Below are 57,671 nucleotides of genomic sequence, written 5' to 3' on the forward strand. Positions count from 1 at the left end.
GTTCCAAGGGCTGGGCTTGGTGTTGAAGATATCGGTCATCGGTTTGGCGAGCGCGTCGTTGAGGTTCATCGGCGGCAGGCCGAGAACTTCCTCAATGGTGCGGAGGAAATCGAGGGTGTTGTATTGAGTGGAGACGAGGGCGCCCTGCTTCACGTAGGCGCCGGCTACATAGGCGGTGCTGCGGTGGGAGTCAACGTGGTCGCCGCCATCCTGGGCATCGTCCTCGATGATGAAGATGAGCGTGTCATCGGCGTAGATGCTCTTGGAGATCTTCTCAATGAGCATGCCGACCGCGTAGTCGTTATCGGCGACTTGCGTCTCGGGGGTGTTGACTCCCTCGATGGCAGTGTCGTAGTTGCCCGTGTGGTCGTGCATGAAGCGGACCAGACTGAGCGAAGGCAGGCCACCCTTGGCGTAAGCTGAGTCGAAATCGCGCTCCCACTCCTTGAAGCGGTAGTAGTCGGGGAACGCGTTATCGAAGCCTCGGAAGAAGAGATCCGTATAGGGGGCGAGGGACACGCTGGAGGGGTAAGCCACGCGGGTACCGGCCCAGTAAGGATCCGTCAGCAACGGGATGGAGTAGTTCTGCGTGTTGTAGCGGACGGTGTCTATGAAGAAGCCGTAGTTGCGCACGGTGAGATTGGCGCGAAAGGCGGAATCCCACAGATAGCCGGTATTCACTTCGTTGTCCGGTCCATCCGGCGCGGCGGTATTGGTCTGGCCCGGCAGGATGTCGGGATCGTTGGGGGTGAAGGGATTGGCCGCCTTGCGATCGGCGAGGGAGGGGATTGATACGTTCACGCTGCGGTTGGTGCCCTCGGAGTCGAGACTGAGGCCGCGGTAGGCGTAGGCGATGGGGTATTGGCGCTGCACGACATCGGGGGCCTGGCCCGAGGTGGTCCAGAGCCAGCCGTCGTAGCTGACCTCGGCGGTGTCGAGGAAGTTGTCGAGGGTGACGAATTTGCGGGCCAGATTGTGCTGGTTTGGTGTGACCTGCTCGCCAAACTCCGTCAGGTCCGGATCTCCGTTGCCGATCTCAAGATCGCCCAGGATCTGGTCGTAGGTGCGGTTCTCCTTGATGATGAAAATGACGTGCCTGGTGCCTTTGCGCACGGCCTCCATGATGGCGGCATCTTCGGGGCTGCTGACGGCGGAGAAGCGGTTGTTTTCGGCTACCTGTTTGGTGAGGGTATCGAGGGCGCCCTGAGCGGGCAGCGGGAAGCTCTGGAAACCCGCCTTGGTCAGTTGCGGGTTGTACTCGTTCGTATCCAGGCAGGTGGGCCAGCCGGGAGGCCCATAGCCGCCGTAGCACCAGGCCGGATTGGGCCCAGTGGGCGACTTGCCGTTCACCGAGTAGACAGTCTGGCCGTCGCCGCTGAGGCTGACCGAGTTGGGATACCAGCCCGTGGGGATGAGGCCGATGACTTTGTCGCCGCTATTGTTGCCGCTCAGGGCGATGACGGCGATGCAGTTGAGATTGCCGTTGGTGACGTAGAGCCGAGTCTCGTCAGGCGAGAGGGTCACACTGTTGGGGTTTGCTCCCTTGTACTGAGCGAGCGCGGCTGGGACGTTGGAGGCGATGACGGGGATGGACTCGACGACGGTGTTAGCGGCCGTGTCGATGACGTCGACGATATCGGCCTGGTCTTCAGCCACATAGAGGAAAGTCTGGGCGGCATTCAACGTCATCTTGTTCGGCTGACCCTTGACCGGGATGCGGGTGATGATGGTGGGCCGGCCGGCGGGGTTGAAGAGTTCCGGGGCGCCAGCCAGTTTGACGACAACGATCTCACGATCGCGAATGCTGGAGACGTAGGCGATGGCGTCGGCGCCACTGCCCTTGATGGAGACCCAGAAGGGGTATTCGCCGCCGGGTACGCCGGCTTTTGAGGGGTCAGTCTTGCCGGGGCGCAGATCGAGTTCACGATAGAGGACCCATTTGCCCAGGCCGCCGGTGAAGACACTGATGGAGTCGTTGTAGTAGTTGGCCACGACGAGGGTCTGGCCATCCTTTGAAATGGCGACGCCAGAGGCGCAGGGGACCACCGACACGCGCTCATTGATGGCCGCGGGCGGCGCGCCGGGCGGTACGGCCAGGCCATTGCCGACACCTTTGTGGCCGAGCGGCAGAGGAGTGAACTTGTTCGACCAGGTTCCGTCGCTGTTGCGGTTCGCAATGAAGACGTAGTCGCTGGGTCCGCCGGAGATGTAGAAGGCATTGCCGGAGGGGTCGAAGACGAGCCCGTTGTAGGTGTAGGGAACGAGCAGCACCTGCTTCTTGAAGGGCTTCGGCGTGGAGATGTCGTAGACGAAGATGTACTCCATCGAGTAGTTGGCCATCCACGTCGGAGTAGGCGGCGTGGGTGGCGTGGTTACCGGAGGGGGTTCGGGCAAATTGTGCGTATTGGAGACGCGGTTGTAGCCGCTGGTCATGATGAGCAGAGTCTTGTGGTCCGGACTGACCGCAGTGGTGACCGCGTGGCTGACCAGCCAGGCCTGTCCGGGCGGGAAGGCGGGGTCGTAGGGAAAGTCTGCATTCAGGGGTTCGAAGCGCGCTCCCTGGGGCGCCAGCGGCGTGATCTGCTGTCCCATGTTGGGTACGGCCTGAGTTCTGGGCTGCGCGGCGCTGGGCGCGGTGGAGAGAAGCGAGACGAGGGTGAGGCCAACGGCGGGGATCGAAAAGGCCGTGCGAACTGCTCTGATCATAGATAACGGGTCCTTTAAAGCAGGAGGGGCTCGGGCCGGTAGTACTGCCTGTACCGTGTATCGGACAAACAGATCGTTTTCTATACAGTTAATAACGATTCATTAATATCAGGGTATCTTGACTAGAATCAATAGTTTGCACGTTCGAGAGGGTAGAGCCGGCAGGGCCGGTGAATTTCAGCAGTTGGAGGGTCGAGTGATGAAGGCGTGCAGGGCACTAAGATGATTCCATGAGCGCTGATTTTCTGGATGAGTGCCTGGCGGTTTTGTCGCGGACTCCGAAGACGCTGGATGCGCTGCTGCGTGGTTTGCCAGTGGCTTGGACGGAGGCGACAGAGGGTGCGGGCACGTGGAGTCCGTACATTGTCATGGGTCACCTGATTCATTGCGAAAAGACGGACTGGATGCCCCGGGCGATGATGATCCTCGAGCATGGTCCGGCGCGGCCGTTTGAGCCTCTCGACCGCGAGGCCCAGTTGAAGGCACCGCAGGGCCGTCCATTGGATGACTTGCTGGATGAGTTCGGCGAGCTGCGGCTCGGGAATGTGGACCGGCTGCGGGCACTGGCCCTGCAACCGGCGCAACTGGCCCTGGTGGGTACGCATCCGGCGTTCGGGCCCGTGACGCTGCGGCAGTTGCTGGCGACCTGGACCGCTCACGATATGGCGCATCTGCTGCAGGTGAGCAGGGTGATGGCGCGGCGGCTCAAGTCGGATGTCGGGCCGTGGGCGGAGTATCTCTCGGTGATGAAGTAACGGGCGGACGAATGGCCGAACAGGTTGCGAAGGGTTTGTTTTGTCTTGACCCGGGCGGCTGTAGCGCGTACTATTCCGCGATGACCCTAAAAAGTGCCGCGGTCTTTGCGTTGATCGGAATGGCCCTGGCCAGCTTTCTGGCGGCGGCCGTGTTTCTCCGCGACCTCTCCGGGATGATTGGAGGAGCTGTGGCGGAAGTGGAATTTGTGAAGTCGAGCATCCTGCTGCTGGCGGCTTTGAGTTTGACGGTTTTCTTTTTTGTGTTTCACCGGGCGCAGAGGTGAGCGACCGCTTTTGGCGTGAGGGGCAGGCTATGATTGGAGTAGTTGTGACGGGCTTGTGGTGTCCGGTAGGAGACTCAATATGCCTTGCCTTCTGCTCATCGTCGTCCTTGCGTTTCCGCGGATCACTCTCGCGTTGATGTTCTTCTTCTCGACCTACCTGGAACGCCCGTTCCACGGGGGCGTGCTGCTGCCGATTCTCGGCTTCTTTTTCCTGCCGCTGACCACGATCGTCTATGCCTGGGAGGTCAACAGTAAAATGCCGACCGAAGGCATCAACCTGCTTTGGCTGCTGCTGGCAGTGATTATCGATCTGGGCGGACTGGGCGGTGGAGCGCGACGGCGTTCGAAGAATTAGTCCTGGCGGAGTGCGGCGGGCCGGACGCTAAGAGGCCGCGTGCGCCCACACCCATCACAATAGAGTCACCGCAAGGAAGTCCTTGGGGGTATTCGCCGAAGCGGATGCGTGCCCCTGCGGCGGCCATCCAGACCTCGGCCGCGACGCCCGCCTTCCGTCGCGAAAAATGACACTCGATTCGCTCCAAACACTCAGCAGGAAGAGCCCAAGGCGTTGCGCTTCGAGAGCGAGGCTGAGGCCGATCCGGTTGGCCCGGTCGGCGGCCAGGCCGCGCAGCTTTCAACCTGAGTGAATTCGATGTGTCATCTCCTTAAAGTTCTCGACACTACACCCCGATAAATGAATGAGCGGGTGTATGTCTGCAGGAGTAGTTGGTCAAGATCGTGATGGGAGCGGGGCTGCAAGAGAAGCGGCATCCACCTTGCGGCTAACGCGGCACGGGCAGACGGTGGTTTGTCCAGGGATGGAGCCATGACTTCCGCCGCTTCGAAGTACCTGATGACGGCAGGGCTGCTGATGTGCGCCGGGCTGTCGGCCCAACCGGCGGGACAGGAAGCAGGAACCGCGCCTCCCAGGCGTGCGGAGGCGGAGCCGCCGGAGTCGGTGCTGTTTGAGAAGATGCCGGTCGTGGAGGCCGCGTCGCTGCATGCGCAGACCCTGCAGCAGGCTCCCGGCAATGTAAGCATCATTACACGCGAGGACATTCACCGGTATGGATACCGGACGCTGGGCGAGGCGATCTCCAGCGCGACGGGATTCTATGTGAGCTACGACCGGGTTTACCGGTATGTGGGCGTACGCGGATTCTCGCTGCCAGGCGACTACAACACGCGTTTCCTGGTGATGCTCAACGGTCACTACATGACCGAGAACATCTACGGGTCGAACGGATTCTTTGGACAGGACTTCAGCCTGGACCTGGACCTGGTGGAGCGGATTGAGATTATCCGTGGCCCGTCGTCAGTCCTGTATGGCAGCAACGGGATGTTCGCGACGATCAATGTGGTGACACGTGCCGCGAACGACTCAGAACCCAGGGTGAGCGTGGAGGTGGGCAGCTTCGGGGAGAAGAAAGTCATTGTCTCCACTTCGACCGAGCTTGGCCACGGGGCGAAGGCGCTGATCTCAGGCTCCGTGTTCAACAATTCGGGGCAGGATCTGTACTTCCCGGCTTCTGACAGGCCCGAAAGCAACCACGGACGCGGTGTGTCGACAGATGGAGAGAGGGGCTACCACCTGTTTGCGAATGTCACGTGGGGCGACTGGACGTTTACGGGGCTGGCCGCGTCGAGGGAGAAACTGGTTCCCACGGGCTGGTATGGCACGTTGTTCAACGACAGGGGGAACAAGGTCGCCGACTCGCGGGGGTTCGCGGAGGCGGCCTATGTGCATGATGTCGGTTCGAACGGCAGTGTCCGGTGGCGGGTGTACTACGACCGGTATGGGTTCGATGGCCGCTACGACAATGCTGACGGATCAGCGATCGTGGACAGCCGGGATGTGGCGCGGGGCGACTGGATGGGCTCGCGGCTTTCTTACCGTTTCAACGAATCGAGCACGAGTGCGCTCACGGTAGGGGGGGAGGTGCAGTGGGACCTTCGTTCGCTGCAGGAGAACTTCGACATCCTGCCGGCGCCGTGGCTGCGTCTGCGCGCGAACGTGCTGGACCGGTCGTATGGAGTCTTCGTCCAGCAGGAATGGAGCATTACCAGCCGGCTGCAGGCAAATATCGGATTGCGGGGTGATGACGCCAGATCGACGAGCGGCTTCCTCTCACCGCGCGTGGCCTTTACGTTCCAGCAATCGGCCCTGACTACGTTCAAGTTCCTGTATGGCAGGGCATTCCGGAGTCCGAGTACATACGAGCGGGACTACGCCGATGGTGTTTTCAACCTGGGCAATGCGAGGCTTTCGCCCGAGAATATCAACACGTGGGAAGTGGGGGCTGAACATCGATTCGGCAGCAGGCTGAGCCTGGCTGCGAGCGGATACTACAGCCGGGTGGCGGATCTGATCACAGCCGTGAATGTTGAGACGGACGTGCAGCAGTTTCGGAATGTCGCCAGGAATCGATCCACAGGGGTGGATATTGACCTGAAGGCGCATACGTACGCGGATACGGAGATTTCGGCAGGCGTGTCCTTCCAACAAGTCAGGAACAGTGCCCTGCCCTATCAGGTGAACTCACCGGCCGCGATTGCGAAGATGAGGTTCTACGCGCCGGTGGCGCGGCACCGAGCGGGCGTGGCTGCCGGGTTGAGCTATCTCAGTCCGCGCAAGACGATTCTCGGCGACACGGTGCGCCAGGTGCTGCTGGCCGACCTGACGGTGAGTTCGAGCCGGACTTATCACGGCGTGGAGTTTTCCGGCGGTATCCGGAATTTATTCAACCAGAAGTACCCGGATCCGGTTGGATTGGAGCATGGAACCGACCGGCTGGCACAGAATGGCATCTCGTTCTTCCTCAAGTTGACCTGGCAGGGAGCGGAACTGGGGGCCGCCGGGGTCTCTTCCGGGAGAAGCAAACCGGGGACCGGAGGCGCCGCGGGGCGATGACGACGCCATGCCAACTGAATCTCGTGCTGTGGTTTGCGGCCGTAGCCGCAACCTGGCATTCCGCTCCACCGCCGGTTCCGATCCAGAAGCGAGTGCTGGTACTCACATCGGCGCGAGGGGAGGCCTATGGCGCCGCATTGTCGGGTTTGCGCAGTTCCCTGGCTGGTTACGCGGGAGAAGTCGAGGTGGTTGAACTGACGGAATCGTCAATCGGCACGGGCGTGCAGGACAGAGTTGACCGGGCACATCCGGACGCAGTGATTGCGTTCGGGACGAAGGCCCTGAGTGCAGCGGCGGCACTGCCGCAGCACTTCCCGATTGTGGCGACGATGATGTTCCGATCGGAATCGGCGGCGGATCTTGCTGGGCCGCAAAGCCGCCACGGCCAGCACGCTTCAGTGTCGCTGGACCTGCCACTCACGGACCTGCTGACACACCTGAAGCGGCTGCTGCCCTCGAGAACGAGGGCGGGGATGATTCGAAACCCAAGCCGGCCAGGGCCCGGCACGGCCGCCTTGCGCGCGGAAGCGAAGCACGCGGGGTTCACGCTGGTGATCAGGGACTGCGACAGAACCGACGACCTGTTGCGGACGTTCCTATCGTTCCGGGACGAAGTGGATTTTGTGTGGTGTCCACCGGAGAGCACGCTGTTCAATGGTTCCACCATCAAACCGTTGGTTTTGGCTTCGATCCGGAGCGGTCTACCGATTGTGGGCTTCTCGGAGAACTTCGTGCGCGCGGGCGCGGCGGTGGGCGTATACCCCGACTATGAAGACGTCGGTCGGCAGACCGGAGAGGTTACCCGGCTGCTGCTGGAGCGCAACAACGATCAGGCACTTGCGGTGTCACCGAGGCTGTGGCGTGTGGCCCTGAATGGCCGGGTGGCCCAGATGCTGGGCCTGCACTACGCCGAAAGCAGCGGCCATGATGACAACCGGTTCCAGGTGCTGCGATGAGACTATTCGGAGTTGGGCAGAACGGGCGCAGGAGAAGCCTGCAGTTCGATATCTTCCTCTCGAACTTCTGGCTGGTAGCACTCGCCGTGAGCGGCCTGACGGCCTTTCTGGTCCACACCGGATCAGTGGAGTTGAAAAGCCAATTGGGGCTGCGCGCAGACTCGATTGCGGGGCTCGCCGCGAGCCAGGTGGAATACCCACTTCTGGTGGGCAACACACAGGAACTGCAGCGGGTCGTGCAATCGGTGATTGGGAGCCAGGATGTGCTCTACGCGATTGTGTCCGATCCGAAAGGCGCGCCCCTGGCGAGTGCGTCGGCACGAGGTTTTCTGACAAAAAACATCCCGGAGGACGCGGCTGGGAATCCCAGGACCGGCGCGAGCCAGAGGGAATTGAGCGCAGGGGACAGAGCAGGGATCCTGGAGGTGCGGGCACAGGTGGCCAGCCGGTCGGACATTGGGTTGATGGACTGGACGAGCGCGGACGCCCCGGTGACAGCGCTGGGTTCGATCCGAATCGGATTCTCCACTGAATCGCAGGCGGCCACATCGCGTCGAACCATAGGCGCCGCGCTGATTGCGGCCCTGCTGGCGCAGTTGCTGCTCTATCCCATTCAGTTTGTGCGCTTGAGGAGGGCACTGGCGCCGCTGGGCCAATTGAGGCAGGTGACGCAACTGGTGGCGAAGGGCGACCTCACCAGGAGAGCATCCGTCGCGCGGATGGATGAGGTGGGTGAACTCGCTGCCGCGTTCAACGAGATGGTCGACCAGGTGCGGTCGCGGCAGGAGTTGCAGGAGCTGTTGCACCAGGCACAGGAAGCGAACCGGATGAAGAGCGAATTCCTGGCCAACATGAGCCACGAGATCCGGACTCCGATGAACGGCATCATGGGCATGACAGAACTGGCGCTGACGACAGAGCTGACAGGCGAGCAGCGGGACTACCTTGAGACGGTGTCCCACTCGGCCGATTCGCTGTTGCGAGTGATCAACGACATCCTGGATTTCTCGAAGATTGAGGCGGGCAAGATGGACCTGGATCCGCGGCCCTTCTCCTTGCGTGAGCTGGTGAGCAGTACGTTGCGCGCATTGGCAGTGCGGGCGGAGGAGAAGGGGCTGGAACTCCTCTGCGATTTTCGGGATGACGCGGAAGACAGCCTGATTGGCGACGCGGACCGGTTGCGGCAGGTGATTCTCAACCTGACCGGAAACGCGATCAAATTCACTGAGCGCGGCGAAGTGTTGCTGGAAGCAGACACCGCCCCATCGTACGGCGATAGCGTGGAGGTGCATTTCCGTATCAGGGACACCGGAATCGGTATCCCGAAGGAAAAGCAGGCTTATATCTTCGAATCATTCACGCAGGTGGATGCCTCGACCACGCGCAACTATGGCGGAACCGGACTTGGGCTGGCTATCTCGTCGCGGCTGGCGCGGTTGATGGGCGGCCGGATCTGGTTGGAGAGCGAGCCAGGAAAGGGCAGTACGTTCCACTTTGTGACCCGGTGCACATACGGCCCGCGCAAGGCGGAGGAGAATCCGGCGCAACCGATGCCCCATCTGCATGGAATACGAGTGCTCATCGCGGACGACAATGGGACACAGCTGCGGATTCTCGAGCACATGCTGGCGCGGTGGGGCGCGTGCACGTGTTCGGCGCAGACGGCTGAGCGAGCCCTGGAACTGGCGCGTGCCCAAGCGGGGCGAAAGGAGCCATTCCAATTGCTGCTGGCAGACGGCCGCATGCCTGGTGTTGGCGGGTTTGAACTCGTGAGCCGGGTGAGGAAAGAGACTGGGGAGAGAGTCTCCGCGATCCTGATGATCAGCCCCACCCACTTGGCCGAGGATGTACAACTATGCAGGCGCCTGGGAGAGGCGCAGCACGTGCCCAAGCCGGTTTTCCCGAATTCGCTGCGGACCGCGATCCTGCAGGCCCTCAGCGCGGAGCAGGCGGAGCGTTCCGCGCCGGCAGAGAAACTGCCAGCCAACGCGACGGCGATCAATGGAACCCTGCGGGGCTTGTCGGTGCTTGTGGCGGAGGATAACCGGGTGAATCAGCGGTTGGCCGTCGCCCTACTGGACAAGGCTGGCTGTGAGGTTTCCGTGGCTTCCAATGGGCGCGAAGTTCTGGAGCAGCTGAGCCGGGCCCGATTCGACGTGATCGTGATGGACGTGCAAATGCCCGAGTTGGACGGGTATGGCGCGACGGCGGCCATCCGGAAACTGGAAGAGGGGACAGGCCGGCACATCCCTATTCTGGCGGCGACGGCATTTGCAATGACGTCCGACCAGGCGCGATGTCTGGAGGCGGGGATGGACGGATATGTGGCCAAGCCTTTCCGTCAGGCTTCGTTGTATGACGCGATCGAGCAGGTGCTGAAACACGCTCCTGCCCCACCGCGGCGCGGTTCCGCCGCATTGGTCGTGCCGGGCGACCCGCCGGTTTCGCTGAACGAGGCGGGTCCCGCTCCTAAGACGATTCCATAGGCGCCCGGACGGCCACGACGGCGATCAGACCGGGCCTCGCAACTTCGCAGGGTTGAGCGACGGGCTACGGCAGATTTCCGGTTGTCACTTCCACGGGCACACTAATGGGGCCGTTCGCCGTGGAGTCCGCCGACACAAAAAGAAGCCCACTGCGCTGCAGCGGCGACGTGGCGGCGAGGCGGATACGAACCTCGAACTTGCGCGGGTCTGAGGTGGGCTCGACGGACAACCAATCCCGGTCTTCGCCGCGAACCTGGACGCGGGGCGCGACGGGCGCATCCTCGCTCCAGACAGTGAGGACTTTCTTCGCTTCGAGGGGAACCCCGGCTTTGGAGGAGAAGGCGAGGCGTCCGGGGCCTACAGCGAGGCGCGGTTGCCCGGGTGACTGGGCAAACTCAAAGTCCCGGTCTCCCAAGTGGAGGCCCACCGTGCGAGCAGCGGGTGTACGATTCTGTGCGGCGTGATAGCGCATGACGTAGGGGGCTCCGGTGGTGCCGGGCGGCACGATGGAGACGCTCACCCAGGAAAGAGCGTAGTTTTGATCGAACTTACAGCCTTTGCCATCGGAGACCAGAGGCAGCTCAGTGGTCCCGCCATCGGCGGAGATGTGGAGGCGAGAGTCCGGGGCGGAAACCCGGCAGGGTTCCTGGTTCGCCAGGCACGGCGCCGCCAGCAGCGCGAGGGCAAGGGCGGACGGGGCAAAACAGGACCGCGATATTTCCAGCTGATACTTCATAGATTCGACACTTTACCAGCGCCGCCGACGCGAAAAGATTTGGCGCGTAATTCTCGATTAATTGTATCAAGCGCGGCAATTGAGAGCCGGAAGAGAATCCCCTGCCCATCCAGGACACCGGGCAAGAGGGCAAAGGCGACGGATTTGAAGACAAGGTTGCCGTTGATGGCCCGGGCGCTGCCCTTTGGGGCCTGCACGAAGTACGGCCGGCCCGCGTGGCAAATCGTAGTGAGCGGGCATCATTTCTGCTGCCGGCGGGCGCGCGCTTCCGCGACCATCTGCAAGAAACGGCGGGTCAGTTCCGCGATCCATTGCGCGTTGCGGCACTCGACGGCTTCGCGCGGCATCAGGTTCCCTCCGATGCCGAGGGCGGTGGCTCCGGCGAGGATGTAGTCCCCGGCTGTCTGCTGGTTCACTCCGCCGGAAGCGATGAGTGGAACGAGGGGGAGGGGCGCAGTCAAGGCCCGCAGGTAAGCGGGCCCGCCGGCCAGGGAACAGGGGAAGACCTTGACGAAATCGGCGCCGGCCTTCCAGGCGGAGATGACCTCGGTAGGCGTCAGGGCTCCGGGCATGGCGACGACCTGATTGCGGAGCGCGAATTCGAGCGTATCCAGTTCCAGGCCGGTGCTGGTGAGGAAAGCGGCTCCGGCGTCGAGACATCGACGGGCGAGACCGGCATCGACGACGGTACCGGCTCCGACGACGAGGCCAGGGTTGTCACGGACGATGCGGGTGAGCAGCGGGAGGGCTCCGGGTATCGTCATGGTGAGTTCCACAATGCCGATGCCGGCATGGGAGACGGCCTCGATGGCAAACAGAGCATCGTCTGCTGCCGGCGTGCGAATGGCCGGTATGATGCCCGTCTGTATGATGCGCGCCTTGACTTCCTCTTTATTCATGGCAGTGTTCTCGCTTTCGTCTATGCCTCATTGGGTTCATCGTCGGGTTCGGGCAGGCGATCCGCCGGGCGCGCCCAGAAGACATAGAGGGCCGGCAGAACGAAGATGGCCACCAGCAGATTCGCCACCAGGCCGCCGACGATGACGATGGCGAACGGGCGCTGCGAATCGGACCCGATGGCATGGGAGGTGGCCGCGGGCAGCAGCCCGAGGGTCGCCACCAGCATGGTCATCATGATGGGCCGCAGACGGCGGACGGCGCCCTCCACCGTGGCTTCCACGATGGTCATGCCGCGCGCTCGCAACTGGTTGATGTACTCCACCATGATGACGCCGACCTGCACCGACGCTCCGAAGAGGGCCAGGAAGCCGACTCCGGAGGAGACGCTGAAGTAAGTTCCGGTGAGGAGCAGGGCCAACACACCGCCGGAGGGGGCGATGAGGAGATTCATCAGGATCAGGCTCGCCCATTTGGACGAACTGAAGACGCTGTAGAGGATCATGAAGATGAGGAAGATGGTGAGCGGCACGATGAGCATGAGCCGCGCCTGTGAGCGCTTCTGGCTTTCGTACTCGCCGGCCCACGTGAACTTGTAGCCCGGCGGCAGTTTGACCTGCCGCTCCACCTTGCTCATGGCCTCTTCCACGGTGCTGCCCAGGTCGCGGCCGCGCACGCTGTACTTGACCGCGATATAGCGCTGGAAGCCTTCCCGATAGATCTGGGAAGCTCCGTCCTGCACCTGGATATTGCACAGCTGGGCCAGCGAGACTCGTTCTCCGGACGGGGCCAGCAGCCGGATGTTGGCAATTGCTTCCTGGGTGCGGCGGAAGGGCTCCTGGTAGCGAAGTACCAGATCGAAGCGCTGCTCGCCTTTCAACACCTGACTGACGGCAGTGCCGCCGACCGCGGTCTGGACCGCATCCTGAACGTCAGCGACGTTGAGCTGATAGCGGCCGGCCCGGGCACGGTCGATGGAGATGTTCAGGTTGGGCTGGCCGATGACGCGAAAGACGGCCAGATCGGCCACGCCCTGCACCTCGCGCATGGTGTCGACAACCGCGTTGGCCTTCTCTTCCAGGGTTTTGAGGTCGTCGCCGTAGATCTTCACCGCAAGCTGCCCTTTGACGCCGCTGACGGCCTCCTCCATGTTGTCGGAGATGGGCTGGGAGAAGTTCCAGACGACCCCGGGGATCCTGGAGAGTTCGCGGTTCATGGCCGCGATCAATTGATCCTTGTCCTGGTGGAAGACAGGCCGCCAGCGCTCACGGGGCTTGAGATCGACGAAGTATTCGGTATTGAAGAAGCCGGTTGTGTCGGTGCCGTCATCGGCGCGGCCCACCTGGCTGGTGGCGACGTTGACCTCGGGGAAAGAGGCCAGCAGGATGCGGGCCTGGTTGGCGAGCCGGATGCTTTCATCGGGTCCAGTGCTGGGCGCCAGCGTACCGCGCACCCAGATGGCGCCTTCGTCGAGATGAGGCAGAAACTCCGACCCCACCGCGCCGCTGAGGACGATGGCCATTGTAGCGGCAATGCCCAGCAGCGACGAGCCGATGATCGCCCATACGTGATGCACGGCCCAGTTCACGGCCACACGGTAGTGCCGCAGCAGGAATTCGACAACGGGATTGTGCCATTCGCGGGCCCCGTTGCGAAAGACGAAGCTCGCGACCACCGGCGCGATGAACATGGAAAAGACCAGCGCGCCCAGAAGGGCGAACGAGACCGTCCAGGCCATGGGCCGGAATAGGCGGCCTTCCACGCGCTGCAGGGTGAAGATGGGCAGATACGCGGTGATGATGATGGTGATGGCATAGAAGACGGGCCGCTGCACCTCGTGGACTGCCTGCTTGATCTTCTGCGGCACGGTCAGATAGCGGCCTTCCTCCTCTTTCTGTCCCAAGTGGCGGATGATGTTCTCCACCATCACGACGGCGCCATCCACGACCATGCCGAAGTCCAGAGCGCCCAGCGAGAGCAGGTTGGCGGGGATCTTGCGCAGGTCGAGACAGATGGAGGCAAACATGAGGGAGAACGGGATGCACAGGGCGATGATGATGGCTCCGCGAATGTTGCCCAGGAAGAGGAACAGGATCACGGAGACCAGGAGCATGCCCTCGGTCAGATTGTGTTCCACCGTGTGCGAGGTGAAATGCACCAGGTCGCTGCGGTCGAGGAACGGGACGACTTTCACGCCGGGCGGCAGGATGCGCTGGTTGAGCTCCTTCACTTTCTCGTGGAGCGCACGCAAGGTGGCGTCGCCTTCTGCCCCCTTGCGCAGCAGCACTATGCCTTCGACGACGTCGTTGTTATCCAGGATCCGGCCATCCTCGCGGTGAATGGCTTTGCCGTTGCGGCCGAGTCGGATGCGGGGCCCCTGCTGCACCTGGGCGATGTCTTTCACGCGCAGGGCCGTGCCGTTCCGGGCGGTGATCACTGTCTCCTCGATGTCCTGCACATTGCTGACCAGACCGACGGCGCGCACATTGATCTGCTGCATGCCGGACTGGATGAAGCTGCCGCCGGCGTTGAGGTTGTTGCCGGTGAGCTGCTGTTCCACCTGGGCCAAGGTCAGGCCATAGGCGATGAGCTTGTTGGGATCGACCAGCACCTGGTATTCGCGCGTCATGCCGCCCAGGCTGGACACGTCGACGACGTTGGGCACGGACTTGAACTGCTTAAGAAGGGTCCAGTCCTGCAGGGCCTTCAGCTCCATGACGTCGTACTTCGGATTGGTGCTGATGAGGTGGTAGAAGTAGATCTGCCCGACGGGGCTCCAGTCCGTGCCCATCACCGGCTGCAAGCCCTGGGGCAGGCTGAACTGGGCCAGGCGTTCCAGCACCATCTGGCGATTGGCTTCATTGTCGGATTCATCGTCGAAGATCATCATGACGCTGGAGAGGCCAAACAGGGTGGTGGAACGAAGGTGCTCCAGGTGCGGGATGCCGGCCATGACGGTCTCGACGGGGATGGTGACCTGCTGCTCCACCTCCTCGGCCGCGCGTCCGGGCCACTGGGTGATGACCGAGACATAATTATTGGCCACATCCGGATAGGCCTCGATGGGCAGGGCACGAAAACTGATCACGCCCCACACGATCAACGCCAGGGCGATGGCCAGCGTGAAGACGCGTTTTTGCAGGGCCAGGCCGACGATGCGATGAATCATTGCTGGTCCACCGCGTTCTGCAGCACGAGAGCGCTGGTGATTAACCGGTCACCGGGTGCGAGTCCGGACAGCACCTCCTGCATGCCTCCCTCCAGTGTCTTCCCGCCGACCACAGGGACACGACGGAAGAGACCGCCGGGTTGAGGAACGTAGACCCAGTCGCGGTCGTGCAGATGAAGGATGGCGGTGGCGGGAACCATGGCGCGGGGCTCACCCGCACGCCCGCGGAACGTAGCGGTCACGAACATCCCGACGCGCATCATCCGACCGGGATTGGGGACTTCGACGCGCACCTTGGCGGTGTGGATATTGGGATCGAGCACCGCGCCGATGTTGCTGATGGTGCCCCGGATCAACTTGTCCGGGTAAGCATTCAGCGTGATGTCGGCTGTTTCGCCCAGCCGGATGGAGGACAGGCTGTTCTCGTACACGTCGCACAGGATCCAGACCCGTGACATGTCGGAGATGGTGAATGGATTTGTTCCGGAGAAGGCCTGGACGCCGGCGCCGCCGGTTACCTGCTGGTCTGTGATGATCCCGCTGATGGGCGCCAGGATGTCGACGACACCGGAGGGGTTGCCGGGATCAGCGCCCAGCAGGCGCAAGCGTTCGGTTGCGGTTTCGACATCAACTTTCGCGCTGTTCTCCGCCGATTGAGCGACCTCGATGTCCTTCGCGGCCAGGGCGCCCTTCTCAAAGAGGATGCGCGCGCGTTCGAGCTGAGTGCGAGTGAGCTGTTCGTTTACCGCGGCCTTGCGGTAGTCGCTGAACGCGGAGGCGATGTCGGTGCTGCGGACCTTCAGTAGGAGTTGCCCCTTGGTCACCTCGTCGCCGAGCCGCGCATGAATCTCGATGACGCGTCCCGTGGCGAGGGAGACGGCGGGCACATTGCGGCTGACGTCGGGGGTCACGACACCGGTGACTGCCAGTTCGGGCGTGGAAGTGTAGGGCTGAGCCTGGGTGGTGGCGAACTGCTCGGGGTGGGCCACCTTCACGCTGGAGGAGTCAGGAGCCGGCTCGACGCGAGCGTCCGGCGGAGCCCCCGCGCCAGGATCGGCCTGGACCTTCGTAGTGCAGGCCGCCGTGACGGCGGCGCAGGCGAGTACCAGGAGACAGGAATGAGTGCGGGTCACTGGATCACCTCCTGGCCCACGGCCAGATTCATCTGTGCGGCAGCGGTCAGCCAGGCGCCGACCAGATTCAGGTAGTTGAGTTGAATGGCGCGGTAGTCGCCCTGGGCGCTCAGGAAGTCCAGCAGCGACGCCCCGCCCCGCTGGAAGGCGAATGCGACGGTGTCGCGGACGTGTCCTGCCGCGGAGAGGTAGTTCGTCCGGTAGTCGCGCAGAAGCTTCAGGTTGCTGGCCAGCAACTGGTAGGAAGAATCGACGTCGGCGAAGACCTGGGCCTGCGCGGCTTCCTTCAGCCTGGCGGTGCGCCGGATGTCGATCTCCGTGCGCAGCCGCTCGCCCTGGTTGCGGTCGAAGATGCGGAGCGGGATGTTGACGCTGGCCCCGATGTAGGACGGGACCGGCGGATTGCGGCCGAGGTCGAAAGAGAACGTGGGATCCGTGGAGCTGTTCGCCACGGCCAACTGATGGTCCGTGACGGCCTTGCCGGCGGCCTGCAGCGCGGCGCGCAGGTCGGGCCGCTTCTCCAACGCCAGTTTGTGAAGCTCCTCCAGCGCGATGAGATTCTCGCCGGATTCAAAGAGCCCGGTGACGTCAAACTGTTCCACGGACGTCCGGTCGTTGAGCAACTGCAGCAACTGGATCTTGGCGGTGCGCAGGTTGACCTCGGCGGCCTGCAGATCCGTCTGATACTGCACCCGCTGCAACTGGAGGCGGCCGTAGTCGATCTCGGAGATGTCACCGGCTTTGAGGCGGGTCTGGCTGATCTCCAGGACGTTCTCCCAATTCGCCAGGTTGGTGCGGGCCAGGTCGCGGATCGCTTTGGCCTGCAAGGTCTGGACAAAGGCTACGCGAAGACTGAACAGCAGCACGCGGCGCTGGTCCTCCGTGAGCGATTCAGCGATCTCGGTGGCCGCGATCGCGCTGTCGCGCCGCAACTCCCGTTTGTGCCGGCGCTCGTGCAGGTAGCTCAGCGACAGCACGGGGAGAGTGTTTGACAGAGGCCGGTAGGGCACGCTCGAACCCGGGAAGAGGGCCAGCTGATCGAGCGTTGCGTTAAACGTGGGATTGGGGCGGAGATAGGCGGTAATCTCCTGCGCCCGCGATTCGTCGACGGCGAGCGCACTAGCCTGCAACACGGGGTTGGCGGCCTCAAAGCGCGCCTGCACCTGCTGCCATGTCAGCGGCTGTTGCGCGAGCAGGCAGGCCGGGCCCAGCAGCAAGAGGAGCGGACGGAGGAGGACATATCTGGCTCGTCTGGCGCCGGCAGACCCGGCGGCCACGGCAAGCGCGGCCATTGAGTATCTCGGTAAATTCATCTGATTCTCCCAACACATCAGGCGGCTGGACTCGACACAGACGCGGAGGCGTCTGGCCGGCCAGGGGGAAGGCGCGGAGTATTCCGCCCATTGCTCCGCGGCGCACAGAGACACCGGGCGCGGCTGCGGATTGACGCACTCGACGTCCACGGGCAGCGTGGTTGAGGGGAGGGGGAGACTCAGGGAGCGCGAATACAGCCGACGCAGGCGGTGCCGATATCCGGCAGGGCCGAGTCGCGGACGGGGATGAATCGGCGCGGGCCGAAGGGTGTAAGGGAGGAATCTTCCATCTGCACCGACGAGACCCTCTCGTCGGAGAGGGAGGCAAGCAAACGGAGACCCGGGAGACGGCTGGCTGACCAGGAGTCCTGAGCCACACCGGAGGGGGCGAGGTAGCTCCCGCTCTCATCAAACTGGAAGTGGCCGGAGCCATCGTTCAGGAAGACGCCCACTCTCTGGTTCAGGAACCCGAGCAGGATGACGTCAACGTCGCCGTCGCTGTCGATATCGCGGGTTGCGAGGGCATAGGCCGGGCGCAGCCGCGGCATGGCGTACTCGATGGAAGGCTGCCCCTGGCTCAATTGAACGCGGAAGGTGAGCCGGCCACCCACGCCCGAAAGGTCGGTGGAGATGGCTTCGTCCGTGCGCCGATCGCCGTCGAAATCAGCATTGGCGCACGTGCCGGGCAGATGGGCCAGGCCCGAGTCGGGGCATCCGGCCGGGTCATTGACACCGGAGCCGGAAGCCCAGGAGGGCGCCGACAGGAGCAGGAGGAAGGACAGCAGGCGTGCACACCCGGAGAGACGTTCCCAAAGCCGGCTGGTGCTGGAGTGTGCGCGCTCGATCATCATGCGGACGAGGGGCTAACCCCTCATTCAGTATAGATGCCAACCGAAGAAAGGAGGTTCTGATCGATTGATCTACCGAATCAACGCGATGCGGGCCGCGCTGACGTTGGCTCACGGCAGGAGGAGAAGCCGGTCTACCGGGTAACACCCCCAGTGCCGTTCGTGACAGAATGCGTGCGTACCGGGCCGGCGGAAGAGACTCCAACGGATTGGATGAGATGCCGATGGCGTCGATCGGCCCCCGTCGGGAGAATGCGATGAGACGAACCTACCTGTTGATCCTTTGCCTGACCTTAGGTGCGGGCGGCAGACTGACCGGGCAGCCGGCAACGAGTCAGCCTGGAGCCGGCGCGCCCCCGAGTATCGCCCCCACGCAAGCCGACGTCGCCTATGCTCCGGCTGATCCCGAGACGAGCAAGGGCCATCAGTTGGATCTGTACCTTCCAGCCGGCGCGACGCGGCCGATGCCTGTGGTGATCTGGACGGCGGGTTCGGCCTGGATGGCGGACACGGGCAAGCGGAGCGCGGACGCCGTCGCGGCGCAACTCAACCTGGCTGGGTACGCCGTGGCAGGGGTCTCGATCCGGTCCAGCTCGCAAGTGAAGTTTCCGGGACAACTGCACGATATGAAGGCGGCCGTGCGGTGGTTGCGGGCCAACGCCGCCAAGTACAATTTCGACCCCAATCACATCGGCATCATCGGGGATAGTTCCGGAGGCTGGACCTCGTCGATGACCGCAGTGACCGGGGACGCGCCCGAGATGGAGGGTTCGGTCGGAGTAACCGGCGTTTCGAGCGCCGTGCAGGTAGCGGTGGCGTTCTATCCGCCGACGAACTTCCTGAATATGGACACCTGGGCGTTGCGCAAGTGCAGCGGTCCGCAGTGTCACGATGGCGAGGAGTCACCGGAATCCCGACTGGTCGGGTGTGCCATCCAGACCTGTCCGGAGAAGGTAAAGGCAGCCAGTCCCATGACATACATCACGCCGGCCGATCCGCCGATCCTGATTCTGCACGGCGGTTCGGACCAACTGGTGCCGCACAACCAGGGGGAACAGTTCTACATGGCGTTGAACAAGGCCTGCAAGGAGACCGTGTTCATCAGCCTGCCGAAGGCGGCACACGGGAACTGGAATGGCTTTCTGACGAACGATTCGCTGCGGGAGGGGGCGACGATCCGCTCGACCTCTGGAGCAGACTGCTCAGTGGTCAATCCGATGCTGTATCAGCCAACGTGGAAGACGGTGATCGAGTTCCTGGATAAATACTTGAAGTAGCGGCCAGGCTGCGTCCGCCGGTCATGCGTCCCGTTTTGAGGGCGTAGCGCGGGACTGCAACGCTCCGAGTCTATTCAAACGGGCCTTCCAGCCGGCATTGACGTCACTGTAGGAGAGATGAGTATGCTGCCTGAAACCAGAGGATACCGGCAGAAACTGATCGATGCGTTTCCACCGCTCCCCTTTGAGGGACTCGTCTCGACGCATGACGAATGCGACGACGGGATAAACCTGCGTCGGGAACTCTCAGGTAAGCGGTGGGATGAGCTCTCACCCGAGGTATTGTTCCACGGTTCCATCGGCCTTTCCCTCTTGGAACCGAGTGCCCTGATCGCCTTCCTTCCTGCGTGGCTTCTGCGATCCATAGAGACCAGCGATGTGGACGATCACGTTGTCCTGGAGTTCACGATGTACTTTCTTTGTCCCGGGAGCGAAGACGAAGGGTGGGATGAGAAGAGCATTGGCGAGACGGTTGGTCTCTTCCATTCCAGCCAACGAGCAGCAGTGGCTGACTTTTTGCGGTTCGTGGCGGATTGGACGGAAGGGCAGGACTGGAAGGAGCGTGCCGAGTTTGGCTTGAGTTGGTGGCAGCCAGAGTAGATGGATCCGGTTTGGTTGCGGGGTAGTGCAACAATCCGAACGCACACGTCATTCCGTTTAGGCTTTCTGGCATACCGTCTGAAGTCGGGGTATGGAACTCACAGGTTCGATTGCGCGAGTTGCGGCAGTGCGGTTGTCAAGGAGATGGCACCATCGTCAAGAATTGGATGCACCCGCCGGGCTTAGCCGTCGAGAGCCGATGACTCTGGAGCTCCAGGCGCTGCCACAGCAACCAATGCCCTCGCATCGATCGTAAACCCGGCTGCCTGGAGCCGTGGGCTACAATATACGCCAAGGAAGGCAGGGGATCGAGCTCAATGAGCGCCCGAGCTGAGAGACCGGATCCGGTTGGCGACATAGCGCGTCATGTCGCGCCAGTCACTGCGCTCGATGTAACCGAGGCGCTGGAGCGTGTCCTCGCGGCTCCCCGGTTTCAAAAATCCCCCAGTTTGACAAAGTTCCTTCGATTCGTCGTTAGTGAAGTACTGCGAGAGCGCGCCGACGGCCTGAAGGAGAGCATCCTCGGAGAGGCGGTTTTCGACCGGGGTGAAGCATTCGATCCGAGAATCGATCCGATCGTTCGTGTGCAAGCCGCCAAGCTGCGAACCCGGCTGCAGGAATACTACTCCGAGCAAGGCACAGCCGACCCGGTGGAGATCGAGCTGCCAAAGGGCACTTATGTGCCGATTTTCAGGAAGCGCACAACCGCTGCCCCGGCCCTGCCAGAATCGGGTTTCCCAGTTGCCGGCCCGGTTGTCCAGGCTACGGAAAAGCCAGCGGCCGGCGCCGGTTTCGGCCGGCGCGGCAATCTGCTGGTGGCGGCAATTTCCACGTTGGCCGTGGTGGGCGTGCTCTTCCTTTACAGCCGCACGACCTCAGACAAACAGGCGCCGCTGCGCTTCACCCAGCTCACTTACCATCGCGGCGCGACCTCCTTTCCCGCGCTCTCGCGAGACGGCAAGCTGCTGGTCTACTCGTCGGACCGGGAAAGCACGCACTTCTCCATCTGGGGCCAGCGCGTTGGCGATGGAACTCCGGTGCGCATCACTCATCACGACGCTGACGACCTCACTCCGGATATCTCACCGGATTCCCGTTTGATCGTCTTCCGTTCCCGCCAGGATGGCGGCGGAATCTACCTCATCTCCGTCGACGGCCGGGAGGAGCGGAGAATCGCGGACCACGCGTGGATGCCCCGGTTTTCACCCGACGGTGCGTGGATCAGTTGCCTGGCCGCCCGGCCGGGGACGGACGGAGTCCTGCTGGCCATTCCAGCTGCCGGCGGCCGGCCCTACGAAGTGGCGACCGGCAATGTAGCGCCGGTGGGGTCGCCGGTCTGGTCGGCGGATGGACAGTCGCTGCTGTTCCTGGGCTCAGTCAACAACCCCGGCAGGGGACCGCGATCCTACGACTGGTACCTGGTGCCGCGAATCGGAGGCGAGGCTGTATCAGTGGGATTCCGGCAGGCCCTCACCTCCGCCGGTCTTGGCCCTCCGGAACGGGAATTGGCGCCCGGAGACTGGAATCTCGATACAGTCGTATTCAGCTTCCCACGCGACAGTTCGGCCGGCATTTGGAAGGTGACGCTCAAGCAGGGTTCGCGGACAATCCAGGGACCGGCTCTTCCGATGACTTCCGGTTCGGCCATCGAAGCATGTCCACGGCTCTCAGCCCGCGGCGAACTGCTGTTTCAAAGGGAGGATCTCGAGAGCTGGGTTTTTGCCGTTCCGCTGGATCCCGCGACGGGTCTGCCGGCCGGCGATCCAGCGCGAATTACGGAGGACGCTTTTCCCGCCAGTCACGGATTGTTTCCGGCGCTGTCCTCATCCGGCCAGCAGGTCACCTTTGCGCACTCGAACCTTGGAGAGTACGAACTGGTGACCCGCGATCTGTCAACCGGCCGGGACACCGTGCTGGCCCGGCTGGGCAAGTCACTGGATCGCCCGCTGATATCGAAGGACGGCAAACGCGCCCTGCTTCGCGGAAACCCTCCCAAGCCAGAGACCATCTATGCGGCTTCGGCCGGCAGCGTCCCGGTGCCCCGGGAGTGCAAGACGTGCGGACGCCTGGAGGACTGGTCGGCGGACGGAAGGTGGCTCCTCTACAACAACGCCAGCATGACCAGCCTGATGCTGATGGACTGGAACTCGGGCGCGACCGTCGAGTGGATCCGCTATGCTCCCCAGCGGCTCACGCGGGCGGTGTTTTCCCGCGATGGCCGGCGAGTGGCCGTGGCCATTGACGGCTCTGGCGGATTCCTGATTCCCTTCGATCCGCATCGGGTTCCGAGCCGGAACGAGTGGGTGCAGGCGTCCGACGACGCCGATGCGCAATACCTGGACTGGTCGCCGGACGGCGGCAGCATATACTACTTCTCGCGGCGCGATGGCTACCAGTGCCTGTGGCGACGGGAGGTGAAACCGGAATCGGCGCGTGCCGGCGATGCCCTCGCGATCCTGCACTTCCACCACAACGATCACGCGCCGTGGTCGGGGTGGCTGTCGGTGGCCAACGGCAAAGCGGCGTTTGTCATCACGGAACCCCGCGCCAACGTGTGGATGGCGACGACATCGTCCGGAAAGCCGTTCTGATTCCTTCCCGTTTACGGAAAACCGGCCCAGTAACGGGCCGTTTTACTGCCCAAGCCCTCCAGGTTTGAGTACCTTTGGAGCTCGAGGAGGAAGCTTGGCAACGACAGTTCACCGCTTCTGCGGATTACTTTGCTGGCTGACCGCGGGCGCGCTGTCAGCACAAGGGCCGGCCGCAGGCGACCGCTCATTCTTTCCGCCGAGCATTGTTCCGGGCGCGACCGCCCTGGTCAAATCGATCGGCGATGCGGCCGAGTCCCTCCTCCGCTGGCACACTCCCGCCAATGCCGCCTCCTGGGAACAAAGAAGGCCCAGGGTGGAAAAGGCGCTCCTGACTACCCTGGGGCTTGATCCCCTTCCGGAACGCACTCCCCTGAATCCCCGCCTGCTCGCGCGCACGGACCGCGGCGAATTCTCGGTGGAGACCGTGGTCTTCGAGAGCCGGCCCGCCTTTCCGATAACGGCGAACCTTTATCGGCCGCGCTCCGGCGGCCAGACCCCGCGTCCCGCCGTTTTGGTTCCCATCGGACACTACCTGGAAGAGGGGAAGACGGCCTCCGAGGTGCAGGCGCTGTGCATGGGACTGGCCGGCCAGGGATTTGTGGTGCTGACCTACGACGCAATCGGCCAAGGTGAGCGAATGATCCCCGGCAACGTTCACCACGAGGCCGGATATGCGCTGCTGCCGCTGGGGCAGACGATTGCCGGATGGATGGTATGGGACAGCATGCGGGCCCTGGACTACCTGGAGTCGCTGCCCGATGTGGATTCGTCGCGGATTGGGATTACCGGCAACTCGGGAGGCGGACTCAACTCCTTGCTGACAGCGGCGCTGGACCGACGAGTGCGGACGGCCGCGGTCGCGGGATTCACCCTCGAGTTCAATCACTGGATTAAATATGGAGGCGCCCACTGCGCCTGCACGCACTTGCCGGGGATCTTTCGATCGATGGAGTGGTTCGAGATAGCCTCGCTCATCGCTCCGCGCTCCCTGCTCTTGATGCAGGGCGAGCAGGATGAGATCTTCCCCATCGCCGGTGCGCGGCGCGCGGCGTCGCACACGCGCGCAACCTTTGAACTTCTGGGCGCCGCCGCCAACTTCCGATTCGATGAGATTGCCGGAGAGCCTCACGCGTACTCCCGTCCTTTCCGGGAACGCGCCTACGGATGGCTAGCCGCGCAACTTGTCCGGCGCGGCGACGGTACCGCCATTGAGGAGCCACCGCTGAGACTCTTCCCGGAGCAGCAGCCGCCGCTGCTCTGTGCGTCCGATCCGCGCATCGCGCACCAGCGCGCGGTGGTGGATGTGGCGCGGGAGGCGGCCGCGAAGCGCATCGCCGCCCTGGGGCCGGCGCCTGCGGCAGGAGTGGGCGCCTGGTTACACGGACTGATCGGACCAGGGGGTGACCCTCCAGGCTTTCTCGCGCCGCGCAGCACCAGCGTGTCGCGGGCGGACGGCATGCTGCTGGAAGAAATTGGTTTCCTTAGCGAGGACGGCGAGTATGTGCCTGGCACCTTGCGGAAACCGGACGGCGAACGTGGCCCGCTGCCGGTGGTGATCGTCGCCCACCAGGGCGGGCGAGTGGCGTTCTGGGAGGAACCCATTTCGAAGCAACTTGCCGCGGCGGGGTGGGCGGTGCTGGCCGTCGACCTTCGCGGACGGGGTGAAACCCTGGGCCGCTTCAACCGGGACCGGGATTTCAACTACCGCCTGATCTCGAGCCAGATTCTCTCCGGACGGCCGCTCCCCGGACTCCGCGCCTTCGATCTATTGCGAACCGTGGACTACGTAGCCACCCGTCCGGATCTTTCGATGAAGCGCATCGTCTTAGCCGGTTTTGGCGACGATGCTCTTCCGGCGCTGATGGCCGCGGCAGTGGACAAGCGTGTCGAAGGCGTCGCCGTGGCCGACGGCTTTCAGAGTTTCGTATCCCAGATGAGAACGATGCAGGTGCCGGCCGGCAACCGCAGGGAACTGCGGCGTGTGTGGAACTCGGCTCAGATCCGCGGCAGGTTTGATGCGGGCGGTTACGAAGTGGACTTCGGGTCGGTGATTCCGTCCGCCCTTGCCAACGCGGATATCGCCGACATCGTGGCGACCATCGCACCGAGGCGCGTCCTATTCCGGCAGGCGCGCGACGCCGGGGACGCTGGCGATACAGCCGAGCGTATGCGGCGCGCGGCGCGATCGCCCGATTCCGGATTCGACTTCCGGCCTGCGCTGCGTTTCGACGCGGCTGAGTTTCTCAAATGGCTCCGCGATCGAAAGGACACCGCCATATCGGCGACGAGGAACACACGACCGTGACTTCACTCCTAGCCCAATCCTCAACCCGGAGTGGCCTGCTGACGGCCGCTGCCGTGGGCGCACTCTCCGCAGCGGAGCCGGCAGAAACGCTGCGCGTTGCCGTCGTCGGACTCGGCAACCGCAGGTACTTTCTGCTGACGAAGCTGCTGAGCCTGCCCGGCGTCACAATCGTGGCCGATTGCGATGTGAATCCCGCGGCAGTCGCCGCTGCCAGCCAAAGTGCTGAACGCGCGCGGCAACTCCCGGCGCAGTACAGCGATTTTCGCGTCATGTTCGACATCGACAAGAGCATCCAGGCGGTGGTGATGGCCGTTCCGGATCCCTTGCACAAGGAGATATACGTCGCAGTTCTCGAGATGGGCAAGCATCTCTACGCGGAGAAGCCCCTGGCGCTGAACGTGGAAGACGGGCGTGCCGTTGTGGACGCCACCGCCCGGGCGGGCGGAGTTTTCCAGTCCGGCGTCCAGCTTCGTTATGACCCGGCGCGTAACGCCGCGGTGCGGTTTGTGCAAGGCGGCAGAATGGGACGCGTGCTGATCATGCAGGGCACGCGGCACGGCAGGGACATCCCGCGTCATCTGAGCTGGCACTTCGACAGGAACAAGTCCGGCGACATTATCGTGGACCAAGGCATCCACAGGCTCGACATGTTCACCTGGATCGCAGGAGCGCCACCGCTTCGCGCCGCCGGCTGTGGTGGGCGGATTCCGCTTCGACATCGGCAATGTGATGATTTCGGGCTACCGGCAGGATTGGATTCGATCCGTGGGCCGGCGTATCCGACGCTTGCACGCCAAGGACATCAAACTCCAGAGCGCTGGATTCGAGTTTGTACCTCTGTTGGAAGGCGGCGTGGACCGGCCGAAGTTGATGCCTACTCTTCGAGCTATCGACTACCGGGGGGGCGGCCCAGATCCGCTCCGCGGCATCTCCACCCGCCAGGACGAGATCCTCGCCTTGGTTTGAGGCGGCGCAAACGCCCGGTTTACCGTTAACCGCGCGAATGATAACTCATGTTTACTCTTTTCCTGGAGAAGCGGCGGGGTAGCATCGGTGTTGAAAACGGGAAGTTGAACAAAGGGGAGTGGATCAAATGAAGCTTCGGAGAATAACAGCACTGACACTTGCCGGGCTCTTGTTGTTTGGGGGCGTCGGTTTCGCGCAATCCGCCCAAGGCTCAATCACCGTGGCGGTGACGGACCCGCAAGGCTCCGCTGTGCCCGGCGCAAAGGTGATCGTGACCGGCGCTGATACCAACGTGGCGCGCACCGGAACCACCGGTCCCGAGGGGCTGTTCACGTTCGCGAATCTCGAACCGGGGAACTACCTAGTCGGCATCACAGTGCCCGGCTTCACGGACCTGAAGAGCAGGGTCATCGTGCTTACGGCGGCGCAAAGCGCCCGGTTCGACGCCCGGCTTCAGATCGGCGGCTCCAGTCAAAGCGTCGAGGTGACCGCCACTCCCCCGGCGATGAACACGGAGAACGCGGCCATCTCGTCGGTCCAGACAGGCGAGCAGATTCTTGCCGCCCCCACCATGCGCGCGGTCATGCAGATGGCGGGCTTGACGCCCTCTACCGTTTTCGATGGCAGCGGCCTGATGATCGGCGGGAACCGCAACAACTTCCTGAACCTCACCATCGACGGCATCCAGACCATGCAGAACGCCTACGGCGGTCAGTCGGGCCCTCTCACCAATGATCAGTCCTATGAATCCATCGCGGAAGTGGTGGTGATGGAGAGCAACAACTCAGCCGAATTCCCCGGTGTCGCCACGATGATGACGACCACAAAAAGCGGCGGGAACCGGTTGCATGGAAGCGGCTTCTATACCACTGACAACAGCGCCTTGAACGCGGGACCGCTGAATCAGGGATCCAACCGGTCGCAAGGGATCATCGGACCCCTACTTCAATGGTGGGGCGGAAGCGTGGGCGGGCCGGTGGAACTGCCCAAAATATACCGTGGCCGCCAGAAGACCTTTTTCTTCTTCACCGAGGAACACCGGACGTTCCCTCTCGCCGCCGGCAACGCGAGCACCGGCACCACCACGGTTCCCACACAGGCATTTGTCGCCGGCGATTTCTCAGCACTGCTCGACCCGATCAACGGTGCGATTCAACTCAAGAATCCGCTCACCGGCACACCGATTCCAGGAAACAAACTCGGCAATGCCGGCCTCCAGATCAACCCGGTTTCCAAGGCCTTTACCCAGTTCTATCCAGCTCCGAACTACTCCGGCACCTCCAGCAATCCCAATAGCTACCTGAACAACTACCGCAACACCGTTTTCGGCCCCGAGCACATAGACCGCTTCGATATCAAGATCGATCACCACATCGGCGACAAGGACGTGTTGTCCGGACGCATCACCCGCCAGACCGACCCATGGCAGCGAAGCTACAACGCACCTGTCCCCGGCTATGGATTCCTCCAGGTTCGCAACAGCACCAACGACTATTTCTCCGAGACCCATATCTTCACGCCGGTGCTCGTGAACGAGTTCCGCCTGGGCTTTGGGCGCGACGCCTCATTTCGCACTCCGCAACAGGACGGCAATACCTTCCTGAAAGCCATTGGCCTCAATCTCGGAACCACCGTCCCCGCCGGAACTCCCGGTTTGCCGGACATGGAGATCAACAACTTCTTCGACCTTTACCCCAACCCGATCGCAACCAACATCAGCCAACAGTACGAACTGCTCGACAACCTGAGTTTCCACTGGGGGAAGCACTCGTTCAAGACCGGCGTCCTAGTTCGCTATGGCAACCCGGTCCTCAACACCCAGAACAACCAGTTCGGACAATTCAACTTCAACGGTCAATACACAGGTTTCGGCTTAGCCGACTTCATGTTGGGATACCCGTCGCAGGTTCGGCTCAAAGGACCCGCGCTGCCCCGCTACAATCGAAAAACTGACACGGGCGTCTATCTCAACGACACCTGGAACGTTACGCCCAAACTGACCCTAACGCTGGGCCTGCGTTGGGAGTACTTCATGCCGTCGGTGGATAACAACGACAGGCGGGTCAACTGGAACCCCGCCACCCAGGCCGTCGTTGTGCCGTCGAAGGAGGCGTTGCCCTATATGAGCGTCCCGCTGGATATCCCCGTTGAGATCTCTCCGTCCGGATTCCCGGGACGTTCTCTTATGTACGGAAACTGGAAGAATTTCGGCCCGCGCGTCGGCCTGGCCTACCGGCTGAACAGCCGAACCGTCTTCCGGGGCGGCTATGGCGTCTATTATGGCGCACTGATCGCATCCTATCAGGACAACTTCGGCCCTGGAAGCCAGGACGTCTTCTCCTCAAAATCCCTGAGGCTCTTTAACACCACTCCAACACCGACCCTCCAGTTCCCAAATCCGTTTGCCAACTCCCAGGCATCGAACGGCGTGTGCGCCGCGGAAGCCGACTGCGGAGACAGCATCACCGCCACCGATCCGCACTTGAAAACGCCCATGATTCAGCAGTGGAACCTGACCTTCGAGCGCGACCTCGGACATTCGATGGTCGCCCGAGCCACCTATCGCGGCTCCATGTCGACGCAGCTGCCGGTCTTCTACAATCTGAACCTTCCCAAGGCCGGCACTTCCGACCTCACGAACGTCTATTTGTATTCACGCTGGACCGGCGGGAATATCAACTACGAGACCGACGGTGCCATCCAGAAGAGCAACTCCCTCGATTTGGCGCTCGTTCGAAATTTCGCGCAAGGCCTGCAGTTCCAGGCGGCCTACACTTACTCGAAGAATATGACCGACCAGAACATCAGCAACGGTGAGGTCGGGACGCCGAGCAACCCTTACGACCGCCATTACGACTGGGGCAACAATACTCTCGTGCCACGGCAGCGCTTCGTCCCAAACGTGGTGTGGACGCTTCCCACGGGTCGCGGCCAAGCCCTACTTTCCAGTGCGTCCAAGACAGTGGACGCTGTTGTCGGCGGCTGGGAGCTTTCCAGTGCGATCGTGATCCAGAGCGGCCAGTACTTCTCCCCCATCTACCAAGGCACGTCCTGGCTGCAGAATCGCAACGGCGGCGCCACCCGTCCGGATTGCACCGGCGCCAAGCCATACACCGGCAATTCCCACTGGGCCTGGGACAATAACGCCGTATATCTGAACACCGCCGCGTTTTCGGTGCCCGCAGCCGGACTCTATGGCAATTGTGCTGCGAATTCCCTTGTGGGTCCCGGAGCCTGGACCGTCAACTTTGGCGTGCACAAGAGCTTCCACTTAGGGGAGAAAGTCAGCCTGAAGCTGCAGGGTAACTTCATGAACCTGTTCAACCACGCCAACCCCGGCCTTCCGAACAACGACCTTAGTTCGGGCGGGATGGGGCAAATCACCGGCACCACGAGCGGGAACCAGTTGCTCAATCCCACGGTCACCAATAACAATGGCGAGCGTCACATCTGGCTGGGCGCGCGGTTTCAATTCTAGCGCCGACTCGGCTCTGCGGACCAGGATGAGCGGGACGATCGAGCTCCCAGTTGGAAGGTGCTCTGGTAGTTCCGCTCGCCTGGCCTGTCAAGGCCGATAGCCGAGGGATCGCAGATGAGGTGCGGCGCTTCAGACAAGTTGTGCGAGCTCCGCGAACAGGGTGCAGGGTGCGGCGTGGAGCCGGTCGAACGGCCCGGGAGTGACGAATCGTCGGTCCAGGGGCGGATTGGACAGAAGGACAGGACTGGAAGGAGCGTGGCGAGTTGGGCTTGAGTTGGTGGAAGCCAGCGTAGATGTATCTGGGTTGGTTGCGGGGTACTGCAACACGTCCCGAGCGTACTTAGGCCCACCCGCTAGCTTGAGCTGACCAATTCAAGGCTTTCTGTTTCTGGACGGCGGAAGATGCCCGAACGCGACGGCTTGGAAAGCCTACGACTCGACCGCAACGCCAGGGCCCTCACCGAGTCGCCGCTCGACCGTCTTGATCAGGTCATCCAGACAGTGCATCCCGGCGAATTCCTGATCGTATATTTCGATCCCGAAGACTGCTTCGACACTCATGACCAACTCGACAGCATCGAAGGGAGGGGGCAGTTGTGACCAAGGTGATCCCGTGGAGAGATGGGCTTCCGGCACACCGACTATTCCTGATGCCACCTCGATGATGCACTGGCGTATGCACTTCATGCCGCTTTCGATGTTTCAAGCACATAGTAACGTCACTCGAAGGAGCTTTCGACCCGCTTCTGACTGCACATGTGCGGCTTAAGGAAGAGTCGGAGTGAGGGACTGGAAAGAGGGCGGCCGACGGCAGGACCGGCCGTGTGTTTTTGGAACCATGCCCACCTACAGCAATGGCGCAAAGAGTAGCAGCTAACCAGAATAGGGTATTGGGAGTTTCCGGGAGCGGAAGTCGCACTCGGAAGGAGTGCAACTGATTGACAGGGTTGGTTGCGGGGGTAGGATTTGAACCTACGACCTTTGGGTTATGAGCCCAACGAGCTACCAGGCTGCTCCACCCCGCAACATGATGGTAACGCAGCGGGTGGCTGGCGTCAATTTTTGGACCACTTTTTTCGCTGGTGTGGCAGCGAGATGACGCCGACAGCTTGCGCCGCTGGGAGGCGAAGCGAAGGCGGAGCGAGCGGAGTGCCCCGCCCTGTTCCGGCTAGGCTTTGACTTCGAAGACCTTTTCCGCGTATTCGCGGCTGCTCTTCAGGTTCACTTCCAGACTCTTGGTCATCTGGGTCTCCTTGTCATAGGCCAGTTCGACCACCAGATAGCCATGGAAGGCACCTTGCTTGAGGAAAGCCGCTACGGCCGTGTAATCCACTTCGCCCTCACCGAAGGCCTCGGTCCAGACGCCCTTTTGCGAATTGCGGAGATGGAGGGCGGCGAGGCGCGGCGCGGCCTCCTTCAGCAGGGTCATCGGATCCTGACCGCCGCGCAATACCCAATGGACGTCGAGGCAAATCTCGACCAGCTTTGGATCTGTGTTTTTCAGCATGTGACGCCACTCGCGGGCGTCCTGGGCCATTTCCGCGTCGTGCTGATGCAGCATCAGGCGGACGCCTGTCTTTTTCAGATCCTTGGCCAACCGGTTCAAGCTCTCCGCCTGCAGCGCGAGCTCCGCGTCGGTCTTGGGCTCCTTGTTGGGCTTTGGGTTGGCGTTGAAGTTGATCAACTCGAGCGGCCCGACCGCTTTTACGCGCTTGGCCAGCGCGACGGTCTCCTGGATGGTCTGCTTGGCGCCATCGGCGGTGTGCATGACTCCGCCGTTGTAGACCACGGGGCATTTCATGCGGCTCAGCATGAGGGTTTGCGCAGTGTTCGTGACCACATCGGGGGCGAAGAACTGGCTGACGAGTTCCAGGGTATGGAAGCCAGCCTCTTTGAGCGTCTCGAAGACCTCGGAGAAGTGATCGTCGATCTTCTGGCCGTGCATGGCATAGACCTGACTGAAGATGTAGGCCTGAGCGGCGATGACGGGCTCATAGCCGGCAGCACCGGCAGCCAGAGGGGCGCAGGAGAGGGTCGCGAGGAATTCGCGGCGTCGAAGCATGGTTCGGACCTCCAAAGTGGGCGGTAGGCGGAAGGAGTCCTGTTTCAGCTCACAGGGCACGCTATCACCACCGGCCCGTCGATAGCAAGGCCAATCCATTGCGAGATTCCGGCAACGCGAATTGATTCATAATACGTCTCAGATTGCGGTGATTTCGTTTATGCCCAACCAGTTTGCCATCTGCCTCTTCGTTTTGACTTGCGCGGCCGGAGCGCAACAAGTGCAAGGACCCAAGCAGCAGAACCAGAAGCCGGCCAGTGTGGAAGGCGTGGTGGTGAATGATCTGACCAGGGAGCCGATACGGCGGGCCGAGGTCCTGCTCAGCCTGATGAAGCCGGGCACCCAGATGGGCCCAAACCAGCCTTCCTCCGCCGTGACGGATGCGGAGGGCCGATTCCGGGTGACCGAACTGGAAGCCGGGCAGTATGTCGTTTACCTTCGCCGGCAAGGGTTCGTCATGGCCGGTAACGCGTCGGCAGGCTCGGCCATCCGGCTGCAGTTGACCGCTGGCCAGGAGCTAAAAGGCCTCCGATACACCCTGACGCCACAAGCCGTGATTGCCGGGCGGGTGTTCGACGACGAGGGTGAACCGGCGCAGGGTGCCCAGGTGACGGTGTTGCGGCCGCGCAGGATTCGCGGGAAGAACACATGGCTGCCAGACGGCCAGAACGTTCGAACGAACGACAAAGGCGAGTTCCGGGTAGCCAATATCCAGGCGGGCCGGTATGTGGTGATGGCGCAGGCCTGGATGCAGGTGGCGGTGGAGGCCGGCACTGCTCAGCGGCCCGCCACGAGCTATGTAGCCACGTTCTATCCCGGAGTGACGGAAGCGACCCAGGCCACGATGGTGGAGGCGACGCCCGGCGCGGAGCTCACGGGGTTCGACATCACGCTGAAACGCGTGCCCGTCTTCAAGGTCCGGGGCAAGGTTCTGACGGCGGAAGGTCAGCCGGCGAAGAACTTCCATGCGTCGATGGGTTCACGGGAAGGCGGAGTCTTCGGGGTGGCCGGGCGTATGACCCAGGGCAAGGAGGATGGCAGCTTCGAGATGACGGGTGTACCCAACGGCGCATGGGTACTGATCGTCAACAGCGGCCGGGGCGGGCCTCCTGGCGGTCCAGGGGATCAACAAACCACGACGGTCCCCGTGGAAGTTGCCAATCAGGATATCGAAGGTCTGGAGGTGCGCTTCACTCCGCCGTTTACGCTGCAGGGGAACGTCGTGGTGGAGGCCGCGACGGACGAGCAGAAAGCGGTGCTTTCCGGCTTCAATGTCTCCCTTCAACCAGAAGCGAATACCTTCGTGATGGGCGGGCAACCGGCGCGCACGCAGGCGGACGGCTCGTTCTCGTTGCGGGTGGGTTCCCCGGGCAAGTACATCCTCAACGCGTACAATCCTTCGGCCACCGGGCTGTACCTGGCCGCGGTGCGCTTCGGGAACGAGAATCACTTATTCAGGCCGGTGGACCTGAGCGGCGGCTCCGCCGGACCGGTGAAGATCGTCTTCCGCGGCGACGGAGGGAAGGTCTCCGGCAACCTGGACCTGCCCGAGGAAAAGAAGAGCCATGGCGAGGGGATGGCGGTGCTGATCCCCGTGGATCCGGAATTGCGGAGTTCGACGATGGGGCGGAACGTGCGGATGGTGGACCAGAACGGCGGCTTCCAGTTCGACTCGGTCCGGCCGGGCGAATACTACTTGGCCGTCACTACGACTTCCGATTACAGCGCGGTGCAGGATATCGACCAGGCAAAGGACTTTGACAGCAAGGCGACCAAAGTCAAAGTAGTGGCGGGCGGCAGCACCAGTGTACAGGTGAAGCCGCTTGAACCAGCGGACAAGTAAGTGGCCCTGGCAATGAGAACAGCATGGCTCGCGGCGCTGGTGTTGGGCGGACTGTGCCTGTGGGCCCAGAGCGATCCGGCCGAGCAGGTGTGCACGGTGGAAGGAACGGTCGTCGATGCGCGTACGCAGGCGGGGATCCCGGGTGTGCGGGTGACCGCCATGATGACTTTGGAGGGGAGAGACAATCTGCGCTCCTCGGGGATGGGCGCGTTCACGGATAGCAACGGGAAGTTCCGGCTGACAAAGGTGAAGCCAGGCCAGTACTTCCTGTCAGCGGCGAAGGCGGATTTCGAGCCCACTCGCCGGCGCCCGGTATTGCTTCCGGCGCTGGAGGCAGGAAGGGAGCTGAAGGGCGTGCGGGTCGAACTCCAACCCCTGGCCACACTCAGCGGACGGGTGGTGAACGAGAACGGCGATCCGGTCTCCGGCGCGACCGTGGAGCTGATGGCCCGAGTCTCCGCATTCAACCGGAAATCGATCTCCTCCACAGGGGGCGCGGCCAGCACCGACGACCGGGGCATTTTCCTGATCCACCGTGCTTCGCCCGGCCATTACCTGTTGTCCGCCACCCATATGGAATCGCGCAATGTGATCTACCCGTTGCGCGGGGGCGGGGTGAGCGGCTATGTGAGGACCTTTCTTCCAGGGGTCTCTGATCCGGAGCAGGCACGATGGCTGGAAGTGACGCCCGGATCGGAGCAGAACGGTCTGGAGATTCAACTTCGGCGGGAGCCCGTGTACCGGGTCAGGGGGCTCGCGCTGGATGAAAGCGGCGCACCGGTGCCGCGTTTCGTGGTCAATGTGCAGTCCGGCCTGGGTATCGCTCCGCTGCAAAACAGGACCTTCATGAATGGCCAGTTCGAGATCGAGGGTCTGCGTCCAGGCCAGTATTCGCTGATGGCCCGCTCGGTCACGATGGGCGACAGCGGGCAGAGCGCCCGAGTTGCCCTGAACCTGGGGCAGGGCGACGTCGACAATCTGCAGATCCGGCTCTCGCCTGGAATGCGGCTGCAGTGTACCGCGATCCTGGAAGGTGCGGGAGAGCGGAAGCCGGATTGGCAGCGGGTGGAAGTGGTGCCGATGTTCCTGGCGCCTCTGGGGCCGGCCGCCGACCAACGGGTCAAGCCCGCCGCGGACGGCTCCTTCGTCCTGGAAATTGCCGGCTCTGGTTCCATGTGGTTCAAGGTGACGGGCCAGCCCGCCGCCGGCACTTACCTGGCTGAGATCCGCAGCGGCCCGGAGAACCTGCTGGATCGCGAGGTGGATGCATCCTCCGGGCTGCAAAGCCCGATGCGATTCGTCTTTCGCACCGGCAGCGCGAGGCTCAGCGGCCAGGTGGAGGATGCCAACGGCCGGCCCGCCTCGGCGGGCGCGAGCGTACTGGCCTTCGACGCGGATGCAGCCAAGCGGAGCTTGGGCTCGGCCATCAGCGCGAGTGTCAAGGCGGACGGCTCCTTCGAGTTGGCGGAGTTGCCGCCATCGGATTATCTGGTCTACGCAACGATGGAAGAGGAACTGCGCCCCTTTGGAGTGACACAGGCTCCGGAAGATCTGGAACAGCGCGCTACTAAGGTTCGCCTGCCGGCGGGTGGAACGCAGGCGGTCCGGCTGAAGTTAACCGAGGAAAAGACGAAGTGAAGTTGTTCTGGCTCGTGATCATCTCCTGCGGTTGGGCGGCCGGCCAGTACGGATCCTGCACTGCCTCGGGCGTAGTGGTGCAGGAGGGATCCGGGGAGGGTGTTCCCCGGGCCAGGTTGTTGTTCACTCCGTCCACGCGTCCCGGCAGTATCACTCTCGGCTACTTCTCCGACGACCAGGGCCGCTTCGAGGCCTTCGGCCTGGACCCCACCAGCTATTCAGTTAGTGTGCAGAAGTCGGGGTTTGTTGAGACGGCCCGTGACACCGCCGGCGGAGGCGGTGACCTGGTGCGGCTGGGCGGCCGCTGTGACGCCAAGGGATTGCAGTACGTGATAGCGCCGGCGGCGGTGATTTCGGGCAGCATCGTGGATCGCAACGGAGTATCGCAGGGCATCACAGCGGTAGACGCCCTGCGCCGCGGCTGGCTGAACGGCCGCTGGCAGTTCCGCAAAGTAGCCAGTGCGTTTTCGGACGGACAGGGGCGATACAGGATCGCGCGGCTGCCGCTGGGTACTTATGTTCTGCGAGTTCACCCATCGGCTCCAGTGACGGTGAAGTACGGCGAGGGAAGCGGCTTCACGCAGGTGTCGGCTCCGGCGTACTATCCGGGCGTCTACGAATCCTCGAAGGCGCAACTGATCCAGGTGAGAGTGCCGGGCGAGATGGGCGGATACGACTTTGGCCCACTGATGACCCAGTTGCTGCGCGTGGAAGGCCGAGTGACTGGCGTGGAAGGGCGGATGGTGCCACAGCAGTGCCGGGTCACGCTGCGGCCATCCGATCTGACCGACACCCGGGAGTACCAGGCCGACTGCCAGCCGGAGAGCGGTAACTTCGCCTTCGCCGAGATTCCGCCCGGCAACTATCGCGTCACTGCGTATGCGGCCGATGCCGAGCAGGTCACCAGCGCAGTATGCGAAGTGGAGCTGCAAAGCAGCGACGTCACAGGACTCACACTTGCGATGGAACCGCCGTCGACGGTGAAAGGCCGCGCCACCGTGAGTGGAGGTGTCGCCCCACCCAACGGCACATGGCTTAAATTGAAGCCCGTCAGTGCGGCACCCGCCGTCGACGACGCCAGCCCGATCAGCACCGCCGGCCAACTGGAGTTCAGCATGGTGCTGCACGACCGCTACCGCCTGTCAGCGGGCAGCAACCAGCCGAATCTCTACCTGCAATCCGTCCAGGCCGACGGCAAGCCCGTCGAGGGCACGCTGCTGGATTGGACCGCACATCCTCCTGACCTGCTGGAAGTGGTTCTGGGACAGGATGGGGGCAGTGTGGAGGGCACCGTTCGAGGAGCGTTCAGCCAGTCGGTGCGCGGCTACTATGTCGTCCTGGTGCCGGCGGACCTGTCCAAACTGGCGGGGTCGGAACTGCTGACGCAGCCTACCCAGGCGAACGGCGTGTTCCAAATCACGAATGTTCCACCGGGCGATTACTACGCCTATGCGTTTGCATTCCTGATGCGCGACCGTATCAATGATCCGGCGATGCTGTCGGATCCGCTGTGGGTGCCGGGCTACCGGGGCCAACCCGCCACGGTGCATGTGACGCCGCGCGGCTCCACGAAGATCGACCTGCCACCGCAGCCACTCCCTTGACCTCGCTACCGGACCGGAGGCGGCGTATGCTGAAGGCGGAATGAGACTCTGGCCACGCCATCCCGCCGAGATTCCGCCGTCCCTCCCTGCCGCGCTGGAAGCGCAGGATTGGAGCGCCTTGCGCGAGAACATGGTAAGGACGCAGATTGAGCGGCGCGACGTGCGCGATCCAGCAGTGCTGAAGGCGATGCGCGTCATCCCGCGGCACCTCTTCGTCCCGGTCGAACTGCGGAGTTCCGCCTATGAAGACCGGCCGCTGACCATCGGCCATGGCCAGACGATCTCGCAGCCGTACATCGTGGGGTCCATGTCGGACCTTCTGGAGATCCAGCCGGCGCATACGGTGCTGGAGATCGGCACGGGCTGCGGCTATCAGGCCGCCATTTTGTCCCAGTTGGCAAACCAGGTGTTCAGCGTAGAGATTGTGGATGCGCTGGCAAAGCAGAGCAGCCGGATGTTGCACGAGCTGGGTTACCGGAACGTGACCGTGCGCCGCGGTGACGGATACCTGGGCTGGCCCGAAGAGGCTCCGTTCGACCGGATCATCCTGACAGCCGCGCCGCCGGAGATGGTGCCAGCGCTGGTGAATCAACTGAAGAACGGCGGGCGCCTCATCGCACCCATCGGCGTGGACAACCAGGTGCTGGTCATCGTCGACAAGGACGCGCAGGGGCGTACGCAGCAGCGCACCCGCTATGGCGTGGCCTTTGTCCCCATGGTGCCGGGGCGCAAGTGATCAGCCGAGGTCCCGCTGTACGTTGACCCGCATATAGAACAGCCGGAAGCCGCAGCGTTCATAATTGCGATGGGAAGCCGTCCCAGGCACGACGCAGGCCATGGCGTAGTCGCACCCCGCACGGGCCGCCAGCGCAATCCGATGGCGGATGAGCGCTGTCTGCAAGCCCTGCCCGCGAGCCTCGATCAAAGTGGAGTCACCAAAGAGCATGGCCATGCGGTCGTGGACCGCCATGGCCGCCGCCCCCACCGGTTCGCCGAAAATCTCGCCGAAAAAGGTATCTCCGACGGAGGTCAGGTTCATGAGGATCTCAGCCGCTTCGTCAGGCATGTCGACGACCCCGCCGAAGCCGCGCAGGACCAGGCGGCACCATTCTGCATAGCGGTCGTCAGCGGTGCGGCTGATGCCCAGCGGTGCCGGCACGACATAGTCCGCATCCGCAGAATCGACTGGCCTCAGCATCAGGTTGTTGAACTCAATGATGTGGTAACCCCGGCCCATCACCTGCTCCACCACGGTTGGATCGGCCAGCGGACACAGATCGATGAGAGAGGCGCTGCCGCGGCTGCTAAAGAACTCCTCCATCCGATCGAACTCGTCTGTAGATACAGGCCCGTTCATCCCGATTCCAAGCGCATGGGTCATGGGGGATCCGACTCCGGCAAACACCGCGCAACCGCCAGCCGCAGGAATTGCTTCCAGAGTCCCTGAGCGCGCCTTTCCTACCAGCGCGAAACCGTTGGCTGCTTCAGCAGCTTCTGTTCGCCGCGCCAACGAGAGATCTGCCGTGGAAAAAGGGAAAGGCACGGCTCTAGTATAATCGGCTGATTCTGGAAACATCAGTTTCGCAATTGGAGCAACGGCTGGGCCTATGGGACGTGGTCTCGCTGGTGGTGAGCGCCGTGATAGGTTCGGCGATCTTCCTCATCCCCGCCACGCTGTTGCGGCCCCAACCCTCGCCGCTGGCCGCCATGCTCGCGATGGTCTTCGCGGGCCTGCTTTCCTGGTTTGGAGCCCTGGCTTACGCCGAGATGGGCGCGATGTTTCCCGACACTGGCGGCGAATACGTCTATCTGCGGGAGTCGTGGGGACGGCTATCCGCCTTCCTGCTGGGCTGGTCGTTCTTTGCTGTGATCCAGGGGGGCGGACTGGCTGCTCTTGCCGTGGGCTTCTCGACGCTATTGGGCGGGATCGTGCCGCTCACGCCAGCCGCCGCGAAAGTGGTGGCGGTGAGCCTGTTGATGGGCCTCTCCTTCGTCAACGTGCTGGGTGTCCGGCAAGGGGCGTGGTTCGGCCACGTGATGAATGTCATCAAGCTCTCGGGTTTGTTGTGGGTGATCGTCACTATCGCCACCAGGCCGCCGGCGGCCGCGCTGGACTGGTCGTGGCCACGGCATTGGACTCTGCTGCAGTTCAGCGCCGCGCTGGTACCCGCACTGTGGGCGTATGAGGGCTGGAATATGGCGCCCTGTGTCGCCGGTGAGATGGTGGATGCACGCCGGACTTTGCCGCGCGCGCTGGGTATTGGGCTGGGCGTGGTGATTGTGTTGTATTGCGTGACGCTGTGGATAACCATGCGGGCGCTGCCAGTCAGCCAGATTCTCGCCACCAGCGCGGCCGGAACGAGCGCGGTCCAGACGGTGCTGGGCGGCGGCGCTGCGCTGTGGGTGACGCTGACGATTCTGTTTGCCCTGGTGGGGTGCACGAACTCGTGCATCCTGGGGGCGGCTCGAGTGTACTATGCACAGGCACGGGACGGGTTGTTCTTTGAACCGTTCGGACACGTGCATCCGCGATTCAAGACGCCGGCCTTCTCCCTGATCGCGCACGGAGTCTGGTCGTCGCTGCTGGTCTTCACCGGGACGTACGAGACGCTGATCTCCTATTGCACGTTCGGGGCGTGGATCTTCTACGCACTGGTGGTGGCCGGGGTGATGCTGCTGCGCAGGCGGAACCCGGACACGGCGCGACCGTACCGGGTTTGGGGCTACCCGTGGACACCGATGATCTTCATCGCTGTCGCGGCCACATTCATTCTGAGTTGCTTCGTCACCACGCCGGGCAGTTCTTTCGCCGGGCTGGCACTGATCCTCTCCGGCATTCCCCTGTATCTCTATTGGCGGAGGCGCGTCACGCCCGGCCGGGCATAACCATGCGCAGATAGCGGCTGGGCATCTGCTGGCGGCCCCACCCGCCGATCACAGGGAAACTGAAATACAGCCGGCGCTTGGCCCTGCTCACGGCGACGTAGAACAGACGATGCTCTTCGTCCTCCAGCCCCTCCTTCACGCTGCGGCGATTCGGGAACTCGCCATCGGCGGCGCCGGCGATGAAGACGGTGTCGAACTCGAGCCCTTTGGCCTGATGCACTGTGAGCAGCAGGACCTTGTCTTCGTCAATGGCCTGACCATCGATCTCCTTGCCCAGCGAGGCGACGCTGAGAACGTGAATCAGGGCATCCATGGGCTGCATGGACGGGTCGTCGAAGCGCTGGAACAGAGTGAGCAGTTCGTCCAGGTGCTCCCGGCGCGGAGCATCGGCAGGATCCCGTTCGTAGTGCTTGATGAGGCCGGATTCGTGGAGGATCCGCTCCAGCAGTTCGAACGGCCGTTCGGTCAACATGAACGTGCGCCACTGCTCCAGCCTGTCGGCCAGCGGCTTGAACCTGGCACCATACTGCTTCACTGCGCCGACACGAGCCATCGCCCCCGCCTCCAGTTGGGGCAGCAGGACCTGCAGGAGTTCCACGGTCGCTGCCACGTCCGCATCCGCCCGGTGGGTGGGAATGCTCTTCAAACCCAGCCGGCTGCAGATCTCGCCCAACTTGTAGCGAGGCAACCGGTGGAAGCGGCGGGTGATGTCGAGAGTGTCGAAGACCTGCCTGGCTTCCCACGCCGGCAGGCCCAGGCGGGCGCAGACGCTGCGCACCATCGGCACATCGAACAAAGCCACGTTGTGTCCGGCCAGGACACAGCCTTCACAAAAAGCCTCGAACTCACGCAACACATGAGCCGGATCGCGGCCTTCCCGGGCGAGGAATTCGTCACTGAGGTGGTGGATCGGTTCGGAATCACCCACCGGCCGAGAGGGCTTGAGGTAAGCGTGGAACTGAGCCAAGACGGACGAACCGTCGCAGCGGGCGGCGGCGATCTCCACGATCTCATCATCACCGATGGAAAGGCCCGTGGTTTCGATATCAAAGACGACGACGCGCCCGGCGCGGGCCGCCTCCATCAAGGGACGGAACGGGTCGCCGGTTTCGAACGTGGAGGGCGTCAGCAGGTCGGCCGGCTTGAGTCCGGCCTGCCTGGGCGCGCCGGCCAAAGCCTCGATGGTGGCCTCGCCGATCCCTTTCGGCGGGGTCTTAAGGAAGCGCATCAGGCTATTGGCGTCGTGCGGATTCAGCAGCAACCGGAGGTGCGCCAGCGTTTCTTTAATCTCGGCCCGCTGGAAGAACTTGAACTGATCGACCTGAAGGTGCGGCAGCCCGAGCGCCGTGAAGTTCCGGGACAGCTCACGGGACGTGAAGTTGCTGCGTGTGAGCACCGCGATCTCACCGAGCTTGACGCCCTGCTGCTCGACCAGCGTCTCCACCTGATCGCGGATCCAGCGGGCCTCGTCTCGCGTGTCATCGGCTTCGTAAACGCGGAGCGGTTCACCCTCTTCGGCCTGTTGCGGCACAATGCTTTTGGTGAGGGCACCTGGGCAGGCGCGAATGAGGCGTTCGCAGGCTTCCAGGATGCGGCGGGTGGAGCGGTAGTTGCGGGTGAAGCGCATCTCGTGGACTGGGGCGAAGGCGGACTTGTACTCGGCCAGGATCTCGAGAGGAACGGAGCCGCGCCACTGATAGATGGTCTGGTCGATGTCCCCGAAGAGAGACAAACGGCGATGGCGCGCAGCCAGCAGCGAGAGCGGGCGATATTCGCCGCGATTGGTGTCCTGGATCTCGTCAACCTGGATCCACGAGAACTTGGCCTGCCAGCGTTCGAGGACCTCAGGATTCTCCTTAAAGAGGCGGTTGACGCCGGCAATCAGGTCAGCGAAGTCGACGGCATGGCATTCACGCAGGGCATGGACGTACTCCGCCAGCAGCGGTTTGAACATCAGGCCGCCGCGATACTGCAGAAATGACGCACGGCTGTCGCGCAGGCAGGCATCGAACACCTGCTGCGGCGTACGCGGGACGGCGTCATCGAACTCGCTGAGGCGGGCGCGGGCGGCCGCATCGAAGAGCAGAAACTCGAACGAGTCGCGCTCCTCGTCGGGCGGTTTGATATTGGCGCGGCGGGCCACTTCGCCGAGAATCGAGCGGCAATCCTCTTCATCGTAGATGAGGAAGTCGCGATCCCAACCAACGGCCGGCGCCTCGACACGGAGAATCTGGGCGCAAAGTCCATGGAAGGTCTTGGCCGTGACTTCCCCTCCCCGCCGGCCCAGGTGCCGGGCCAACCGGTCTTTGACCTCGCGCGCTGCTTTGTTGGTGAAAGAGAGGCAGAGGATGGAAGACGGCGCGACACCCTGCTCCACGGCGTGGGCGGCGCGCAAAGCAAGGACATTGGTTTTGCCCGTGCCAACGGGGGCCATGACGAGCAAGGCCTCATTCCAGGCCTCGACCGCCTCGCGTTGCTCGGGATTGAGCGTTTCCCAGGGAATCATGTGGGCCGCGGGAGATGGCGGGAACCAGTCGGAGTCGAACCGACCAACGATCCAGAGAACCGTTCAGCGGTTTTGAAGACCGTGCCTACCACCGGGCAAGATTGGCTCCCACTGCATCTTAGCAAGCCGGCGCCCCCCTGCTGCTGGGCAGAGCAGGTGGGGCGCCGGGCAGCGGCTAATCGACGATGGGGCCGGCGGCGGCAATATCTTCGCCCACGGAACCGAACTTGCTCGAGAAATTCTTATGGAAACGGGAGGCGAGATCCCTCGTCGCGGCGTCATAGGCGGCCTTGTCGGCCCACATGCCGCGGGCGTCAAGGACTTCGGTCGGCACCCCGGGACAGAATTCCGGTACCTGCACCTGGAAGACCGGATGGGCCTTCACCGGCACGTCGCCGAGTTCACCTTCGATTGCCGCATTCACCATGGCGCGTGTGTGGGCGAGTTTCATGCGATGCCCAACTCCGGCCGAACCGGCAACCCAACCCGTGTTGACCAGCCAGACGCGGGCCTTGTGCCGTTCCAGTTTCTCCCCGAGCATGCGGGCATATTCCAGCGGGCTGCGTGGCAGGAAGGGTTCACCAAAGCAGGAGCTGAAGGTCGCCTGCGGCTCTTTCCCGAGACCACGCTCCGTTCCGGCCAGGCGCGCAGTGTAGCCGCTGAGGAAGTGGTACATCGCCTGCTGCGGCGTCAGCTTCGAGATCGGGGGCAGCACGCCGAACGCATCGGCGGTCAGAAAGACCACATCGGAAGGATGTCCGCCGAGACCGGGTACCAAGGCATTGCTGATGTACTGGGCACGGTAAGCGGCGCGTGTGTTCTCTGTAAACTCTTCAGAATCATAGTTTAGGATCCGAGTCTCCGGATCAATAACGACGTTCTCCAACACACACCCAAAGCGGATGGCATCAAAGATCTGGGGTTCGGCTTCGCGTGACAACCGGATGCACTTGGCATAGCAGCCGCCCTCGAAGTTGAAGACGCCTGTGTCGGACCAGCCGTGCTCGTCATCGCCGATCAGCCGCCGCTCCTTGTCCGCCGAGAGGGTCGTTTTGCCGGTGCCCGAGAGACCGAAGAAGAGGGCCACCTTCTTGTGGGCTCCCACGTTGGCGGAGCAGTGCATCGGCAGAACATCCCGTTCCGGCAACAGATGGTTCAGGATTGTGAAGACCGACTTCTTCATCTCACCGGCATAGAACGTACCCAGAATCAGCACCATGCGGCGGGTGAAGTTGACGCAGATACAGGTTTCGGAGTTTGTTCCGTCGGTCTTCGGGTCGCAAGTGAACTCGGGTGCGAAGACGATGGTGAAGTCGGGGACATGGGCGGCGAGTTCGGCCAGGTCCGGCTTGATGAATAACTGCCGGGCGAACATGGAGTGCCACGCCCGCTGGGTGACGACGCGAATCGGCATCGTGAAGTTGGAATCGGCTCCAGCCTTGAGGTCAGCGACGAACACCTCGCGGCCGTCCAGGAATTGCTGGACCCGCGCCCAGATACCGTCAAACTGCCCAGGTGTGAGCGGCTGATTCACGCTGCCCCAGGCGACGGTGCTTTCGGTGTAGCTGTCCCGGACAATGAATTTGTCTTTCGGCGACCTGCCCGTGAACTGGCCGGTGCGAACGACAAGCGCTCCGTTGCCGGCGAGGACCCCTTCCTGCCGTTGAAGCGCCATCTCCGTGAGGCGCCCCGTTCCGAGATTCCACCACTGTGTGGTGGGTCTCAATCCAAGAGATTCAAGAGTATGATTGCTGGGACAGACACCGGTAATGCTCATAAAGTATTCGATCCTGGAATGAAGAGGATCCACTATCTTCGGTGGATCTCGAGACGACCCGTTACAGTCGCCAGTCTATCATGGAGATATGCACCACCAAGCCATTCGTAGCGCCCTGCTGGCCGCCCTGGCGTGGTGTGTCTGCCCGGTCTTTGGGCAGGCGATCGAGTTCGAGTCGAACGGATTGCGGTACCAGACCCTGACACGGTCAGGTGTCACGGTGATGTTTGCCCCACTGCCGGCGAATCTGAAGGAGTATGCGGTGTTGCAGGTGGCCATTTCCAACGGATCGCCTTCCGCCCGCACAGTGAAACCCGACGATTTCCGGTTCGAACGCGCGGATGGCACGGTGCTGCCAGCCACGCCGGCCCGGAACGTGGTGCAGCAGTTTCTGCAGCGCGGCGGGCGCAACGACGTCATCAAGCTGGTGGGCACCTATGAGCTGGGCCTTTACGGACTAAGCCGGTTTCAATCGACCAACGGCTACGAGCAGCGCCGCCAGGCGGCACTGGCCGAGGTGAACTCCTCTAAGATCAAGGCTGCCGCGGCGGCTTCGGCGATCGTCCTGGTGTCGACCAGGCTGATGGCCGGTGAATCCACCGATGGAGCCCTGTTCTTCCAAACCCAGGGCCGTCCGCTGGGCGCCGGGAAGCTCACGGCGATCATCGGCGCGGAACGGTATGAGTTTGAGATCGGTGGGTTGAAACACCCCGGCGAACTGATGCAGCGCCCCTGATCCAGCAACCCAAACCGTTATTCGCTCCGGAGCGCCCGCAGCGGGCTGACCTGGGCGGCCTTGATGGCAGGCAGGAAGCCGGCCAGCGCCGCAGTCCACAATAGGCCTAGCGTTGCCGTTGCGATCGTAAACGGGTCAGAAGGCCGCAAGCCAAACAACAGTCCTGAGATCTGGGCAGATGCGAGCCGGGCGGCCAATAAGGCAACGGGGATCCCGATTGCGGCGCCCAGGAACGCAAGCGCCAGCACCTCTCGCATCACTGTCCATACCACGTCGCTGCTCTGCGCTCCCAACGCCATGCGGATTCCGATCTCCCGCGTCCGCTGCACCACAGCGAAAGAGAACAGCCCGTACAAACCGACCGCGGCGAGCAGCGTGGCCAGCAGGCTGAAGAGCCCGGAGAGCATGGCCATCAGCCGCTCCCTCACCAGGACCGCGTCCACTTCCTCGGCTAGAGTCTGGATTTCGAACATCGGCAACTCCCGGTCGACGTTCTGAATCGCCTCCCTGACATGAGGAATGACGGCGGACCTGCCACCCTGCACCCGGACATATAGCGCCATCTGGCCGCGGCCCGTATGGAGTTGAAGGAAAGGCTGATAGACAGTCGGGGTGGCATCGCCTCGCGGATTGAGATAGCGGGAATCCTTCACCACGCCGATGATCTCGCGCGGCTCGCCGCCCAGGGCGATCCGTTGGCCGACGGGATTCCCGTTCGGAAAGGCCCTGCGGGCAAACGTTTCATTGACGACGGCGACCAGCGGCGAACTCTCCAGCAGATCTCCGGGTGCGAAATCGCGTCCGGCGGCCAGTGAGATACCCGACGCCGCGAAGAAGTGGGGGTACACCAGCGGCACGAAGGCGCGCACCTCTTCGCCCGAGGACAAAGTAAAGGGGGCATTGGCCCCTCGGGGTGTGGTCGGAGTGAACTGTGCCATCCCCACCGACTTCACTCCGGGCATTGCCTCGACACGGCTGATCAGGTCCCGATACGTGCGATCCAGACGGGACAGCGCGCCGTCCGCGTTCCTTTGATTACTGCCCTTTGGCTCGACCCGGACGACTAACACGGAATCGCGGGCAAACCCGGAATCCTGGCTGTTCACCTTCTGGAGGCTCCGCACAAACAGCCCGGCGCCGACCAGCAGTACCAGCGACATTGCCACCTGCACCACCGCCAGGACCCTGCCGGACCACAGGCTGCCGAAGCTGCCCCTGGTGGAGCCTGAGATGTTCTTCAGCGAAGGCCCCGCGGCGACTCGCGTAGCCCGCAGAGCCGGCACGAGTCCGAAGACAATACCCGTCAGGAGGGAGACGGCTGCGGTGAAGGCCAGGATTCGCAGGTTCGGGTTCAGGTCGAGAATGATCGGTGCCCGGCCGGACGACAGGTAGGCGACCAGCAACCGGGTGGCCAATCCCGCCAGTAGCAGGCCGAGGGCTCCGCCTGCCGACGACAGCACCACACTCTCCACCAGCAACTGACTGATGAGCCGGCTGCGGGGCGCGCCCAGCGCGACACGCATCGCAAATTCCGGTTGCCGCGCCGCGGCACGGGCCAGCAGCAGATTGGCCGTGTTCGCGCAGGCGATCAGGAGCACGATGCCGACCAGTCCCATCAGCAGGAAGAGCGGCGCAGAAAACTGATTGCGGAGTTCAGACAGCCCGGCGGCCGCCGGCGCCAGTTGCAGCCGTTCGTTCTCCATCGACTGGAACTTGCCGCCCTTGGGAATCTCCTGCCGGAACGGCGCCTCCAACTGTGCAGCCGCCTGGGCGGGCCGCAACCCCGGATTCAGACGCCCGAATGCCTGGACCCAGGTAAGATATTGTCCGGGATTCACCAGCAGGTTTTCGGACGACGGCACAACCGCGGGCTGCATCATCATCGGCACGAAGATGTCGGGCGCGGAGCCGACCTCCAGGCCGAAGAACTCCGGCGGGGTGACCCCGATGATGGTGAAAGACTGTCCGGAGAGAGTGACCGTGCGGCCGATGGCGGCCGGCGCCAGCCCAAAGCGGCGGCTCCAGTAGGCGTGGCTGATCATCGCAACCGGATGTCCATTTGGCACCAGATCGTCTTCCCGCCCGATCGTCCGGCCCGCCAGGGCACGCACGCCCAGAACGGAGAAATAGTTACCGGATACCAGTTGACCGGAGAGCGCCGGTTCCGTCCCGCCATCCACGCTGATGTTGATGCGGGCGGACGACCACCCTGCCAGTTCCTGCAGGACCCGGTTCTGCCTGCGCATCGACTGGAACTGGCCGTAAGTGAATCCACCCTCAAAGGAGGAGCCTTCCCCATGCGTCAACAGCTGCAGTTCAGCCGGACGTTCCACGGGCAGGAGCCGCCACATCACGGCGTCGAGCAGCGTAAAAATCGCGGTGTTTGCACCAATCCCCAAAGCCAGGGAGAAAGCGACAGCGAGCGAGAAACCGGGGCTCTGCCGCAGCACGCGACAGGCGTAACGGAAATCCTGGAGGAGGTTCTCGACCAGCGCGACACCGCGCGCCTCGCGGCATTCCTCTTTCAACTGCTCGACCCCGCCCAGGGCCAGACCCGCCTGGCGCCGCGCCTCCTCCTCGTTCAGGCCGGACCGCTGGAGCTTCTCTACGTTGTGATCGAAGTGGAACCGCAGTTCCTCGTCGAGCTCGTCCTCGAGCATCCTCCGCTGGAAGAGCGCGCGCAGCCTGTACAGAAGGTCGCTCAGCATTCCGATCCCTCGGCAAGGTCGATGTCTTCGTTGGCCACTCAGCCTCCCCTCTTGCTTCTACAGGAATAATCTACACGGACTCTTGTAGAAGCGCAAGGGAAAGCGTTCGGGGACAACCCTTATGATCACGGGAGCGCCAGATTCCCGCTATCCTGGGAAGTCCCGCTCATGATTCGCAATATTCTTATTTCCTTCGCCCTGGGTGCCGCCCTGCGGGCCCAGCAGGCTCCTGCGCCGCCAAAACCGCCGGCCGATCCGCCCCAGCCGATTGTCAGGCACCAGGAAATCACGGTCAATGGCAAGGCGCTGAAGTACACCTCGACCACCGGCCTGATGCCCATCAGGAACGCGGCCGGCGAAATCGAAGCAAATATCTTCTACATGGCCTATACCCTGGAGGGCGTGCCCGACACCAAAAGGCGCCGCCTGATGTTCTCGTTCAACGGCGGACCGGGCTCGGCCTCCGTATGGCTCCACATGGGCGCCCTGGGACCCAAACGCGTCCGCATGATGGACAACGGCGCCTTGCCGCCCGCGCCCTATCAATTGGAAACGAACCCGGCCACCTGGCTGGACGAAACAGATTTGGTCTTCATCGACCCGGTCGGCACGGGGTACAGCAGGGCCACCAAGACAGAGCTAAACAAGAAGTTCTCCTCGGTACGCGGTGATATCGAGAGTGTGGGTGAGTTCATCCGGCTCTACCTGGGCCACAACAACCGCTGGCTCTCGCCGCTGTTCCTGGTGGGGGAGAGCTACGGCACGACACGAGCGGCCGGGCTTTCCGGCTACCTGATTGACAGAGGGATTGCGCTGAACGGCGTGCTGCTGATCTCGACTGTTCTCAACTTCCAGACGCTCAGCTTCGATCAGGGCAACGACCTGCCGTACGAACTATTCCTGCCGACCTACACGGCCACGGCCTGGTATCACAAGAAGCTGCCCGCAGACTTACAACAGAAAGATCTAAAGACAGTCCTGCACGACTCAGAGCAATGGGCGGCGGGCGGATACGCCCAGGCATTGGGCCGCGGTGACCTGCTCACCACCGAGGAGCGAACTGCGGCGGCGAAGCAACTGGCCCGTTTCACAGGCCTGCCGCAAAAGTACATCGAGCAGAGCGACCTGCGCCTGGACATTATGAAGTTCATCCGCGAACTGCGGCGCGACGAAAACGTCATGGTGGGCCGCCTGGACAGCCGGTTGACGGGTCCTGGACCGCGGGAGACGACCGACAGCGCTGAATTCGACCCGAGCATGACCGCCATCCGCCCGCCATACACGGCGGCGTTCAATTACTACGTGCGCTCGGAACTGGGCTACGAGAGCGACCTCGATTACTACATCCTGGGAGGCGGCATCACACGCTGGGATTGGGGCAACGAGAATCGCTACGCGGATGTCAGCGAGTCGCTGCGATCTGCCTTCGCCAAGAATCCGCACATGAAACTCTACGTGGGCGCGGGTTACTTCGACCTGGCTACGCCGTATTTTGCCGCCGGCTATACGCTGAATCATATGAAACTGCCCGCGGGCGCAAAGGACAACATCCGCGTGCACTACTACGAGGCAGGCCACATGTACTACATCGACATCACGCCGCTGGCCGCCCTCAAACGGGATGCCGCCAGCTTCATCCGGTGGGCGGCGCAGTGATCGACCTGCACACCCACACCGCCGCCAGTGACGGCACCGACACGCCAGCCCAGATCATTGACCACGCCGTGGCGCTGGGCCTGGAAGCGCTGGCGATCACTGACCACGACACGTTCCGCGGCTCCGATGAGGCGGTGCCCCTGGCCGCCGCCAAGGGCCTGCGCTTCGTGCGCGGACTTGAACTGAGCACGCGCCAGCCCGACGAGGCGAATCCGGCCAGCCGCAGCGTTCACGTTCTCGGCTACTTCTTTGGAGAACCCTCGCCGGAGTTCCGGGCCTGGCTGGAGACCCTCCGCGCAGCCCGCAAGGAACGCAACTGCGCCATGGCCGCGAAGCTCACGGCCCTCGGCATGCCCGTCACTGTGGAAGAAGCGGAAGCGCACGGGCGCAACATCACCGGGCGCCCGCACTTTGCCCGTGTACTGCGGGACAAGGGCTTCATCTCCTCGATTGAGGAGGCGTTCCAGTGCTATCTCGGAGAGACCGGCGTCGCCTATGTGGAACGGCAGGACCCCAGTTCAGAAGAGGGCATCCAGCGGATCGTGGAAGGCGGCGGCCTGGCCAGTCTGGCGCACCCCTTCCGCCTGAACAAGACCGACCCGATGGAAGAAGAGGCCCTGATCCGCCGTTTCGCCGATGCGGGCCTGGGCGCCATCGAAGTCTGGCATTCTGACCACGATCAGAGCACCCGGGACCGGTACATCCACCTGGCTCGCAAGTACGGCCTGGGGATGTCCGGCGGTTCGGACTATCACGGCGACAACAAGCCGCACGTCCTGTTGGGCCGCGGCCGGAACGGCGTCAATCGCGTCCCGCTAGCCCTGCTGGACGACCTCTGCCGCCGCGCCGCCAACCGTTAGGCCCGACCCGGGGACGATAAATTTCGCCCGCAGATAAGCCAAGCCTCTCACGCACGCCCCTGCTGGAGAGTACGCGGCAGAGGTGACGGTTCCGGCCTCCTGGTCGCCGGCCATGACCTTCTCACCGGGCGCCGGGATTTCCGTGCCTTCAATTTTCAGTTTCGTCAGCAGCCGGTTCACCTGGCCCCGCGAACGCACGCGCTCAACGATCTCCTGCCCGAGATAACAACCCTTGTTGAAATGCACAGCCTGCAGTTGCTGTGTCTCCTGAACCAGGCTGGAGTCCGAGATGTCGTCGCCATAGCGCGGCACGCCATTCTCCAGGCGCACCGACAGGATGTCTTCCGCCGAGGCGGGAACACCGCCAGCCGCCTGTAGCGCCTGCAGGACGGTGTCTTTCTCTTCCAGAGGGACAACCATCCGAAACCCCGCCTGGCCTGTGACCGCCGCGTTGAGGATGATGCCATGCTTGGGCAATGCGGCTGCGTTAGGTCCTTCCACCGCGATTTCGGCGGTGGTGGCGGTGAGGTCTTCGAGCGTCACGTCGTCGGCAATGATGAACTTGTCCAGGTGGGCGAAGACCTTCTCGCGAACCTCCGGCTCCACGTCGAGCAGTAGATAGTCCTCCTCGGCGTGAATCCAGACATCCGCCTGGATCCTGCCCTGGGCGTTCAGAAAGAAGGCGTAAATCGTCCGGCCGGGTTCCAGTTCCTGCACATGATTGGTGGTCATGGCGTGCAGCAGCCGTTTGCGGTCTTCCCCGCTGGCGCGGATGCGGCCGCGGGCCGAGAGGTCAAGAATCGCGGCGCCCTCTCGCAGCGCCTGATATCCGGGAGTCGGCATGGTTAGCGTGCGAAATTGCTGAAATAGAGTCCAATCAGGATCACAATCACGGCCGAGCCCAGGGCGCTCTTGCGCCAGCGTGCTTCCTTTTCCGGCGAAGCGCCGCCGCGGGCAATCAGGAAAGCCATGGTGATGACGTGCAGCGCGAGCAGGATCTTGATCCCGATGCCGGCGTGCCAGCCGGCCGGTGGACTCTTCATCTTCGTCATGAAGTTATACCCGCCCGAAAGAACGAGCAGGAGCGCCGCGGCCATCACGCCGCCGCGCCATTGTTTCACCTTGTTGGCGCCCAGCGCGATGAACAGGAACAGGCCCAGGGCCAAGTGGAGATAGAGAACATAGTCTGTCATGAGTGCTTACCTTCTATACTGATGGGAAAATGATCCACGAGATTCTTCCCGTCGGCCAACTCCAGTGCAACTGCTCCATTTTCGGCGATGAGACCACCCGTGAGGCTATTGTCGTCGATCCGGGGGACGGCGAGGATCTGGACACAATCCAGGATGTGCTCGCCCGTAACGGTCTCACCGTCAAAGCCATCTTCATCACCCACGCCCACATCGATCACATCGGCGGCGCCGCCAAGCTCAAGGCTCTTACCGGCGCGCCAGTCTATATGAACGATCACGACCTGGATCTCTATGACCACCTGGACATGCAGGCCCAGTGGCTCAACATGCCTCCGCCGGAACGCACCGGCATCGATGTCGACGCCGGCGACGGCGACGCTCTCAAGTTGGGGACAACCGACTTCCACGTCCTGCATACTCCGGGCCACACCCAGGGCAGCCTCTGCCTGTTCATCCCGGCCGAACAGAAACTGGTCGCCGGTGACACCCTGTTCCGCGACTCGATCGGCCGCACCGACCTGCCGGGCGGCGACGGACACCAGATTCTCAGCTCCATCCACACCAAGTTGCTCACCCTACCCGAGGAGACACGAGTAATCTGCGGCCATGGCGCCTCCACCACCATCGGGCGTGAAAAGGCCCGAAACCCCTGGCTCCGATGAAACCTTGACTTTTCAGTACGTTCCGGTCAAAGTAGACCAAACTCCATGGAGAATCAGGTCGATCGGGACAATACCCCAGTTCAGCTCCACGAGGTACTGGCGGAAGAGTTCGCGGCGCTGGGCATAACCATCCAACCGGGCAGCGGTACGGACGCAGACGGGCTGCGCGACGTCTACGGCCAACTGCACAATTCCGGCAAGCGGCTCTCCGCGCTTTGTATCTCCGGCGGGGGCATCCGCAGCGCCACTTTCGCGCTCGGCGCGATCCAGGGACTGGCGGAAGCCGGCCTGTTGCGCCAATTCGACTACCTCTCCACCGTCTCCGGCGGCGGTTATATCGGCAGTTGGTTGACCGCTTGGATCCGCCGCGCTGGCGGAATCGGCAATGTCATACCGAAACTGACGGGTACGTGCGACACCAACGACGATCCCTGCGACGACTCGGGCGCGCATCCCGGCACCATGCAACCGGACCCCATCGGCCATCTTCGCGATTACAACAACTACCTCACTCCCAAATTAGGGCTGGGCTCCGCCGACACCTGGAGCATGATTTCCATCGTTCTGCGGAATCTGCTGCTCAACTGGCTGGTCTTCATCCCGATGCTGATGCTGGTGGTGATGGCGCCGCGCTTGCTTGTGGCCCTGCTTCAGCTCTCTCCGCCCTGGGTCGGCACACTGGTCACCCCTTTCGGTCAGCCTCACGTGCTGGCGCTCGGTCTCGCCGCGGTCCTGTTCGTCTATTCGGGCTACCAGAAGCTCCTGGACCTGCCCAGCATCGGCCACGTGAACGCCACCCAGGCCCAGTTCCTGGTGAAATGCCTTGGCCCGCTTACCCTGAGCGGGCTGCTGACGATGATTGGCTTATGGTGGGGCATCGGCAACTTCTCACCGCCACCCACCTTCTGGGGCATCACGCGGTTCATGTTGGGGCTCACCTGCGCCTGCCTCGGGCTCTACCTGCTGCGCTCCATGGTGCGAAAGGAACTGCCTGTCAGCGGCAGTTGGCGCGCACTCCACTTCACTTTGGCGATGCTGATGGGCGGAACAGCGTCGGGCGCCGCGATCTACTTACTGGGCCGGGAGTTGCTGGCCGCGGCGATTCGCGACGGCAATCCCACACACTACATCACGTTTGGCCCACCGCTCATCATGGCTACCATGCTGATTGGCGACATCCTCCTGGTGGGTTTTGGCAGCCGTACTTTGGAGTCGGAGGACCTGGAATGGCTCGCGCGCTCCAGCGGCTTCAAACTCAGCAGCAGTCTCGCCTGGATGATCCTTTGCGGGCTCACCCTGGTCGCACCGCACTACATCTTCGCCCTGGGCGGCTATGCCCAATCAGCGCTTAGCTCCATTGGCGGCGTCAGCGGCCTGATCACGGCTTTGGCCGGCAACAGCGCGCGCACAGCCGGGAAACCGGGGGACGAGCGGCAGCGCAGTCTCTCGGCTCGCCTGATGGAGATTGCGGCCCGGCTTACCTTGCCCCTGTTTGTGGTCTCTCTGATCATTGCCCTGTCGATCCTGCTGGATGTCATCATCGACCAGTTGGACCTCACGCCCTACGCCTACTGGCAGCACACCCATCTGCTCATCCATACGCCGTTCCTGCCCCTGCTTGGCATCACGGCAGCCATCGCACTCTTCTGCGCGGTGATGGGCCGCTTCGTGGACATCAACAAGTTCTCGCTCCACGGCATGTACCGCTTCCGCCTCATCCGCGCTTACCTCGCCGCGTCGAACCCCGATCTCGACAATGAGCGTTTTACCGGCTTCAACGACTCCGACGATCTGCGCATGCACGAGTTCCGCGGCCAGCGGCCCCTGCATGTTGTCAATACGGCACTGAACCTGGCGTCCGGCAGCCGTTTAGACTGGCAGCAGCGCAAAGCCGCCAGCTTCACCATCTCCCCCTACCATACGGGCAGCGCCGATCTCGGCTATCGCGACTCCAGCCGCTATTGCGGGGGCATTCGCCTGGGTACGGCTATGACGATCTCCGGGGCCGCCGCCAGCCCCAACATGGGCTACCACACCTCGTCGATGGTCGCCTTCACCATGATGCTGTTCAACGCCCGCCTGGGTGCGTGGCTGGGCAACCCGGGCGAACCCGGCAGGAAGACCTGGCCGTTCAAAGGACCGCGCTTCGCAGTGGCGCCCATGATGAGCGAAGCCCTCAGCCGGACGAACGAGAGCGGCCCCTATGTCTATCTTTCCGACGGCGGCCACTTTGAGAACCTGGCTCTGTATGAGATGATCCGGCGGCGCTGTTCACCCATCGTCGTGCTCGACTCCGGCTGCGATCCCAACTACACGTATGAGGATCTAGGCAATGCCCTGCGTAAGATTCGGATCGACCTGAAGATCTCCATCGATTTCGCGGACTCGCAATTAGGTCCGCTCATCGAGAAAGAACGCCGCTTTGCGGTTGCCGCCATTCGGTACTCCTGCGTCGATGCCGGGGCGCGAGATGGAATCCTGATCTACTTCAAGCCGATGGTGCGCCATACCGAATCACCAGACGTGCTGAGCTACTCCGCCGCCAGCCCGACATTTCCGCACGAAACAACGAACGATCAATGGTTCACGGAAGCTCAGACGGAGAGCTACCGAACTCTCGGCATGCAGACCATCCGGGAAGCGGCCGCCGGTTTCCCTGGCGGCACCCTGGACGAGTTCGCCCAGTACCTCAGCGGCCGTCGCGGCGCGGCGGCCTGACCATCAGCCCTTCTGCTTGCCCCGGAGTTCCTCCAGCACCGACGCTATCAGTTCCTTCGCCTGCAGGATACCCAGGGAGATCATCTGCACGTCCATCTTGGGCTTGCCGGGTTGGCGCGCGCTCTGGCAGTACACGCCATGCTGTCCGACCAGCACGAGAGCGTCGGTCAGAACGTCCAGCGTCACTGCCAGACGGCCCGCCTCCACGCCCATTTGGAACTCGAGCGATTCCAGCTCGTTCTTTCGATCACGGAAGACAGATGGGTGTGACATGGGTCGTATGATGGAGGTGGTGATGAAACTCTCGTTGCTCGCTACTATTCTGATGTTCTCCGCCGTGGCACAGACTCCGCAAGTATCACTCAGCAAGCGGTTGAAATCCGACACCGCCCTCAATGTCGATCCCAATTCGGCTCTTTGGAAATCCGCTCCCGCCGTTTTCGGCGAGAACAACGCCAAGGGCCAACCGACGCCCGGCCATCGCAGCGAGTTCCGCTCGCGCTGGACGGACAAAAACCTCTACTTCCTGTTCATCTGCCCCTATCAGGAGCTTTACCTGATCCAGCCGCCCGTGACCGACAAGGAGACGAACAAGTTGTGGGAGCACGACGCCGCTGAGATCTTCATCGGCGCGGACTTCGAGAAGATCTGGCAGTACCGCGAGTATCAGGTGTCTCCGCAAGGCGAATGGGTTGATCTCGACATCGACCGCAAAGAGCCTAAGCCGGAAGGCGGCTGGCGCTGGGACTCCGGCTTCACCGTGGCAGCCCATATCGACAAGGAAAAGAAGATCTGGTATGGCGCCATGAAGATCCCGATCTCCTCCATCACCGACAAGACCGTAAAACCCGGCTTCGACTTCCGCGTCAACTACTACCGCTTCCAGGGGCCGCCGCCCAACCGCGCCAACATCGCCTGGCAGCCCACCGGCCCGACGGGCAATCACCACATCCCGGAAGCCTTTGGCCTGCTGCGCCTGGAGAAGTAGCGGGATGGCCCAGGAACGCAGTCTGCGCATTTCGCAGGTGGGCCTGCGCGGCATCGTCGGCAACGGACTCACCGCCGCCCATGTCCTCGATTTCGCATCCGCCTTCAGCACCTTCCTGGAGCCGGGCGGCAAGATCGTCGTCGGCCGAGACCCACGCACCTCCAGCATCATGATGCGCGAGGGCGTCATCGCCGGGCTGCTCGCCGGCGGTCACGACGTGATCGACCTCGGTATCGTCTCCACGCCCATCATCCAGCACTCCATCCGCCGCCTGGACGCCTGCGGCGGCATCAGCATCGGCGCCAGCCACAACGCGGCGGAATGGAATGCACTGAAGTTCTTCGGGCCGAGAGGCACGTACCTTTCCACCAGCGAAGCCGGGGAACTGCTCGACATCTACCACCTGAAGAAGTTCAAGATGGCGGAGTGGCGCGAGATCGGCAAGCTGCACTCCGACCCCGATGCCACGGAACGGTACCTGGACGAACTGGCGCAGGTCTTCGACATCCCCAAGCTGGCCCGCTATAGCGTCCTGGTCGACTGCACGAACGGCACCTCGGCCCCGATCCTGAGCCGCATGAACGAGCGCTTCGGCACGCGTTTCATCCTGATCAACGAGCCGCTGGAAGGGCGCGACTTCGCCCACGAACCCTCCACGACCCGCAAGATGGTCGCCCTGCAACTGGCACCCCTGATGCAGCATGTCGGCGCGGACGCCGGCTTCCTCTTCGATATCGACAGCGATCGCGTCGCCTTTGCGACCGAGCGGGGCCAGGCCATCAGCGAAGAGATGGTATTGGTCCTGCTGGCCGACGACTTCCTGGAACGCGGCCCCGGCAAGCTCGTCATCACCAACGTCTCGACGACCGCCCTGTTGGAAGAGATCGCCGCCCGCCATGGCGGCCAGATTGTCCGCGTACCCGTCGGCCGGCAGTCCGCCATCGACGCCCTGGCCAGCTACCGGCCGGAACAGGTGGCCGTGGCCGGAGAGGGCACGGGCGCCGTCATGATGCCGCAATTCCGCTTTGTCTACGACGGCATCGCTTCCATGCTGGCCATCCTCTCGATGATGGACCGCCGCGAACAGTCACTCGCCGCCATCCTGGACGGCTACACCACTTACTCGATCCTCAAGGGCAAGATCCCGCTGGAAACCCACCGCATCCCCGAGATGCTGCTGGAGATCGAGGAGCGATTTCCTGATGGCGTGCGCAATACCGTCGACGGCCTGCGCATCGACTGGCCCGGACGCTGGGTGCATGTGCGCGTCTCGCAGACGGAGCCGCTGGTCCGCGTCATCTGCGAGCAGCGCGGCGGCCCGCCGCGGGCCTTGTTTGACCAGGTGATGGATCTTGTGAGGAGCTACGGCGTATGAGCCGCGTGCATCAACTGAAGATCAGCGTTTCCGGCATCCGGGGCGTGATCGGCGACTTTCTGACCCCCAACCTCGCGTGCGCCTTCGCACAGGCCTTTGGCACCTATGTGGGACCGGGACCTGTTGTAGTGGGGCGAGACACACGCTCAAGCGGCGAAATGCTGGAGCACGCCGTTACCTGCGGCCTGCTCGCCGCCGGCTGCGAGGTGGTGAAGGTGGGCATCGCGCCAACTCCCACCATCCAGGTGTACGTCTCGGAGATCCGCGCCCGCGGCGGCATCGCCATCACGGCGTCCCATAACCCGCCCGAATACAATGCGTTGAAGCTCTTCAACCGCGAAGGCCTGTTCTTCAACCACTATGAACGCACGGAACTGCTCGACCTGTATCACCAGAGCGAGTTCCGCCAGGCCACCAACAACGAGATCCGCCGAGTGGTCACAGACTACGACTCGCCGCCGCAGCGGCACTTCAAGCGGGTTCTGGCGCACGTCGATGCAGAGCGCATTCGGAAGCGGAACTTCCGAGTCGCGCTCGACGGCGTCAATGGCGCGGGTTCTGTGATGAGCACCCATTTCCTCTCGGAAGTCCTGGGCTGCGAACTCCACGCCATCTCCGTGGATCCGACGCAGCCGTTCCCTCGGGAAGCTGAACCCAAGCCCGAAGTTCTCGACGACCTTCGCTCGCTCATCCGGGAAACAAAAGCCGAAGCGGCTTTCGCCCAGGATCCCGATGGCGACCGCCTGGCCGTGGGCGATGAGACGGGTCACATCCTCGACAACGACGACGTCCTCGCCCTCGCAGTGGATTGTGCTTTGCACCGCAGAAAAGGCCCTGTGGTCGTCAACCTCACGACATCCTCTGTGATTGACGACGTCGCGGCCCGGCACGGCTGCCCTGTCTTCAGGGCTCCTGTCGGCGAGGCGAACGTAGTGGAACGCATGCGACTCGCCGGCGCGGTAATCGGCGGCGAAGGCTCCAATGGCGGCATCATCTTCCCGGCTGTGCAGTACTGCCGCGACAGCTACATGGGCATGGCTTTCCTGCT

At 62.9% G+C, this 57,671-nt stretch carries 42 protein-coding genes and 2 tRNA genes (2 of these 44 running past the window's edge); 26 read left to right on the forward strand and 18 right to left on the reverse strand.

Annotation, left to right across the window (positions count from 1 at the left end; all coding sequences use genetic code 11):
• Positions 1–2,706: the 5' portion of a phosphoesterase gene (locus IRI77_RS16670; protein ID WP_194453168.1), read on the reverse strand. The gene continues 285 nt to the left of window position 1, outside the view; 2,706 of the gene's 2,991 nt are visible here — the first part of the coding sequence; it begins with the start codon at positions 2,704–2,706; its stop codon lies beyond the left edge, outside the window.
• Positions 2,707–2,936: 230 nt separating this feature from the next.
• Between IRI77_RS16670 and IRI77_RS16675 the strand changes: the two genes are divergently transcribed.
• The 6 genes from IRI77_RS16675 (at position 2,937) to IRI77_RS16700 (ending at position 10,098) form a co-directional block, all read left to right on the forward strand.
• Positions 2,937–3,461, forward strand: a complete 525-nt coding sequence (locus IRI77_RS16675) for a DinB family protein (protein WP_194453169.1) — start codon at positions 2,937–2,939, stop codon at positions 3,459–3,461.
• Between the two features lie 11 nt (positions 3,462–3,472).
• Positions 3,473–3,745 carry a hypothetical protein gene (locus IRI77_RS16680; protein WP_194453170.1) on the forward strand — a complete coding sequence of 91 codons (273 nt, stop codon included), beginning with the start codon at positions 3,473–3,475 and terminating at the stop codon, positions 3,743–3,745.
• A 79-nt stretch (positions 3,746–3,824) separates the two neighbouring features.
• The gene (locus IRI77_RS16685) at positions 3,825–4,100 is read left to right on the forward strand and encodes a hypothetical protein (RefSeq protein ID WP_194453171.1); all 276 of its coding nucleotides are present in this window, start codon (positions 3,825–3,827) and stop codon (positions 4,098–4,100) included.
• 471 nt (positions 4,101–4,571) lie between these two features.
• Positions 4,572–6,656, forward strand: coding sequence for a TonB-dependent receptor plug domain-containing protein (locus IRI77_RS16690; RefSeq protein ID WP_194453172.1), 2,085 nt, complete (start codon positions 4,572–4,574; stop codon positions 6,654–6,656).
• On the forward strand, positions 6,653–7,612 hold the full coding sequence (locus IRI77_RS16695) for an ABC transporter substrate-binding protein (protein ID WP_194453173.1): 960 nt from the start codon (positions 6,653–6,655) through the stop codon (positions 7,610–7,612). Before IRI77_RS16690 ends, IRI77_RS16695 begins: the two co-directional genes overlap by 4 nt.
• A complete protein-coding gene (locus IRI77_RS16700) occupies positions 7,609–10,098 on the forward strand; it encodes a response regulator (protein WP_194453174.1) in 2,490 nt (829 codons plus the stop codon). The genes IRI77_RS16695 and IRI77_RS16700 overlap by 4 nt, the downstream gene beginning before the upstream one ends.
• Positions 10,099–10,162: 64 nt before the next feature.
• Here the strand turns inward: IRI77_RS16700 and IRI77_RS16705 are convergent, their stop codons facing one another.
• From IRI77_RS16705 to IRI77_RS16730, 6 genes are all read right to left on the reverse strand, one after another.
• Positions 10,163–10,834 (reverse strand): hypothetical protein, encoded by a 672-nt coding sequence (locus tag IRI77_RS16705; RefSeq protein ID WP_194453175.1) that lies wholly within the window; start codon positions 10,832–10,834, stop codon positions 10,163–10,165.
• A gap of 239 nt (positions 10,835–11,073) precedes the next feature.
• Positions 11,074–11,733 carry a bifunctional 4-hydroxy-2-oxoglutarate aldolase/2-dehydro-3-deoxy-phosphogluconate aldolase gene (locus IRI77_RS16710; RefSeq protein WP_194453176.1) on the reverse strand — a complete coding sequence of 220 codons (660 nt, stop codon included), beginning with the start codon at positions 11,731–11,733 and terminating at the stop codon, positions 11,074–11,076.
• Between the two features lie 20 nt (positions 11,734–11,753).
• A complete protein-coding gene (locus IRI77_RS16715) occupies positions 11,754–14,900 on the reverse strand; it encodes an efflux RND transporter permease subunit (RefSeq protein WP_194453177.1) in 3,147 nt (1,048 codons plus the stop codon).
• Positions 14,897–16,033, reverse strand: coding sequence for an efflux RND transporter periplasmic adaptor subunit (locus IRI77_RS16720; protein WP_194453178.1), 1,137 nt, complete (start codon positions 16,031–16,033; stop codon positions 14,897–14,899). The genes IRI77_RS16715 and IRI77_RS16720 overlap by 4 nt, the downstream gene beginning before the upstream one ends.
• A complete protein-coding gene (locus IRI77_RS16725) occupies positions 16,030–17,346 on the reverse strand; it encodes a TolC family protein (protein WP_228486773.1) in 1,317 nt (438 codons plus the stop codon). The genes IRI77_RS16720 and IRI77_RS16725 overlap by 4 nt, the downstream gene beginning before the upstream one ends.
• Positions 17,347–17,525: 179 nt before the next feature.
• Positions 17,526–18,197 (reverse strand): hypothetical protein, encoded by a 672-nt coding sequence (locus tag IRI77_RS16730; RefSeq protein ID WP_194453179.1) that lies wholly within the window; start codon positions 18,195–18,197, stop codon positions 17,526–17,528.
• Positions 18,198–18,451: 254 nt separating this feature from the next.
• Here IRI77_RS16730 and IRI77_RS16735 point away from each other — a divergent pair, with 254 nt between their 5' ends.
• Entirely contained in the window at positions 18,452–19,471 is a 1,020-nt protein-coding gene (locus IRI77_RS16735) for an alpha/beta hydrolase (protein ID WP_194453180.1), read from the forward strand.
• 123 nt (positions 19,472–19,594) lie between these two features.
• Positions 19,595–20,071, forward strand: coding sequence for a DUF6714 family protein (locus tag IRI77_RS16740; protein WP_194453181.1), 477 nt, complete (start codon positions 19,595–19,597; stop codon positions 20,069–20,071).
• Positions 20,072–20,385: 314 nt separating this feature from the next.
• Here IRI77_RS16740 and IRI77_RS38360 read toward each other — a convergent pair whose 3' ends face one another.
• Complete coding sequence (locus IRI77_RS38360; protein WP_267239386.1) at positions 20,386–20,508, reverse strand: hypothetical protein; 123 nt, start codon at positions 20,506–20,508, stop codon at positions 20,386–20,388.
• A 12-nt stretch (positions 20,509–20,520) separates the two neighbouring features.
• Between IRI77_RS38360 and IRI77_RS16745 the strand changes: the two genes are divergently transcribed.
• The 5 genes from IRI77_RS16745 (at position 20,521) to IRI77_RS16765 (ending at position 30,011) form a co-directional block, all read left to right on the forward strand.
• A complete protein-coding gene (locus IRI77_RS16745) occupies positions 20,521–22,662 on the forward strand; it encodes a TolB-like translocation protein (RefSeq protein WP_194453182.1) in 2,142 nt (713 codons plus the stop codon).
• Positions 22,663–22,756: 94 nt separating this feature from the next.
• Positions 22,757–24,967 carry an alpha/beta hydrolase gene (locus IRI77_RS16750; protein WP_194453183.1) on the forward strand — a complete coding sequence of 737 codons (2,211 nt, stop codon included), beginning with the start codon at positions 22,757–22,759 and terminating at the stop codon, positions 24,965–24,967.
• Entirely contained in the window at positions 24,964–25,962 is a 999-nt protein-coding gene (locus IRI77_RS16755; RefSeq protein ID WP_194453184.1) for a Gfo/Idh/MocA family protein, read from the forward strand. Before IRI77_RS16750 ends, IRI77_RS16755 begins: the two co-directional genes overlap by 4 nt.
• 98 nt (positions 25,963–26,060) lie before the next feature.
• Positions 26,061–29,411 carry a TonB-dependent receptor gene (locus IRI77_RS16760; RefSeq protein ID WP_194453185.1) on the forward strand — a complete coding sequence of 1,117 codons (3,351 nt, stop codon included), beginning with the start codon at positions 26,061–26,063 and terminating at the stop codon, positions 29,409–29,411.
• Between the two features lie 402 nt (positions 29,412–29,813).
• Entirely contained in the window at positions 29,814–30,011 is a 198-nt protein-coding gene (locus tag IRI77_RS16765) for a hypothetical protein (RefSeq protein ID WP_194453186.1), read from the forward strand.
• A gap of 348 nt (positions 30,012–30,359) precedes the next feature.
• Here the strand turns inward: IRI77_RS16765 and IRI77_RS16770 are convergent.
• Positions 30,360–30,436: transfer RNA gene (locus IRI77_RS16770), tRNA-Met, on the reverse strand.
• 143 nt (positions 30,437–30,579) lie between these two features.
• The gene (locus tag IRI77_RS16775; RefSeq protein WP_194453187.1) at positions 30,580–31,473 is read right to left on the reverse strand and encodes a sugar phosphate isomerase/epimerase family protein; all 894 of its coding nucleotides are present in this window, start codon (positions 31,471–31,473) and stop codon (positions 30,580–30,582) included.
• Between the two features lie 160 nt (positions 31,474–31,633).
• Between IRI77_RS16775 and IRI77_RS16780 the strand changes: the two genes are divergently transcribed.
• The 4 genes from IRI77_RS16780 to IRI77_RS16795 are packed head-to-tail and all read left to right on the forward strand — an operon-like array spanning position 31,634 to position 37,294.
• The gene (locus IRI77_RS16780; RefSeq protein ID WP_194453188.1) at positions 31,634–33,316 is read left to right on the forward strand and encodes a carboxypeptidase-like regulatory domain-containing protein; all 1,683 of its coding nucleotides are present in this window, start codon (positions 31,634–31,636) and stop codon (positions 33,314–33,316) included.
• Between the two features lie 12 nt (positions 33,317–33,328).
• Positions 33,329–34,954, forward strand: a complete 1,626-nt coding sequence (locus IRI77_RS16785; RefSeq protein WP_194453189.1) for a carboxypeptidase-like regulatory domain-containing protein — start codon at positions 33,329–33,331, stop codon at positions 34,952–34,954.
• Entirely contained in the window at positions 34,951–36,558 is a 1,608-nt protein-coding gene (locus tag IRI77_RS16790) for a carboxypeptidase-like regulatory domain-containing protein (RefSeq protein ID WP_194453190.1), read from the forward strand. Before IRI77_RS16785 ends, IRI77_RS16790 begins: the two co-directional genes overlap by 4 nt.
• Positions 36,559–36,598: 40 nt before the next feature.
• Positions 36,599–37,294 (forward strand): protein-L-isoaspartate(D-aspartate) O-methyltransferase, encoded by a 696-nt coding sequence (locus tag IRI77_RS16795; protein WP_194453191.1) that lies wholly within the window; start codon positions 36,599–36,601, stop codon positions 37,292–37,294.
• Here the strand turns inward: IRI77_RS16795 and IRI77_RS16800 are convergent, their stop codons facing one another.
• Positions 37,295–37,915, reverse strand: coding sequence for a GNAT family N-acetyltransferase (locus IRI77_RS16800; protein ID WP_194453192.1), 621 nt, complete (start codon positions 37,913–37,915; stop codon positions 37,295–37,297). It lies immediately after the preceding gene.
• A gap of 230 nt (positions 37,916–38,145) precedes the next feature.
• Between IRI77_RS16800 and IRI77_RS16805 the strand changes: the two genes are divergently transcribed.
• Positions 38,146–39,444: an APC family permease gene (locus tag IRI77_RS16805; protein ID WP_194453193.1), complete on the forward strand. Its 1,299-nt coding sequence runs from the start codon at positions 38,146–38,148 to the stop codon at positions 39,442–39,444.
• Here IRI77_RS16805 and IRI77_RS16810 read toward each other — a convergent pair.
• The 3 genes from IRI77_RS16810 to pckA all read right to left on the reverse strand — a co-directional run bounded on the left by IRI77_RS16810 (position 39,425) and on the right by pckA (position 43,727).
• Positions 39,425–41,950 carry a 3'-5' exonuclease gene (locus IRI77_RS16810; protein ID WP_194453194.1) on the reverse strand — a complete coding sequence of 842 codons (2,526 nt, stop codon included), beginning with the start codon at positions 41,948–41,950 and terminating at the stop codon, positions 39,425–39,427. The genes IRI77_RS16805 and IRI77_RS16810 overlap by 20 nt on opposite strands.
• Before the next feature lie 15 nt (positions 41,951–41,965).
• A tRNA-Sec gene (locus IRI77_RS16815) sits at positions 41,966–42,060 on the reverse strand.
• A gap of 65 nt (positions 42,061–42,125) precedes the next feature.
• The gene (gene pckA / locus IRI77_RS16820; protein ID WP_194453195.1) at positions 42,126–43,727 is read right to left on the reverse strand and encodes a phosphoenolpyruvate carboxykinase (ATP); all 1,602 of its coding nucleotides are present in this window, start codon (positions 43,725–43,727) and stop codon (positions 42,126–42,128) included.
• 88 nt (positions 43,728–43,815) lie between these two features.
• Here pckA and IRI77_RS16825 point away from each other — a divergent pair, with 88 nt between their 5' ends.
• Positions 43,816–44,463, forward strand: coding sequence for a hypothetical protein (locus tag IRI77_RS16825; protein WP_194453196.1), 648 nt, complete (start codon positions 43,816–43,818; stop codon positions 44,461–44,463).
• A gap of 17 nt (positions 44,464–44,480) precedes the next feature.
• Here the strand turns inward: IRI77_RS16825 and IRI77_RS16830 are convergent, their stop codons facing one another.
• Positions 44,481–47,171: an ABC transporter permease gene (locus tag IRI77_RS16830; RefSeq protein ID WP_194453197.1), complete on the reverse strand. Its 2,691-nt coding sequence runs from the start codon at positions 47,169–47,171 to the stop codon at positions 44,481–44,483.
• A gap of 168 nt (positions 47,172–47,339) precedes the next feature.
• Here IRI77_RS16830 and IRI77_RS16835 point away from each other — a divergent pair, with 168 nt between their 5' ends.
• On the forward strand, positions 47,340–48,827 hold the full coding sequence (locus IRI77_RS16835) for a S10 family peptidase (RefSeq protein WP_194453198.1): 1,488 nt from the start codon (positions 47,340–47,342) through the stop codon (positions 48,825–48,827).
• A complete protein-coding gene (locus IRI77_RS16840) occupies positions 48,824–49,687 on the forward strand; it encodes a PHP domain-containing protein (RefSeq protein WP_194453199.1) in 864 nt (287 codons plus the stop codon). The genes IRI77_RS16835 and IRI77_RS16840 overlap by 4 nt, the downstream gene beginning before the upstream one ends.
• Here IRI77_RS16840 and ygfZ read toward each other — a convergent pair.
• Positions 49,643–50,530, reverse strand: coding sequence for a CAF17-like 4Fe-4S cluster assembly/insertion protein YgfZ (gene ygfZ, locus IRI77_RS16845; RefSeq protein WP_194453200.1), 888 nt, complete (start codon positions 50,528–50,530; stop codon positions 49,643–49,645). The genes IRI77_RS16840 and ygfZ overlap by 45 nt on opposite strands.
• A 2-nt stretch (positions 50,531–50,532) precedes the next feature.
• Positions 50,533–50,880 carry a hypothetical protein gene (locus tag IRI77_RS16850; protein ID WP_194453201.1) on the reverse strand — a complete coding sequence of 116 codons (348 nt, stop codon included), beginning with the start codon at positions 50,878–50,880 and terminating at the stop codon, positions 50,533–50,535.
• A 29-nt stretch (positions 50,881–50,909) separates the two neighbouring features.
• Between IRI77_RS16850 and IRI77_RS16855 the strand changes: the two genes are divergently transcribed.
• Both IRI77_RS16855 and IRI77_RS16860 read left to right on the forward strand, forming a co-directional pair.
• Positions 50,910–51,542 carry an MBL fold metallo-hydrolase gene (locus IRI77_RS16855; protein ID WP_194453202.1) on the forward strand — a complete coding sequence of 211 codons (633 nt, stop codon included), beginning with the start codon at positions 50,910–50,912 and terminating at the stop codon, positions 51,540–51,542.
• Between the two features lie 45 nt (positions 51,543–51,587).
• Positions 51,588–54,260 (forward strand): patatin-like phospholipase family protein, encoded by a 2,673-nt coding sequence (locus IRI77_RS16860; protein ID WP_194453203.1) that lies wholly within the window; start codon positions 51,588–51,590, stop codon positions 54,258–54,260.
• Between the two features lie 3 nt (positions 54,261–54,263).
• Here IRI77_RS16860 and IRI77_RS16865 read toward each other — a convergent pair whose 3' ends face one another.
• Entirely contained in the window at positions 54,264–54,533 is a 270-nt protein-coding gene (locus tag IRI77_RS16865) for a hypothetical protein (RefSeq protein ID WP_194453204.1), read from the reverse strand.
• Positions 54,534–54,555: 22 nt separating this feature from the next.
• Here IRI77_RS16865 and IRI77_RS16870 point away from each other — a divergent pair, with 22 nt between their 5' ends.
• The 3 genes in view from IRI77_RS16870 to glmM are tightly spaced (at most 4 nt apart) and all read left to right on the forward strand, a layout consistent with a single transcriptional unit that may run on beyond the window.
• Positions 54,556–55,248, forward strand: coding sequence for a carbohydrate-binding family 9-like protein (locus IRI77_RS16870; protein ID WP_194453205.1), 693 nt, complete (start codon positions 54,556–54,558; stop codon positions 55,246–55,248).
• Between the two features lie 4 nt (positions 55,249–55,252).
• Positions 55,253–56,623: a phosphohexomutase domain-containing protein gene (locus IRI77_RS16875; RefSeq protein ID WP_194453206.1), complete on the forward strand. Its 1,371-nt coding sequence runs from the start codon at positions 55,253–55,255 to the stop codon at positions 56,621–56,623.
• Positions 56,620–57,671, forward strand: the 5' portion of a protein-coding gene (gene glmM / locus IRI77_RS16880; RefSeq protein WP_194453207.1) for a phosphoglucosamine mutase. 301 nt of this gene lie beyond the right edge of the window; 1,052 of the gene's 1,353 nt are visible here — the first part of the coding sequence; its start codon is at positions 56,620–56,622; its stop codon lies off the right edge, out of view. Before IRI77_RS16875 ends, glmM begins: the two co-directional genes overlap by 4 nt.

The organism is Paludibaculum fermentans, from assembly GCF_015277775.1.
Taxonomy (GTDB): Bacteria; Acidobacteriota; Terriglobia; order Bryobacterales; family Bryobacteraceae; genus Paludibaculum; species Paludibaculum fermentans.

Coding starts and splice junctions, on each gene's coding strand:
- IRI77_RS16795 (WP_194453191.1), top strand. CDS start 36,599: ATGAGACTCTGGCCACGCCATCCCGCCGAGATTCCGCCGTCCCTCCCT.
- pckA (WP_194453195.1), bottom strand. CDS start 43,727: ATGAGCATTACCGGTGTCTGTCCCAGCAATCATACTCTTGAATCTCTT.
- IRI77_RS16830 (WP_194453197.1), bottom strand. CDS start 47,171: ATGCTGAGCGACCTTCTGTACAGGCTGCGCGCGCTCTTCCAGCGGAGG.
- IRI77_RS16760 (WP_194453185.1), top strand. CDS start 26,061: ATGAAGCTTCGGAGAATAACAGCACTGACACTTGCCGGGCTCTTGTTG.
- IRI77_RS16690 (WP_194453172.1), top strand. CDS start 4,572: ATGACTTCCGCCGCTTCGAAGTACCTGATGACGGCAGGGCTGCTGATG.
- IRI77_RS16735 (WP_194453180.1), top strand. CDS start 18,452: ATGAGACGAACCTACCTGTTGATCCTTTGCCTGACCTTAGGTGCGGGC.
- IRI77_RS16765 (WP_194453186.1), top strand. CDS start 29,814: ATGCCCGAACGCGACGGCTTGGAAAGCCTACGACTCGACCGCAACGCC.
- IRI77_RS16705 (WP_194453175.1), bottom strand. CDS start 10,834: ATGAAGTATCAGCTGGAAATATCGCGGTCCTGTTTTGCCCCGTCCGCC.
- IRI77_RS16730 (WP_194453179.1), bottom strand. CDS start 18,197: ATGATGATCGAGCGCGCACACTCCAGCACCAGCCGGCTTTGGGAACGT.
- IRI77_RS16810 (WP_194453194.1), bottom strand. CDS start 41,950: ATGATTCCCTGGGAAACGCTCAATCCCGAGCAACGCGAGGCGGTCGAG.
- IRI77_RS16710 (WP_194453176.1), bottom strand. CDS start 11,733: ATGAATAAAGAGGAAGTCAAGGCGCGCATCATACAGACGGGCATCATA.
- IRI77_RS16695 (WP_194453173.1), top strand. CDS start 6,653: ATGACGACGCCATGCCAACTGAATCTCGTGCTGTGGTTTGCGGCCGTA.
- IRI77_RS16740 (WP_194453181.1), top strand. CDS start 19,595: ATGCTGCCTGAAACCAGAGGATACCGGCAGAAACTGATCGATGCGTTT.
- ygfZ (WP_194453200.1), bottom strand. CDS start 50,530: ATGCCGACTCCCGGATATCAGGCGCTGCGAGAGGGCGCCGCGATTCTT.
- IRI77_RS16700 (WP_194453174.1), top strand. CDS start 7,609: ATGAGACTATTCGGAGTTGGGCAGAACGGGCGCAGGAGAAGCCTGCAG.
- IRI77_RS16775 (WP_194453187.1), bottom strand. CDS start 31,473: ATGCTTCGACGCCGCGAATTCCTCGCGACCCTCTCCTGCGCCCCTCTG.
- IRI77_RS16685 (WP_194453171.1), top strand. CDS start 3,825: ATGCCTTGCCTTCTGCTCATCGTCGTCCTTGCGTTTCCGCGGATCACT.
- IRI77_RS16715 (WP_194453177.1), bottom strand. CDS start 14,900: ATGATTCATCGCATCGTCGGCCTGGCCCTGCAAAAACGCGTCTTCACG.
- IRI77_RS16785 (WP_194453189.1), top strand. CDS start 33,329: ATGAGAACAGCATGGCTCGCGGCGCTGGTGTTGGGCGGACTGTGCCTG.
- IRI77_RS16855 (WP_194453202.1), top strand. CDS start 50,910: ATGATCCACGAGATTCTTCCCGTCGGCCAACTCCAGTGCAACTGCTCC.
- IRI77_RS16725 (WP_228486773.1), bottom strand. CDS start 17,346: ATGAATTTACCGAGATACTCAATGGCCGCGCTTGCCGTGGCCGCCGGG.
- IRI77_RS16780 (WP_194453188.1), top strand. CDS start 31,634: ATGCCCAACCAGTTTGCCATCTGCCTCTTCGTTTTGACTTGCGCGGCC.
- IRI77_RS16875 (WP_194453206.1), top strand. CDS start 55,253: ATGGCCCAGGAACGCAGTCTGCGCATTTCGCAGGTGGGCCTGCGCGGC.
- IRI77_RS16835 (WP_194453198.1), top strand. CDS start 47,340: ATGATTCGCAATATTCTTATTTCCTTCGCCCTGGGTGCCGCCCTGCGG.
- IRI77_RS16870 (WP_194453205.1), top strand. CDS start 54,556: ATGAAACTCTCGTTGCTCGCTACTATTCTGATGTTCTCCGCCGTGGCA.
- IRI77_RS16825 (WP_194453196.1), top strand. CDS start 43,816: ATGCACCACCAAGCCATTCGTAGCGCCCTGCTGGCCGCCCTGGCGTGG.
- IRI77_RS16860 (WP_194453203.1), top strand. CDS start 51,588: ATGGAGAATCAGGTCGATCGGGACAATACCCCAGTTCAGCTCCACGAG.
- IRI77_RS16800 (WP_194453192.1), bottom strand. CDS start 37,915: ATGAACGGGCCTGTATCTACAGACGAGTTCGATCGGATGGAGGAGTTC.
- IRI77_RS16680 (WP_194453170.1), top strand. CDS start 3,473: ATGGCCGAACAGGTTGCGAAGGGTTTGTTTTGTCTTGACCCGGGCGGC.
- IRI77_RS16675 (WP_194453169.1), top strand. CDS start 2,937: ATGAGCGCTGATTTTCTGGATGAGTGCCTGGCGGTTTTGTCGCGGACT.
- IRI77_RS16865 (WP_194453204.1), bottom strand. CDS start 54,533: ATGTCACACCCATCTGTCTTCCGTGATCGAAAGAACGAGCTGGAATCG.
- IRI77_RS16850 (WP_194453201.1), bottom strand. CDS start 50,880: ATGACAGACTATGTTCTCTATCTCCACTTGGCCCTGGGCCTGTTCCTG.